Here is a 48,157-nt window from a genome sequence, read left to right on the forward strand (position 1 = left end):
AAGCTTTTGGATTAGGACGATGAAAAAAGGAAAACTTATAGATAGTTTTGGATATGCTATAGCTGGTATGTTCTTTTGTCTTCGTCATGAACGAAATATGAAAATTCATTATTTAGCCGCAGTCATTGTTATATGCTGCGGCTTTTATTTCCATATTACGAAAATAGAGTGGATGATATTACTTATTGTAATAGGGAGTGTAATGAGTTTAGAAATGGTAAATACGGCTGTAGAAAAAACAGTAGATTTAGCGACTGCTGATATTCATCCGTTTGCAAAAATTGCAAAGGATGTTGCAGCAGGAGCGGTTTTATTGTTTGCAATTATAGCTGTTATAATTGGTGCTATTATCTTTTTACCGTATATGGTATAGTTGCATTCCGAAGTTTTTATTAAGCTTTGGAAGTGCCGTAAGGGCCTTTAATGAGAGAGTGTATCTCTTCATAGCTGTGAACAGGAAGGATGCGGGAATATGAATAGTAAACAATTAATTTTAGAAGCAATCGAAGCGCGTAAACAAGCGTACGTACCATATTCTAAATTTCAAGTAGGTGCAGCATTATTAACGAGCGATGGAAAAGTATATCGTGGATGTAATGTTGAGAATGCATCATATGGCTTATGTAATTGTGCTGAAAGAACAGCTTTATTTAAGGCGGTTTCTGAAGGAGATAAAGAATTTGTAGCCATTGCGGTTGTAGCAGATACAAAGCGTCCAGTACCTCCTTGTGGAGCATGTCGACAAGTTATGGTAGAATTATGTAAACAGGATACGAAAGTATACTTATCAAATTTACATGGTGACGTTCAAGAGACGACAGTCGGAGAATTGTTACCAGGAGCATTTTTAGCGGAGGATTTACATGAATAGAAAAGGTTATAAATCAGGTTTTGTCTCTATTATTGGCAGACCGAATGTTGGAAAATCTACATTTTTAAACCGTATTATCGGCCAGAAAATTGCTATTATGAGTGATAAGCCACAAACGACTCGTAATAAAATTCAAGGTGTATATACAGAAAATGATTCACAAGTTATTTTCATTGATACACCAGGAATACATAAACCTAAACATAAATTAGGCGACTTCATGGTAAAGATGGCTCAAACGACATTGAAAGAAGTTGATATTGTTCTGTTTATGGTCAATGCAGTTGAAGGATTTGGTCGTGGTGAGGAATTCATCATTGAGAAATTAAAAGAAACGAAACAACCAGTATTTTTAGTAATTAATAAAATTGACCAACTTCATCCAGAACAATTACTAGAGTTAATTGATCAATATCGTAAACTACATGAGTTTGCAGAGATTGTACCAATTTCTGCGTTAGACGGTAATAATGTGGATGCTTTAATTGGAACAATTAAAAAGTATTTACCAGAAGGACCACAATACTATCCAGATAATCAAGTAACGGATCATCCGGAGAGATTTATTATTGCGGAGCTTATTCGTGAGAAAGTACTACATTTAACACGTGAAGAAGTGCCGCATTCTGTGGCTGTTGTTATCGATGCGATTCAAAAGCGTGAGGGCGGCGCAGTTTATATAAATGCAACGATTGTTGTTGAACGTGCATCGCAAAAAGGAATCATCATCGGAAAACAAGGGAAAATGTTAAAAGAAGTTGGTAAGCGAGCTCGTTTTGATATTGAAGCGCTACTTGGTTCTAAAGTATTTTTAGAAGTATGGGTAAAAGTGCAAAAAGATTGGCGTAACAAGCTGTCACAGCTTCGAGACCTTGGTTTCCGTGAAGACGAGTATTAAAATATAGTAAAGCTGTAATCAGTGGATGGTTTGTTCATCCGCTGATTATTGGTTTTTATGAACTTTGATAAATTAGGAAAAATTTTTCTCACATGAAAATGGACAAAATGGGTCAATTTAATAACAACAAAGGAAATTGGTTTATAGGCTACGCTTATTGAGAAAGGTGGATTCTTATGCTAGATTTTACCTGGAAGTTTTTCTCCAAAACAGGAAGCATTGAAACGTACTTGCTTTTGAAAGAAATGGAAAAAGACGTAAACGATGAGATGGATCAACATGAAGAGGAGCTAGCGCATCTAGACTCTCCAATTTCTTGACCCGTTTTGTTCAAACCTTGGATGGTGACGAACATGTTTCAAAAAGTTGAGGGCATCGTTATCCGTACGACAGATTACGGAGAAACGAACAAGATTGTTACAATATTCTCAAGAGAACTTGGTAAGATAAGTGCAATGGCAAGAGGGGCAAAAAAACCGAAAAGCCGGTTAGCATCTGTGTCGCAATTAATGACACATGGCCATTTTCTTATTCAAATGGGATCAGGGCTTGGAACATTGCAACAAGGCGAGATTATTTCAACTATGAAAGAAATTCGCGAGGATATATTTTTAACTGCTTATGCATCATTTATTGTTGAGTTAACTGATAAAGCAACAGAAGATAAAAAACATAATCCGTATTTATTTGAAATGTTATATCAAACGTTGCATTATATGTGTGAGGGTGTTGATTCAGAAGTATTATCATTAATTTATCAAACGAAAATGCTTCCGGTATTAGGGATGCGCCCGTACTTTGATACATGTGCGATTTGTCATCAAGAAACAGACTTTGTCGCCTTCTCCGTCAGGGAAGGCGGTTTTCTGTGCTCACGTCATGCAGAGCAAGACCCATATCGTATACCGGTAGGAGAAGCTGTTCATAAATTATTACGTCTTTTCTTCCATTTCGATTTACATAGGCTCGGAAATGTATCGGTAAAGGATAGCACAAAAAAACAAATGCGCTTAGTATTGAATACATATTATGATGAATATTGCGGAATTTATTTGAAATCAAGACGTTTCTTAGAACAACTTGATAAGTTTCAAATATAATTTTGGGCCGTATACGGTCCTTTTTACATACTTTCTTTTTCGGATAGCATATTTAGTATATAATATTTAAGAGATAGTATAACTTTTTTCGTTGTGCATTAAAGGTGGTGATTATCATAGAGCTGAATAAACGGCAAGAACATATCATTCAGATTGTAAAAGATCACGGTCCTATTACAGGGGAATCAATTGCAGCGCAATTGGGTCTAACACGTGCGACGCTAAGACCAGACTTAGCAATTTTAACGATGGCTGGTTATTTAGAAGCACGTCCACGTGTAGGTTATTTTTATACGGGTAAAACTGGGGGACAGCTATTATCTGAAGCTGTTAAGAAAATTAAAGTACAAGATTATCAATCTAGACCGGTTGTAATTGATAAAAATGTTTCCGTATACGATGCAATTTGTACGATGTTTTTAGAGGACGTTGGTACATTGTTCGTTGTAGATCAGATGACTCTATTAGTTGGGGTTGTGTCTCGTAAAGATTTATTAAGAGCGAGCTTAGGAAAGCAGGATTTAACCTCTCTTCCGGTTAATATTATCATGACAAGGATGCCAAACATTGCGATGTGTCGTAGAGAGGATTCTTTATATGATATTGCGATGGAATTAATAGAAAGACAGATTGATGCAATGCCAGTTGTAAAAGATACGAAACAAGGTTTAGAAGTGATTGGGCGAATTACAAAAACAAATATTACACGTGCGTTTGTAAATTTAGTAAATAACGAATAAGTGTAATTTGTTTAAAGTGAGGTAATGTAATGGATAATAAAATCGTATATGTCGTATCTGACTCTGTAGGGGAAACGGCTGATTTGGTTGTTCGAGCAGCAATGGGGCAATTCCCGTTTGCTCCTGATATTAGACGTGTACCGTATGTAGAAGATACAGGGACATTAAAAGAAGTGATTTCGATTGCTAAGAGTAATCAAGCACTTATATGTTTTACGTTAGTTAAGCCTGATATGCGCCAGTATTTAGTGACGGAGGCTGCAAGAGAAGGGGTAGAGGCATACGATATTATCGGCCCTCTTATTGATCAAATTGAAGAAATTACGGGGCAAGTGCCGAGGTATGAGCCAGGTGTTGTCCGTAGGTTAGATGAAGAATACTTTAAAAAAATTGAAGCGATTGAGTTTGCTGTGAAGTATGATGACGGCAGAGATGCAAGAGGTATTTTAAAAGCAGATATCGTGTTGATTGGTGTTTCGCGTACATCAAAAACACCACTTTCTCAATATTTAGCTCATAACAAACGCTTGAAAGTTGCGAATGTACCACTCGTACCAGAAGTTGACCCACCTGAAGAACTATATCAAGTGGCAAAAGAAAAATGTTTCGGTTTGAAAATTACGCCAGATAAGTTAAATCATATTCGAAAAGAACGATTAAAATCACTTGGATTAAGTGATGGAGCAACGTATGCAAATATTAATCGTATTCAAGAAGAAATTGATCACTTTGAGGAAGTAATTAGTAAAATAAATTGCCAAGTAATCGATGTATCCAATAAAGCGATTGAAGAAACAGCAAATATTATTGTGAATGCAGTGCAAAACCAAAAAATGTTTTAGCACATTTACCAAAGGTGAATGTGCTTTTTTCGCTCTGGTGAAATATGATATCTATGGATTTTGTAATAGATTGTAGTGTAATGGTTATACTTATACTCCTTTGTCTTTTAGTATATTCAAGGTGTGAGTTTGTCATCCTGAAATGTAAGATGAAAAAATAAAGGGATATGTAGCGTAGTTGAAGAAAATATATTATAATAAAAAATTGTGATAAAAACCTATATTTTACGTTTAGACTTTAATTTTTCAGAATAAACTAGGGATAGGATTTACGAAAAAGACATGTAATTACGTTAAATCGACAAAATCTATACAAGAAAACGCACATTATGGAAGGATTCACAGAAGGGATGTAGAATACAGAAATATGCAAAACATCAACAACATATTAGTTGGTATAGATGCATGTCCCGTGAAGAATGAAATTGTGCAAGTTGGAGCGGAATTTCATGTCGGAATTTTGTTTGTCGCATCATATGCTCATCCTTTAAGGAAATAGCAAGGCAATTGGATCTTTGTAGATACTGAACAAAATGGAGTTGATTGTTATATGGATCAACATGAAAAAGCTACAGATCTCAAGATCAAACAGTATATGTGACTTGCTACTGTTCTTGTAAAAAGGTGTATATGTATTGTTTCTAAGAGGTACATTTGTAACAGATGAGCAAATGTATACAATTTTATATAGCAGGTATGTATCTGCGATTTATGCAGATAAAGGACCTATAGGAAAGGTTCAAAACCGTTTATACAATGTAATCGGCAACACTTTCTAACAAGTTTAGAAAAATATTGTCGAATTATAAAGGAATTTTTTAATTTATATCGAATACAAAATACGACACGGAGATGGAGTTATGGGGAACAGAATTCCCGAAGAAGTTGTTGAACAGATTCGGACATCATCCGATATTGTAGAAGTAATTGGTGAATACGTTCAACTTAGAAAACAGGGGCGTAACTATTTCGGCCTTTGTCCATTTCATGGTGAGAATTCTCCTTCATTCTCTGTTTCATCTGATAAGCAAATTTTTCATTGCTTCGGATGTGGAGAAGGCGGAAATGTATTTTCATTTCTAATGAAAATGGAAGGACTGGCTTTTACCGAGGCTGTTCAAAAGCTAGGCGAAAGAAATGGAATTGCGGTTGCAGAGTACACATCAGGGCAAGGACAACAAGAAGACATATCTGATGACACTGTCATCATGCAACAAGCTCATGAATTATTGAAAAAGTATTATCATCATTTATTAGTAAATACGGAAGAGGGAAATGAAGCACTTTCATATTTATTAAACCGTGGTATTACGAAAGAGATGATTGAGAAGTTTGAAATTGGTTATGCATCACCTGCTTGGGATGCAGCGACGAAAATTTTACAAAAAAGAGGTTTATCGCTGTCTAGTATGGAACAAGCTGGCCTTCTAATAAGAAGTGAGAAGGATGGTAGTCATTACGATCGCTTCCGTGGAAGAGTTATGTTCCCGATCTATACGTTACAAGGTAAGGTGATAGCGTTTAGTGGAAGGGCGTTAGGAGATGACACTCCAAAATATTTAAATAGCCCGGAAACGCCGATTTTTCACAAAAGTAAATTGTTGTATAACTTCCACCAAGCAAGACCGTTTATTAGAAAGCGTGGGCAAGTGGTTCTTTTTGAAGGATATGCCGATGTACTAGCTGCGGTAAAAAGTGGCGTGGAAGAAGCCGTTGCGACAATGGGAACGGCTTTAACTGAAGAACAAGCAAAACTTCTGCGACGTAACGTTGAAACTGTTGTTCTTTGCTATGATGGTGATAAAGCAGGGCGAGAAGCGACGATGAAAGCAGGGCAATTATTGCTAAAAGTTGGTTGCCAAGTGAAAGTCACATCCTTGCCAGATAAGCTTGATCCTGATGAATATGTGCAACAATATGGGACTACCGCTTTTGAAAATCTTGTGAAATCAAGTGTGAGTTTTGTTGGTTTTAAAATAAATTATTTGCGTTTAGGGAAAAATTTGCAAGATGAGTCTGGCAAAGAAGAATATGTGAAAAGTGTTTTAAAAGAGTTATCGTTGTTACAAGATGCGATGCAGGCAGAGTCATATTTGAAGTCATTATCGCAAGAATTTTCGTATTCAATGGAAACACTTTTGAATCAATTGCACCAATATCGCAAAGAACAAAAGGTACAGCAAAAACAAATAAAGCAGGTTGCTAAACCGTCTCAAGTCGTTCAAACAAAACCGAAGTTAACAGGTTTTGAAAGAGCGGAAAGAGAAATTATTTACCATATGTTGCAAAGTGCAGAAGTAGCTGTTCGTATGGAATCCCATATAGAAGATTTTCATACAGAAGAACATAAAGGGATTTTATATGAACTATACGCATATTATGAAAAGGGAAATGAACCTTCAGTCGGAACATTTTTAAGTTGGCTCTCTGATGAAAAGTTGAAAAATATTATCACTGATATTTCGACGGATGAATTTATTAATCCAGAATACACAGAAGAAGTGTTGCAAGGCCATTTGGAGACGCTTAGACGGCATCAGGAAAAACTTGAAAAGATGGAGATCATCTTTAAAGTGAAACAAATGGAAAAAACAGATCCTGTAGAGGCTGCTAAATATTATGTAGCATATTTACAAAATCAAAAAGCGAGAAAATAGCTTTTTTGATAAAGTTTTAGTATAATGAATGTTTGTATCTCGCGTAAGGAGGGGAACAGATGGCTGACAAACCAGCTCGTTCTAAACAAATTGAAACTGAAATGACCCTTGAGCAAGTGAAAGAGCAACTCACTGAGCTCGGAAAAAAACGTGGCGTTCTTACATATGAAGAGATTGCAGAACGCATGAATGGATTTGAAATTGAATCCGATCAAATGGATGAATACTATGAATATTTAGGTGAACAAGGCATTGACTTAGTTGGTGATAATGACAACGAAGAAGGCCCTAATAATCGCCAAATTACAAAAACAGAAGAAGAGTTTGACCTCAATGATTTAAGTGTACCACCTGGGGTTAAAATCAACGATCCTGTTCGTATGTATTTAAAAGAAATTGGTCGTGTAGACCTACTATCTGCAGAAGAAGAAATTCGACTTGCAACGCGTATTGAAGAAGGCGATGAAGAAGCGAAACGTCGTCTTGCAGAAGCAAACTTACGTCTTGTAGTAAGTATTGCAAAGCGCTACGTAGGCCGTGGTATGCTTTTCTTAGACTTAATTCAAGAAGGTAATATGGGTCTAATTAAAGCTGTTGAAAAGTTCGATTATCGTAAAGGTTTCAAATTTAGTACGTATGCAACTTGGTGGATTCGCCAAGCTATTACACGTGCCATTGCAGACCAAGCGCGAACAATTCGTATTCCAGTTCATATGGTTGAAACGATTAATAAGTTAATTCGTGTACAACGTCAATTATTACAAGATTTAGGTCGCGAACCGTCTCCTGAAGAGATTGGTGAAGAAATGGATCTTGCTCCAGAAAAAGTACGTGAAATCTTAAAAATTGCACAGGAGCCAGTTTCTCTTGAAACACCAATTGGTGAAGAAGATGACTCCCATTTAGGTGACTTTATTGAAGACCAAGAAGCAACATCGCCTGCGGACCATGCAGCCTATGAATTGCTAAAAGAACAATTAGAAGATGTGTTAGATACACTAACAGATCGTGAAGAAAATGTTCTGCGTCTTCGTTTCGGTTTAGATGATGGACGAACTCGTACGCTTGAAGAAGTTGGGAAAGTATTCGGCGTAACGAGAGAGCGTATCCGTCAAATTGAAGCAAAAGCACTTCGCAAATTAAGACATCCAAGTCGTAGTAAGCGTCTTAAGGATTTCTTAGAATAGGTTATTTTTTAAGTTTACTTCACCTTTGTGAAGTAAACTTTTTTATTTTGTTAATTTTTGTTAAAATTTAGCTATCGGCAACGATTACAATTTCTTGTAATTTATTTTACAGAATTGTCTTTTGATTTGCAAATGCTCATTTTTCGATTTTTCGATTAATTTTGTTTATTCTATACAAAAATATATGTAGAAAAGCGAAAAATATGATGAGAAACGTTAATAATTATCGAAATAATAAGCTATATGACAATAAAAAACAATAAACTGAATTTATGGAATATTTTTAACAACTAGTAGTTTACTCTTTTCTGATAGAGCGTTTTCAAGTACAATGGAAATGACTGAATCATCTAACTATTTAGGGGTATAGAGGGGGGAGAAGAGATATGAAACGTAATCCGCTGATTCCGTTCGCTCTTATTGCAGCATTAGGTATTATCGTTATGTTTGTATTTTCATTTCAGGGGCTAAATAAATCTAAAGAGTTAGCTGATGCAAAAAATGGCGGGAAGCCAGCACAAACAGCATCAAAACCAGAGGATATTGTGAAGCAAAGCTGTACGAGCTGCCACGGTGATCAGTTACAAGGGGCGGTAGGACCTAACTTACAAAAAATTGGTGGGAAACTTTCAAAGGATGAAATTAAAGAAATTCTTTCGAAAGGAAAGGGCAATATGCCTGCCAATATAGTTCCAGCTGATCAAGCCACTAAAGTAGCTGATTGGTTATCGAAGAAAAAATAAAGTCCCGTATGACAAGCCTTTTGCTTATGCAAAGGGCTTGTTTTTCTATATTTTCTAAAATACGATGAATGATATAGAAGTGAATTGTTGTTATGGGCTTGCAACAACTACTATAAATTCATTATCATGGAGACAGACTGACAAGAGAAGGAGTAATGGAAATACATGAATGAAGTAAAGCTTTCAAAACGATTAGAAGAAGTTGTGCGTGAAATACCAGTAGGATCTACAGTTGCTGATATTGGATCGGATCATGCGTATTTACCGTGTTATACAATTATAAATAATATTGCTACAAAAGCAGTTGCAGGAGAAGTTGTAGATGGACCATTTCGTTCTGCACAAGCAACTGTAGCTGAAAGTGGCTTACAAGATAAAGTAGATGTACGTAAAGGGAATGGATTAGCTGTTATCGCGCCAGGAGAAGTAGATGTTATTACGGTTGCTGGAATGGGCGGAGCGTTAATTCGTGACATTTTAGAAAGTGGTAAAGAAAAATTAGAAGGTGTAACACGTTTAATTTTACAGCCGAATATTGCAGCACATCATATTCGTGAATGGTTTGTTGAAAATGGTTGGGAGCTTATCCATGAAAAAATCGTAAAAGAAGATGGGAAAATTTACGAGATTTTAGTAGGAGAGCGAGGAAATGTCGAAGCACCTTACTCGGAAAATAAACAAGCGGGATTGTTTATGGGGCCATTTCTAATAAAAGAGAAAAATGAAGCTTTTGGTGAGAAATGGGAAGGGGAATTGAAAAACTTCCAAAATATTTTAAAACAGTTAGAACGTGCGGCTAATTCTGAAGAAACAAAAGCGAAACGTGCAGAAGTAGAAGCGAAAATGAAAATGATAGGGGAGATTTTATCATGAGTAAAATTCCAAACGGCCATGAAATTATTTCTTTATTTGAAAGTATGTATCCGAAGCATTTGGCGATGGAAGGAGATAAAATTGGTCTGCAGATTGGAGCGCTTAATAAATCTGTACAACACGTATTGATTGCGTTAGATGTAACGAAGGAAGTTGTGGAGGAAGCGATTCAATTAGGAGCGAATGTCATTATCGCGCATCATCCTTTAATTTTTAATCCGTTAAAAGCGATTCATACAGATAAAGCGTACGGAAGAATTATTGAAACGTGTATTAAAAATGATATTGCCATTTATGCAGCGCATACAAATGTGGATGTTGCCAAGGGCGGAGTAAATGATTTACTTGCTGAGGCGTTAGGGTTGCAAAATACAGAAGTTCTAGCACCAACATATGCGGAAGAAATGAAAAAAGTTGTTGTGTTTGTGCCAGTAACTCATGCAGAAGAAGTACGAAAAGCATTAGGAGACGCAGGTGCTGGTCATATCGGCAATTATAGCCACTGTACGTTTAGTAGCGAGGGTACAGGTACGTTTGTACCTCAAGAGGGGACAAATCCTTATGTAGGGGAAACTGGACAGTTAGAGCGCGTAGAAGAAGTGCGAATCGAAACGATTATTCCAGTTTCACTACAACGAAAAGTGATTAAAGCGATGGTAACGGCACATCCATATGAAGAAGTAGCGTATGATGTGTATCCACTTGATAACAAAGGCGAAACATTAGGGCTTGGGAAAATAGGATACTTAAAAGAAGAAATGACACTTGGACAGTTTGCAGAACATGTAAAGCAATCATTAGATGTAAAGGGTGCACGAGTTGTTGGGAAATTAGATGATAAAGTGCGCAAAGTAGCTGTACTTGGTGGTGATGGTAACAAATACATCAATCAAGCTAAATTTAAAGGAGCGGATGTATATGTAACAGGTGACATGTATTATCATGTTGCTCATGATGCGATGATGCTCGGTTTAAATATAGTTGACCCAGGACATAACGTTGAAAAAGTAATGAAGCAAGGTGTGCAAAAGCAATTACAAGAAAAAGTGGATGCAAAGAAACTCAATGTACACATTCATGCTTCGCAATTACATACAGATCCATTTACATTTGTATAAGAAAAATAAAAACCGTTGCTCATATAGGCAACGGTTTTTATTATTGTTCTTTTTTCACTTTTACACGAGGTAATATTTTTTGTAACGGTACTTTTCGAACTCTCTCCCATGTAGCGGGATTCATTGGGTCATATTGATCTAAGAAAGCGATAACTTCTTTTGTAATTGGAGTTGGAGTAGAAGCACCTGCTGTAACAGCTACGTTTTCTACACCTTGTAGCCACTCTAATTGGATTTCGCTTACATCAGCAACTCGATATGCTTTTGTACCTGCGATTTCTTGTGATACTTGTGCTAAGCGATTTGAATTATTACTTTTCGGATCACCAACAACAATTGTTAAGTCTGCAACATCAGCTTGTTTAGCGACAGCTTCTTGGCGAACTTGGGTTGCTAAACAAATTTCTTTATGGAATTCTGCTGTTGGGAATTTTTTTTGAATGTCCTCCATCAAATGTTGAACATCCCATTGACTCATTGTTGTTTGATTCGTTACTAAAATTTTATCTGTTGGGATTTCTAATGTTTTTAAATCATCGGCTCTTTCGATAAGGTGAACGATGTCAGGTGCAATACCGACTGCGCCTTCTGGCTCTGGATGATTTTTTTTACCGATATAAATGACATGATACCCTTCCGCTTTCTTAGCTTCGATAAGGTCATGCGTCTTGGTAACATCTGGACAAGTGGCATCGATTGTTGTTAAACCTTTTTCTTTTGCGCGTTGTTTAACTTCTGGAGAAACACCGTGTGCAGTGAAAATAACAGTACCAGAATCAATTTTATCTAAAATTTCTAAGCGACTTGGACCGTCTAATGTGATGATTCCATCTTCTTCAAAAGCGTCTGTAACATGTTTATTGTGAACAATCATACCTAAAATATAAATGGGTCTCGGCAATGATTTATCTAATGCGGCATTACGTGCAATTACCATTGCATCGACAACACCGTAGCAATAACCACGAGGGGAAATTTTAACAATTTTCATATGAGTAATCCTCTCCTTCTAAACAAGGGATACTTTTGTGCATAGTCTTTTACATTATAAAGGAGGAGTGGATAGAAAACAAAGGATTGTTACACATATAGTTTTGGTTTTGTTGCTGTTTGTTGAACTGGTTCTTTCGGTAACTCTTTTTCTATTACAGGTTCAATCACTATTTTCTTTCGTTTTCGTTTCTTTTTTTGAGGTGTAGGAGGCGGACTTTTTACCTCAACTGGCTCTGTTACATTTTCCGTTTGATTTTCTTCCGTACTTTTTCCAGAGGTGAGGATTTTAACAATGCTTGGTAGACTACGCATAATAGGACCGTACTGTTCGACGACAGGACCTACAGATTGAACGACTTGGGATACTTTTTCGATGTTATTTATCATATTAGTTGGATTCGAAATTAAATTCGAAAAAAAACTGCCGATGCCACTGCTTGCTGCAGTTGTAGTTGCTGCCCCGCCGCGCGTTTCATTTGATTCATACATTTGAGGCGGTATCATTTGCTCAGGATGTTGCTGCATGTATGGTTGATATTGTGGATGTTGCTGAGGATATTGTTGCTGGTATTGCTGTTGATATTGCTGCGGCGGTGGTTGCTGATGCATCATCGGTGGGCCTTCCATTTGTCGGTAAGGCGGAACCATTTGCATAAAAGGCTCGGTTGGATCGTGTTTTTTAAAAAGCTTAGCAAGAAAACCTTTCTTTTTTTGCGCCATTGGTGGTAGTTGTGGAATGGGATATGGTGTATAAGGTTGTTGTCCTTGATTCGGATACATTTGCCTTGTAGGGGATTTCGGAAACATGTGAGAAATCCTCCTTTCTTCAGTTAGGTATATACACATACAATATGCAATAAAAGGGAAGAAGGTTAGTTTTTGAAGTGAAAACCTAAACTAAAGATGGATTTTACTTGTAGATTTCGATATAATGTAGACTTGACTGATTTGTGCGCGCAGTAGAAATTTTAGAAAGAAGGTGTAACTTATGACACAAAAAACTTTTACACAGTATGATTTTAAACCATTTTTAATAGATGCAGTTCGTGAACTACGCTTTACAGAGCCGACAGGAATTCAGCAGAAAATTTTCCCGGTCGTGAAAAAAGGTGTAAGTGTAATTGGGCAATCCCAAACAGGTTCTGGGAAAACACATGCATACTTACTTCCTACATTAAACAGAATTAATGCAAGCCGTGAAGAAGTACAACTTGTTATTACAGCACCTACTCGTGAGTTAGCACAACAAATTTACGAAGAGATTGTGAAATTAACAAAATTCTGTGCGGAAGATCAAATGATTACAGCGCGTTGTTTAATTGGTGGAACTGATAAACAACGTTCAATTGAAAAATTGAAAAAACAACCTCATATCGTAGTTGGGACACCAGGGCGTATTAAAGACTTAGTTGAAGAACAAGCATTATTTGTTCATAAAGCAAATACGATTATTGTCGATGAAGCAGACTTAATGCTTGATATGGGATTTATTCATGATGTAGATAAAATTGCAGCACGTATGCCTAAAAACTTGCAAATGCTAGTTTTCTCTGCAACAATTCCTCAAAAACTAAAACCGTTTCTGAAGAAATATATGGAGAATCCAGAGCATATTCATATCAATCCAAAACAAGTTGCAGCTGGAAACATTGAACACTATTTAGTGCCTTCTAAACATCGTAATAAAATTGATTTAGTGAATAAAATGCTACTTCAATTTAAACCTTATTTAGCAGTTGTTTTCACGAATACGAAAAAGATGGCGGATCAAGTTGCTGATGGATTAATGGAACGCGGCTTAAAAGTTGGACGAATTCACGGGGATTTATCACCACGTGATCGTAAAAAAATGATGAAACAAATTCGTGACCTTGAATTCCAATATATTGTTGCGACTGATTTAGCAGCACGTGGTATTGATATTGAAGGGATTAGCCATGTTATTAACTATGAGCTACCATCAGATTTAGATTTCTTCGTTCACCGCGTTGGAAGAACAGCACGTGCGGGGCATTCTGGTATTGCAGTGACGATTTATGATCCAGCAAACGAAGAAGCGTTAGATAGCTTAGAAAAACAACGTCATATCGAGTTTAAACATGTAGATTTACGTGGAGATGAGTGGGCGGATTTAGGTGAGCGTCGTCGTCGTAAGAGCCGTAAAAAACCAAATGACGAACTTGATGTTATGGCAACGAAAGTTATTAAAAAACCGAAAAAAGTAAAACCAAACTATAAACGTAAACTTGCAACAGAACGTGACAAAGTGAAGAGAAAATATAGCAATAAAAAAAGATAAGGGGTTTCCCTTATCTTTTTTTAATCCCGCTAATTTAAATGAAGAGTATAGTCTGTTTAAATAGTCAAATAAATTTGTGTAGTGCGTCTTTTGTGAACAAACAATTCACTACATATTTCTACAAATTATGCTATCATTATATCTATTGTATATTGAAGAGGTGATTGTATGTTAAAGATTGGATCTCATGTTTCCATGAGTGGTAAGAAAATGTTATTAGCAGCAAGTGAAGAGGCTGTTTCATATGGTGCAACGACGTTTATGATTTATACAGGTGCACCGCAAAATACACGAAGAAAACCAATTGAAGAATTGAACATAGAAGCAGGAAGAAAACATATGGAGCTGAATGGAATTGAGGAGATTATCGTCCATGCACCGTATATTATTAATGTTGGGAATACGACAAAGCCAGAAACATTCCAATTAGGTGTAGACTTCCTTCGTATGGAAATTGAAAGAACATCGGCATTAGGTGTAGCGAAACAAATTGTTCTTCACCCAGGAGCGCACGTTGGTGCTGGAGCAGATGCTGGTATTCAACAAATTATTAAAGGGCTTAATGAAGTATTAACGCCAGAACAGACGGTTAACATTGCATTAGAGACGATGGCAGGAAAAGGAACAGAATGCGGTCGTAGCTTTGAAGAAATTGCAAAGATTATTGATGGTGTAAAATATAATGAAAAGCTATCTGTATGCTTTGATACGTGCCATACGCACGATGCAGGATATGATATTGTAAATGACTTTGACGGCGTGTTAAACGAATTTGATAAGATCGTTGGTATAGATCGTTTACAAGTACTTCATATTAACGATAGTAAAAATGTACGCGGAGCAGGAAAAGACCGTCATGAAAATATTGGATTTGGTCACATTGGGTATAAAGCATTGCATCACGTTGTACATCATCCACAGTTAATGCATGTACCAAAAATTCTTGAAACACCGTATGTAGGGGAAGATAAAAAAGATAAGAAACCACCATACAAATTGGAAATCGAAATGCTGAAAAACGGTAATTTTGATGAAGGGATTCTTGAAAAAATTAAAGCACAATAAGGAGGGGAAATCCCCTCCTTATTTTAGTAGTTGCTGAAATAATGTATTTACTTGTTGGGCAGTGGCAGGGGAAGTTACTCTTGCGATCTGTTTTAAGAGTTCTAGTCGCTCGTTGTTATCGTAAATATTAATATTTTTACCTTTCATAAGTAAAACGATTTGGTCAGCTTGTGCAGTCGTAATAGAAACTTCATATTCTTTGCTATATTTTAATAACTCTTTTGTAGAAATATGATTTAATTTTTTATTAACAATTTGTTTTATGAGGTTCATCTTGTTATCCTCCTTCACGCGTTCTTCTATCGAAATATATGAGCATATAGCTTGTACATATTCGTATGGAGTTTCTTTTTTCATGAGGAAAAGAAGCGTATGTTATAATATAAGGACAAAACTACAGAAAAAGAGTAAAGGGAGGACCTATGGAGCAAAAGCAACATCGAAAAGAAAGTGTTATTCATCTCATTTATCGTTTAGTTATGATTATTTTTGGAGCAGCATGCGCGGCGGTAGCGATTGAACTATTTTTAATGCCAAATAAAATTATTGATGGTGGAATTATTGGTATTTCTCTTATATTAGATTATCTTACTCCTAACATTTGGTGGTTAAGTTTTTCTACTTTAGTCGTTGTTCTCAATATCCCATTTATGTATTCGGGTTATAAGCAAATTGGAAAAACATTTATGTTATCTTCGACATTTGGTATTGTAGCGTTAGCTTTCATTGAGTCAACGTTACATGCGGTGCCACCATTTACAACAGAACCTATTTTAGCGACAGTGTTTGGTGGGCTTATTTTAGGTCTTGGTGTAGGACTTGTAATTCGTCATGGTGGGTCGTTAGATGGAACTGAAATTATGGGGATTTTATTAACGAAGAAATTACCGTTCTCTGTTGGTGAATTCGTAATGTTTGTGAACTTATTTATTTTTGCATGGGCAGCATTTGTGTTTGGTGTGGAACAAGCGATGTATTCTGTTATGACCTACTATATTGCATTTAAAACGATCGATACAGTAATTCAAGGGCTAGATGAAACGAAGGCGGTTTTAATTGTATCTGATCAATACGAGGAAGTATCAAACGCGATTTTGCATCGTCTTGGCCGTGGAACTACAAAGCTGGTAGCAAAAGGTGGTTACACGGATAAAGAAAAAGAAGTTATTTATGCAGTTGTAACGCGTCTAGAAGTGACGAAGTTAAAATCAATTGTGCATGAAATTGATGAAAATGCGTTTGTGACGATTATGAACACGCAAGAGACAAATGGTGGTAAGTTTAAATCGGCTATTCACTAAAAATTTATAGGAATATTTTTCGAAAGCAGAGAATTTTTCTCTGCTTTTTGTTATAATAGTAAGGTTTCTTGAAAAAATAGATATATTTTAGGCAGATTGGTTTACAACTATAATAAGCTGTACTATAATTCAAATAGATATAAATCGGAATCATTCTGAATTAAAATAGGTGAGATGCTATGAATAATATATTAGAGATTGAAGGTTTAACATTCCGATACGAAGATCGGAATGTGTTAGAAAATATTAATTTGCAAGTTCCGAAGGGAGCTTTTTTAGGTTTAGTGGGACCGAATGGTTCAGGTAAATCAACTTTACTTAAGTGTTTATTAGGCGTTTTAAAGCCAAAAGAAGGAAGCATTCGCGTGTTTGGCGTTGATAGTAAGAAGTTTAAGGAATGGAACAAAGTTGGTTATGTATCCCAAAAGGCAAATAGTTTCAATTCTGGTTTTCCAGCAACTGTTTCTGAAGTTGTGTCAATGGGACTTGTTTCGAAAAAAGGGCTTTTTCGCTTTTTCACAAAAGAAGATAAGAAAAAGGTAGAAAAAGCAATTGCTGATGTAGGGATGAGTGAGTTTCAAGGTCGTAACATTGGAGAGCTTTCTGGTGGACAGCAACAGCGTGTATTTATTGCTCGTGCGCTCGTTAGTGATCCTGAATTGCTTATTTTAGACGAGCCTACTGTTGGAATTGATGTAAAAAATGTGGAAAGTTTTTACGAAATATTAGAGGATTTAAACAAAAGATTGGGAATCACATTAATTCTTGTTACTCATGATATGGGAGCTGTTACCGAAAAAGTAACACATGTTGCATGCCTAAACCAACATCTACATTTCCATGGAAATGTAGAGAAGTTCCGAGAGTTAGAAGATGCAGAAATGTCGGTCTTATATGGACATCATGTTCATCGTTTAGAACACGAACATGAGCATCACGGGAGGATATAATGATACAAGATTTTTTACAATATGACTTTTTACGTAATTCTTTATACGCAGGTATTTTAATTGGACTTGTTGCACCGCTAATTGGTGTGTTTGTTGTTATTCGTCGTTTATCTCTTATTGCGGATGCATTAAGTCATGTGACGTTATCAGGTATTGCAGCAAGTTTATTACTTGAAAAAACCATTTTTACAGGTGGATTTTTAAACCCCTTATATATGGGGATGATTTTTTCAATTGGTGGAGCGCTACTAATCGAAAAGTTAAGAACTGTATATAAGCACTATCAAGAATTAGCAATTCCGATTATCCTTTCGGCAGGGATGGGAGTTGGAGTTATTTTTATTTCACTTGCAAATGGATTTAACACAGACTTATTTAGTTATTTATTTGGTAGTGTTAGTGCTGTAACAAGTACGGATTTAATTATTATTGGGATTGTAGCAATTGTTGTTGTTGCGACAATTATTTTATTATATAAAGAGCTGTTTCTACTATCATTTGATGAGGAATACGCAGTATCAACTGGTTTAAGAGCGAAATGGATTCACTTTATTTTCATTATATTAGTTGCTCTTGTCATTGCAGTATCAATGCGTGTAGTAGGGGTTCTTCTCGTATCATCATTAATGACGTTGCCAGTTGCAGCGAGTATTCGTATTGCTAAAGGATTTAAACAAACAATTTTCTTTTCCATTTTATTTGGTGAAATTGCAGTTATTGGTGGAATGTTTGCTTCGTATCAACTTGATCTAGCACCAGGTGGTACAATTGTTATGATAGCAGTTCTTATTTTAATCGGTGCGATTTTATGGAAGAAGAAAAAAACTGCATAAAGTAGGGATAGGTATGAATCTAACGGAAGCTTTACGCCTAATGAAAGAAAAAGGATACAAACATACTGGAAAAAGAGAAGAGATGCTCAGATTATTTGCAGCACATAATCGTTATTTAACTGCGAAAGACGTTTTAGAGCATATGAAAGACGACTATCCAGGGCTTAGTTTTGATACGATTTATCGTAACTTAACAGTTTTTGCTGAGATTGGTGTTTTAGAACAAACGGAATTAAATGGTGAAAAACATTTTCGTTTTACTTGTTCTATTATGGAACATCATCATCATTTTATTTGTTTGGATTGTGGGGGGACGAAAGAGATTACTTCCTGCCCAATGGATTTTATGAATAAAGATTTTACTGGTTATGAAGTAACGGGTCATAAGTTTGAAATATATGGTCGTTGTCCAAAATGTGCAAAGTAAAAGCTCGTCGGTTATATAACTGACGAGCTTTTTTACGTAGAAAAGAAGGTTGCTCACAAATATTGTGGCAACCTTCTTTTTATTGTTCTTGTGTCTCTTTTTCTTTTTCTCGTTCAGCAGCCATTTCAGCAGCAATTACGTCGATTTCTTTTTTCAGTTCTTCTACCATTGTTTCTTCTGGTACTTTACGAACGACTTGCCCTTTACGGAATAATAATCCCTCTCCACGTGCACCAGCAATACCGATATCAGCTTCACGAGCTTCACCAGGGCCATTTACAGCGCAACCAAGTACTGCAACTTTAATTGGTACTTGAAGTGTAGAGATGTATTCTTCCACTTCGTTAGCGATGCTAATTAAATCGATTTCAATACGACCACAAGTTGGACAAGAGATAAGTGTCGCTGCGTTAGACGCAAGACCGAATGATTTTAATAATTCACGAGCAACTTTTACTTCTTCAACTGGATCAGCACTTAATGAAATACGTAGTGTATTTCCGATGCCTTTACTTAAGATTGCTCCAAGACCAGCGGCACTTTTTACAGTTCCAGCAAACAATGTTCCAGATTCTGTAATACCTAAATGTAATGGGTAATCAAAAGCGCGAGCAGCTTTCTCGTATGCTTCGATTGCTAAGTTAACATCAGAGGCTTTCATAGATACGATAATATCGTGGAAATCTAAGTCCTCTAAAATTTTAATATGATGTAGCGCGCTCTCAACCATACCATCTGCAGTTGGGTACCCGTACTTTTCTAAAATGTGACGCTCTAATGAACCGGCGTTTACACCAATACGGATTGGAATACCGCGCTCTTTTGCTGCATTTACAACAGCTTCTACTTTATGGCGACGACCAATATTACCTGGATTGATACGTACTTTATCAATGCCACCTTCAATTGCTTTTAAAGCAAGGCGATAATCAAAATGAATATCAGCAACAAGTGGAATGTTGATTTGTTTTTTTATATCAGCAATAGCATCTGCTGCGCGTTCATCTGGAACGGCAACGCGGACGACTTGACAGCCGGCTTCTTCTAAACGCTTGATTTCAGCAACTGTTGCTTCAACATCATGTGTTTTTGTTGTTGTCATACTTTGTATAATTAATTCATTATTACCGCCGATTGTTAAATTACCGACTTTAACTGGACGTGTTTTTGTACGATGAGTCATTTCATTCACGAATAGATCGCTCTCCTTATAAAAGAAGTTTCTTATTTAGTCCCTCATATCAATGATAGTATACGTGATATAGGGCTATAGAAACCGAAGTGCTCGGTTTCACTTTTACTATTGTATCAGCGCCTTTATGTAATTGACAAGGATTAAGTGATAGCTTATTGATATAACGGGAATTTATAAGACTTTCCAATTTGGATTTTTGTAGCAGATGTACTTTTGTTTAATAGTTTAAAGTCGTCAATGACTTTTTCTATGGAAGGAATTTTTTTCTTGTTAATTTGTTCTGTAATAGAAAGAACTGTCTCACCAGTTTTTACTTCAATTGTTTTATAAGATGTATCCGTTTCTTTTTCTGTTTTATTCTCTTTATTTTGTTGGTTGTCTGCGTTCTCTTTTTTAATCGTTTGGGCAGCGGTTGTTTTTTTATATGAACTTAACATCGGTAAAGTACCGATTTTTATATCGTAATAAAATACATAACCGAGAACAAGCACGAATAGGAATATACCTAACCTCTTCATATTCTTCACTCCTTTGCTAGGAATATATGCTTGTCCAAAAAAAAAATGCCTATTTAGGCATTTTTTTATTTTTCTTTCGGTTGGGGTACCTCTTTAATCGTTAAGTATAGAACGATTAAAACAACAGCGATATAAATGAATGTTGCCCCAGGTACGACGATTTTGAATAAATCCATAATCATGAAGAAAATGGTTGGGATTGTGTAGCTGTATGCAGTTAGTGTCCAAACTTGTTTATAGGATAGTTTACGTTGACCGCTCATAGCAGAACCGATGAACGCAAGTAAAGTCACGCCTACAAAAGTGATGAATAATTGGAATAGGTACACTAAGAATCCGATAACGAATAATAAAATTGGATAAATATTATCAAATAAAGAAATAAATTCTTGTAAATCTTTTTTCTCAAGAGATGCACCTAACAAATCGTTATAAGAATACGTTTGTGTTTGACCATTTCCCATAGAGACTACTTTATCTTTTAAAACAAATAAACCTGTTTTATTTTGATATTTTTCTAGGTCTGTTGAATTTGGATCAAATACGAAAAGTGCATTTCCTTCTTCTTTTTCAATGGGTTGATCAATATCGGCTTTTAGTTCGCCATTTTCAATCTTAAAGTCAGGTAAATCTTTATCGATGACTTGATTTACCATGCCTACACCATCTTGGATAAAACTACCGTACAAAAAAGTTCTTGGAATAGTAGTAATTAAGCAAAGTAGCATAATATACAAAATGGTTTTACCGATTTTTTGAAAACGGAATAGCGCCATATCTTTAGGCGAGTATATGCTTTTTACGAATTGGGTAAATATGGACATAGATTCACTTCCTTTATGTATGTATAAAATCATTGTAACGTAGGAATCTAGAGAATCTCAAGATATATTATATTTACATATAGTGGAGATAACTAAATTTCTTTTTATTAACTTTCTTCTTTTAAATAAGAAAAATACAATTGACACTTTTCTTTTCTATATGGTAAATTTATCTTACCTTTCTTAAAGGGCATATCCGATAGGAATTCCTTTATTTGATATGTTGTTACATACATAATTGTGGACCCTTAGCTCAGCTGGTTAGAGCAGACGGCTCATAACCGTCCGGTCGTAGGTTCGAGTCCTACAGGGTCCATATCCATTTCGCATGTTTATTATGTTAGCAGGAAGCTTCCTTGTAGAAGGAAGCTTTTTTTACGGAATATATGAGCATTTTAATTGAAAAGAAGTGGGAATTTTGCTACTTTAATGATAGCAAGACAATGTGATTTATTTGTTTGCACCCTATGGCAATTAGGGTAGAATGAAGTTGTATGTCACTTAAGTGGCAATACATAAACTGGGAGGAATATAACAATGGCAAAACACGAATTACCAAATTTACCTTATGCGTATGATGCTTTAGAGCCTCACTTTGACAAAGAAACAATGAACATCCATCATACAAAACATCACAACACGTATATTACAAACTTAAACGCTGCTTTAGAAGGTCATGCAGAATTAGCTGACAAAAGCGTAGAAGAATTAGTTGCAAACTTAAACGAAGTACCAGAAGCGATCCGTACAGCAGTACGTAACAATGGTGGCGGACATGCTAACCATACATTCTTCTGGACAATCTTATCTCCAAACGGCGGAGGACAACCTGTAGGTGAACTTGCAACTGCAATTGAAGCGAAATTCGGTAGCTTCGATGCATTCAAAGAAGAATTCGCAAAAGCTGGCGCAACTCGCTTCGGTTCTGGTTGGGCTTGGTTAGTAGTAAACAATGGTGAGTTAGAAGTAACAAGCACTCCAAACCAAGATTCTCCTTTAACTGAAGGTAAAACTCCAGTTATCGGTTTAGATGTTTGGGAGCACGCTTACTACTTAAACTACCAAAACCGTCGTCCAGACTACATCGGCGCATTTTGGAACGTTGTAGATTGGAACGCTGCTGAAAAACGTTACCAACAAGCAAAATAATCGTAATAAATATAGAAAAAGCTAGGGGAGAGCCCCTAGCTTTTTTCTATGCTTTCCTTTTACATAATTGGGCTTGTCTTTGGAAGACTAGAACATGAAGTAAAGGAGAGTTGTGTATGAAGTGGAAACATATAATTGGTGACGTTGAAGTGAATCGGGATTTAGTGTTATTGCTCCTTATAGGAGGTTTATACACGCTCGCAATTTCTTTATCGAATACGTTTGTAAATATTTATTTATGGAAGCAAACACAAAATTATGTGAATCTTGGCTTGTATAATTTGGCCAGCGTTGTATTACAGCCTCTCACATTTCTTGTAGGGGGGAAATTAGCGAAACGTATCGATCGCTCGATTTTATTACGAATAGGAGTAGGAACGCTCGCAATTTTTTTTATAGTTGTTTTAGTGGCTGGAAAAAGTGCTTCTCAGTATATTTTATTAATGGGGGCTCTTTTAGGAGTAGGATACGGTTTTTACTGGTTGGCTTTTAACTTATTGACATTTGAAATTACAGAACCAGAAACAAGAGATTTCTTTAATGGATTTCTTGGACTTCTTACATCTTTCTCTGGGATGATTGGACCAATAGCAGCAGGATACACAATTTCACGCATGGAGAAATGGAGTGGTTATACTGTTATATTCTTTCTTTCATTAGTTTTATTTGCAATTGCTGTCGTCTTAAGTTTCTTTTTATCTAAAAGAGAATGTGAAGGGCGTTATGAAATTGTGCAAGTATTGAAAGAACGAAGAGTTGATAAAAATTGGGGAAAGATTACACGAGCTCATTTTTTCCAAGGATTGAGAGAAGGAACGTTTATTTTTGTCATTTCAGTATATGTGTATTTAGCAACTAATAGTGAGTTCGCATTAGGGAAATATAGTTTAGTGAACTCTGCTGTATCCTTTGTATGTTATTACTTGGTCGCTCGCATGTTAAAGAAAGAGTGGCGAAAAAAAGCAATTTTACTTGGGGGCATTATTTTATATGCTGTCGTCTTTTTAGTTATTTTCAATGTTACATACACGAAATTACTTATTTATGCGGCATGTATTGCGGTTGCATATCCTATTTTACTTGTTCCATACGGGTCAATGACATATGACGTAATTGGTAGAGCTAAAAATGCGAGAGAATGGCGTGTGGAATATGTCGTTGTCCGGGAGTTATGGTTAAATGCCGGAAGAATCTGTTCCATTTTAAGTTTTTTATGTGCTGTACTATTCTTTCCACCTGAAAAAAGTTTACCTTACTTATTATGTATTTTAGGTGCTGGACATTTTCTTATTTATTTTGCAGTTAAAAATGTCAAATATGATGGGGAAAATGCAGATAAAACAAGTGTTGTAACGCAAGGAACTACGCAGAATCAAACTGAACCAGAAGGTTAACTTCTTTTTTAAATGAGTAATATCAGTGTTTAAGGAGGTCGTGGTAACATTTTGGAAACAATTATACCAAATCGTTCTCCATAAATGCAACCACTTCCGCCTGTTTAGAAGGATACAAATGACTATAAGTATTTAAAGTAGTTGACACATTTGAATGACCTAGGCGTTGGGCTACTACAAGTGGACTGACGCCTTTATTTATTAAATAAGATGCATGGGAATGCCTAAATTCGTGGATTAAAATCTTTTTAACGTCAGACATTTTCAAATACTTTTGGTAGTTCCTACTAAGAGTGGAAACGGCAATACTGCTACGAAATTCTCCAAATACAACATAATCATTTTTGACAGGAAATTCTTTGGATTTTTCACAATGTAACTCTTTTAATAAATCGATACAATGCGTTGGTAACATGATTATTCTGTTAGAAGCTTTAGTTTTTGGTTTTGTTACTTTTCTTTCAAATTCTGTTTTATTAATATCAATTGTTTTTTCTTCAAAATTAATATCCGACCAAGTCAAAGCAAGTAGTTCTCCTTTTCTTGCTCCACTATAATAAAGTGTTGAAAAAAATGCTTTGTATAATAGCTCGTCCACAACTGCAATAAATTGCTTAAATTCTTCAAATTCCCAAAAGTTCATTCGTTTATTTGATTCTTTCTCAAAATTCCCCGTAATTCTTGCGGGATTAGTGGTTAAACCATGGAATTTAATTGAAAAATTAAATATAGCAGAAAGGACTGCGTGGATCTTCTTTAAATGTTTGGCTGAATACTGATTAATAATCTTATTTTGATAATTCATAATATGTTTGGGGGTAATCTGCTCGATTTTTAATTTCCCAAACTCGGTTATTAGATGATTGTAGATGACGTTTCTAATCGTCACTATAGAAGATTGTTTTCTCCTTTGTGAGTACCAATCAAAATAGCTATCTGCAACTTGTGAAAAAGTAAGACTAGAAGTTGTTACTTTTTCAACTAACATTTTAGCTTCGGCTTCACGAGCTTCTTTTTTTGTTTTAAATCCACGACGTTTTACTTGTTTTAAAGTACCGTCTAATTGTCGAACCCTTGTGACAAAATAATAAGTCCCGCGTTGTTCATCTTTATAGATTACCAAAGGAATTCCTCCTCATTGTATACGTAAAGAGTGATAATTCAATTTATTGAATAGATTATAGCTTGTTTGTTACCAAAAGAAAAGATGTTCTAATAAGAACATCTTAATAATGGATTTAAATTTGAAGAAATAACAATTGGTAAACGGCTAATTTTATGTTATGCCATTTGTTAATAAAAAGAGTCAGTCTAATAAAAAGAATCCGCTACAATATGCAACGGATTCTAGTCTTAGAAGTTTGAAGCAACTAAGACGTTTTGTGATGGAAATTCAATTATAACATATGCCGTTTAAAAACCAAATGGACCTTATAGGATTTGAACCTATGACCGGACGGTTATGAGCCGTCTGCTCTGACCAACTGAGCTAAAGGTCCTTGTATGGATAGTATATCAGCGTGTATAAAAAAAGAAAAGGCACAATCAATATGANCGTTTAAAAACCAAATGGACCTTATAGGATTTGAACCTATGACCGGACGGTTATGAGCCGTCTGCTCTGACCAACTGAGCTAAAGGTCCTTGTATGGATAGTATATCAGCGTGTATAAAAAAAGAAAAGGCACAATCAATATGAGAGTGCCTTTTCTTTCAGCTTAATATTTCTTTAAATAAATAGAGGTGTACCTCTTTTATTGGGATGTAAACACACCCTATAAAACAGAATCATCTTTAAATCCAGATTGTTAGCACACACAATAAAAAAGAAGCGAGGTAAATATTTAGATAAACGCTATGTCACNAAACACACCCTATAAAACAGAATCATCTTTAAATCCAGATTGTTAGCACACACAATAAAAAAGAAGCGAGGTAAATATTTAGATAAACGCTATGTCACAAGTGCGATTGACATATTACGCTCTTAATAATAAGAGAATCTGCTTTATAGAATGTATCCACGCTTTTTATTGTACTACTTTTATTATGTACATGGTGTATTGTTTTGTGGTTATGCAAAATTGCATTATTACAGTTCCTATAAAACAAAAAAAGACATCCTAATTAGGATGTCTACGAAATTAAACCGTCTTACTTTTAATAACAGAAGAGTAAGGGAACTCAATTATTATTAAACCATCATATTAATTAAAACAGAAAGGATACTTTTATATTATCATATAGTGCTATCTGTTAATATTGATAAAAAATAAAAGGGTATTTTTGGGTAATCAATAAAAATTACTGATTGGCTGGGTGTGAATTTTTCATAATGGTTGGTTTTGTATCACTAAAATTGAAATATACTAGCAAAACAATAGGAGAATGGGAAATAATTGTCATTTTAAAGAGATAATTGTTGAAAAAATCAAAAAAGACAATTATTTTAAATGGAATTGTGTTATATTGGGTGCGTATATCCAATTCTGGAAGAGAATTTGCAGTTTCGAAAGTTTAAGAAATTAACAAAATAATATTATTGAACATAAATAAAGACCCATAGAAGCGTGTGTAAAAGTGTCATCACCACAATTACACCGTTCCCTAACTGGTACTTAGGAAACACTTGCCTCGTATGAGTCCATCTTAGTATATCATATTTAAGCAATGTTCTTATTGAAAAAATTGTTAGGATGGAAAGTTTATGTTCGGAGAAGGGGGAAGTAAGTTTGTGAAGGAGTTAAAAGAAAAGACGAGAAAAAACTCTAAAAAACATCTACAAAAAGAATTTAAGCACAATTTGATGAAAGAACTAATGAAGAAGATAAAGCAAGATATGGATGATAAAGGATTTAAGATTCGTCCGTTAGCAAAGAAAGTCGGTGTAGATCGTTCGGTCATTACTGACGGAATTGTAACCGGTAAAACAGCTGAAATGAAATTAGACGCATTTATGAAAATCATGGATGTTGTCTATGAAAATTTAGAAGAACGGCAGGAAGTAATACGAAGTTTTATTAAACTTTCTCAAAATGATCTTAATATTCGTAAATCGCTAGTTTATTGTCAAGGTACTGGTGAGTATGAATTAATGGACTTTATAATAAAGGAAAACCAAGCTAATGAAGAGGTAAGAAAATATTTACGTGTATATGAAATATTTAATAAAAGAAATAAAAATGAAAAGAAAGGTCAGCCTTTATTAGATGAGATGAAGCAACAGACCTTTTCCACAGATGCTGAGTGCCAGATAATGTTGAATACTTTATATGCTTTTACTATGAATGACATATTTAATATAAGAGCAATGCATCCGTATACTGATAATGTGGAACAATATTTATTAGAAGTTACAGATAAATTTATAAATAGTTGGTTAACGATGTATTTTGATGAGCGGATGGCTTACATTCATATGTTTGATGATAAATTAGAATTGTGCCGTCAAAAATGCAATAAGATTTTAACGAGTGAAATTCTTATACCACTAATTAGGGCGACCAGCATGTGTTGTCTTGGAGAAAGCTATATGTTTGAAGACCAGCTTCTCTCGGAAAAGTGGATTTTGAATAGTATCAATTACCTAGATAAACATGGAGTATCTCGTGAAAGTAGAAAGTATAAAGCTTTTAATACTACATTAAATTACTTATATATTGAATTTGGTTTTAATTTAGACAAAATTAATTTCGATTACATTGATGTTTCAGAATTAGGTTACTATATAGGATTGTATGAAGATAAGGAAAAAGGATTAGAAATGATATATAATTTAGTTAAAGAACGTGGTGGCTCACCTTTTACTGATTACTACATTGCTAGGATAAATGAAGATTTAGAGGGCTTGGAAAAGGCACTTATGCGCTTTGAGCGGGTTGCAAATTACCATTATGCTAAAGCGGTACGACGTACAATTGAATTATTAAAAAAGAAACAGGGAGAGGTTGAGAGAGTATGAGAAAAATTGGTATACTATTGTTAGGCGTTGTTGGTGCGTTAGCATTAGCTTTAAACACAGGGGTAGCTGAGAAAGAGCATGTTGCTAGTAAGCAACTAAATAACGAATATGTACAATATATGAATTCGGAACCAGGTGGGTTATGAGGGGAAATTAAATATCGAAATGAAAGAGGTTGCGACTACGCAGCCTCTTTCGTACTTTCTGGGCTTGGCTGATTATATTCTGAACCAGAAAAAAACAACCGCAAATTTTTACCAATAGAAAAGGGAGGAATTTTGATGTTAGAAACTGTAGGGGTAGTAGAACAAACAAAATGTATGATTGGAAAACTCTTAGAGTCTAAAAAAGTCAGTTGTGATGTTGAATATGTGATAAATGAGTTATATAAAACAGGAATATATACGAAAAAGGAATTTGATGAAATCACGAATATATTGCAACAAAAAAAGGACTAGCCAAATGCTATTCCTTTTTTTTGTTAACTCAACATACGTTTTATAGCAATGTTGAAAAAATCTCTTACTTTTTCAGTTTCCTCGATAGTAAGTTCTCTTCCACCATAATTAAGTGTACCGTTTTCTAAAATATCTTGTAGGTTATCTTTGGAGCCATCTGGATTATCAATTCTCCCTAATATGAAATCAGTTGTGGAATTAAACACATCAGCTAATTTACATAGCATTTCGGGATTTGGTTTTCTGTAGTTTATTTCATAACCATTGTAGGTTGAAATTGAGACTTCTAATTGATTTGCCACATGTTCTGTTGTCCACCCATATCTTTTGCGTAGAAACTTTAAGTTTCCTCCTATATCCATTTATAAAACCCCCCTAAAATAGAGTACTTTACCCGTTTTACTATAACTTGAATACCTGTATAAACAGCTTACACTAAAATAAAAATAAAATCTACGCATATAGCGTATAAAAGGGTATTTACTTTTACGCATAACGCGTATAATATAATAAGCAATAAGCGAAGTAAGGGGGTACCTCATGAAAAGAGATTGGCTTGTGAAAATAAGAAAACAACATGAGTTGACGCAAGCAGACATTGCGGAAGCTTTAAATATAAGTCCTACACACTATGCAGACATCGAGAGTGGAAGAAGAACACCCGGGGCATCTTTGGCTATGAAAATTGCAACATTTTTAGAGTTTCCAGTAGAGTGGCTTCTATTACCTTCTTATCTGCATAATGCGGAAAAATGGGTATTGAAACTAGCTATGCAAATGGATTTTCCTTCGGAAGAAATTTTTTTGAATGCATTTCCGCGAATTGCGGAAAAGATAAAATCTTGTAAGAAAACGAGTTAACTGAAGGGAGGTGATAAGAATGAAAAATGGCAAAAAACCATCTAAACGTGAAAAAGTCCGTATTGCGTCGTATAAGTTGAATCCTGAAAACTGGTTGATCTTTAAGAAAACAGATGGACAACTTCACTTATTGCATCGAAATACATTTGCTACACGTGTAATTCCAAATTTATAACTGAAGGGGGATAAACCAAAATGAACATCCAGGAATACGGTGATCGTGAAAAAAAGCTTGTAAGGCTAATAGGTACATCAAAGCTGTGGAATTTTAATCAGTTTGTACTGGATTTGGTTGAAATACATGGGGTAGAAAAAACGCAAGAAATCGTTAGTGAGTTAGGGCGTCATGCTGTAGATACTGCTAAATTACACGAAGAAACAATTGCTAAATAAGGATGATCTCAATGTATAAAAATCTATTTATCGCTCGAAAAGAGAAGCGTATGACACAAGAAGCGGCTGGGAAGTTAGTAAACATGTGTAAGCAAACTTATTATCTAAAAGAAAATTGTAAACGTGATTTCACCTTAAAAGAAGCCCAGAAGCTTGCAAAATACTTCAAAACAACAGTGGACGAGCTATTTGAAAAATAATGAAGGGATGGTAAAAGAAAATGAAACCTGAAGAGTTGTTCGAAGAAAAACAACATCTAGTATTTGCTGCGATCAAACAACAATTTGGTAGTTATCACATGGCGAAACGAATTGCTGAAAATAACAATATGGAATTTGATGATTTGGTGCAAGTGGGAAATATGTATCTTTGGGAGCGGTGTGTGAAACATAATCCAGAAAGAATAGGTACATTTAGCGCTTACGTGATGAGAGGATTGCGATGGTATTTGAGTAATGAAATTCACTTAAAAGGTACTTTATTTAAAGTTAGTCGATATGTCAGTGTGGACGAAAGAAACCAAATTGAGACGCGATCTATTGATTTACATCGAGATGGGGAAGTAATAAATGATTTTTTTGCAGTATCAGATATTGATGTGGAAGAAGAGGTAACAACACTTCTTGAATTTGAAGAAGTCACAGGTGTTCTAAACGGAAAAGAAAAAGCCATCATACTGCATATTGGTGAAGGGTATACCGCAGAAGAAATTGCAGTGAGACTTGGAATGGGTAAATCTACAGTACATCAAAAGAAAAATGCAGCTTTTCTAAAAATCAATCCAGATTATCAACCTGTGAAAAGATCATTCTTCCTTGGGAAATTACCATATAAGAGAAACCGCCAGTTGGGGCTGACGGTCTAATAGAAACATATATTAACGACATTATAACACGAAATTTGGTGATGTACATGCAACTCTTTCCACACCAAGATAGAGCGTTAAACGATACATACAAGCATAGTCGTGTGGCGTACTACCTTGATATGGGGCTAGGGAAGACCTTTGTAGGCTCTGAAAAAATGTGGGAGCTCAATACACCATATAACTTATTAATCTGTCAGAAATCCAAAATAGACGACTGGAAAGAGCATTTTGAACAACATTACGACTACAAAGTAATTGTGTTCGATAAGCAACAATTAGAACATATACCACCTGAAAGTGTTTTAATTATCAACTATGACAAGGTATGGCGTAGGGATGAACTAAAGAAGTTAAAGGATTTCACAATTATGCTGGACGAGTCTTCCATGATTAAAAATGAAAAGTCTAATCGAAGTAAATTTATCTTGGGATTAAACGCTGAAAATGTCATTTTACTATCAGGTACACCGACAGGTGGAAAGTATGAAGAATTGTGGTCACAATTGCATTTGTTAGGTTGGAATATTAGTAAAAAATTATTCTTAAAACAATTCGTAGTTCAGGAATGGGACGATAAAAACCAACAAATGAAAATTACAGGTTATAAAAACGTAGAGCGACTAAAAGCAAAGTTAAAGAAGCATGGTGCCGTATTTATGAAAACAGAGGAAGTCTTTGATTTACCCAATACCAATGAGATTCCAGTGAAGATACCTGTTACCAAGATGTACAACGAATTTAAGAAGCATCACATTATAGAAATTGGTGAAGAATTACTAATCGGCGATACACCAGCAGCAAAGAAGTTGTACTTAAGGCAACTTGCAGGGAGTTATAACGAACATAAATTACAATACATCAAGGACCTTATAGAAAGTACAAATGACCGCATCATCATCTTTTACAACTTTAAAAAGGAATATATGGCACTGGTCGATTTAATCGAACGACCAATTGCTACAATAAACGGTGATATTAAGGACCTTTCAGCCTATGAAAAACATGATAACTCGGTCACATTAATTCAATATCAAGCTGGCGCGATGGGATTAAACCTACAGAAAGCTAATAAGATTGTTTATTTTACGCTAACAGATAAAAGTGAGTTGTTTGAACAAAGTAAAAAACGCACGCATCGTATAGGGCAAAAACGACCTTGTTTTTACTATTACTTACTTACAGATGGATCGATAGAATGGCGCATGTTAGATGTTCTGAAAGAGCGTAGGGATTATACAGATGCTTTATTTGAAAAGGAGGAAGATGTAAATGCCCAATGAAGTGCAAGCATTTGAAAATAAGCATTTGGCAATTATGACAGCAATTGCAATTCATACTCAACAGGAGAAAGCACTCGCTGAGAAGTCAAAAGAAATGAAAGCGGAGCTTGAAAAAGCAATGGATGAGCACGGTATCAAGTCCATTGATAACGATCTAATCAAAATTACAAGAGTTGATGAAAGTAAGACAACATCAATTGATACGAAAAAGCTAAAGGACAAAGAACCAAAATTATATGGTGAGCTTTTAGAAGATTATCCAAAGACATCTGTTCGAAAAGCTCATGTGAAATTTGTGGTGAAGTAAATGAAAGAGTCACAATTCCAAGCAAAAGTTATCAAATATTTAAAAGAAAAAGGTGTATGGCACGTAAAGTATTGGGCTGGTAGTCAGTATACCAAAGAAGGAATACCCGACATTTTAGCATGTATTGGTGGAATGTTTCATGGAATTGAGTTGAAAACGGATGTAGGTACACCTTCAAAGCTACAACTATATAACATTCGTAAAATAAAAGATTCAGGCGGACAAGCTTATATTTTAAGGCCAAAAGATTTTGAAGCATGGAAAGAACGGTGGTTTTGATGACGCAATATAGTTATAGTCGAGTTTCACTGTATGAAGATTGTCCCTATCACTTTGATATAAGGTACAACAAACGTTTAACTGAAATTCAGGATTTAACAAATGCAGCAAATCCATTAATCATTGGTCATGCTTTGCATACAGGAATAGAAAATGATGTAGAAACAGCTTTAAATGAATACTACAATGCATTTCCAGTCATGAATGATGCCATTGTAGAAGAAGCGATGAAGCTAGAAATATTAATTCCAAAAGTACAAAACTTCTTAGAAGAAGCATTCGGGGAATTTGAGTTCATTCACGAATACAAGATTGATAAACCAAATTATGTTGGGTTTGTTGACCTTATTTTAAAAGCACCTGACGGTACATGTATGGTTATAGATTTTAAATATTCAAATCATGTTAAGAATTATATGAACAGCGGACAGTTGCACATTTATAAAGATTACTTGGAGCAAGACGGGTTTGATATAAAAAAATTAGCTTATCTATTTGTCCCGAAAACAAGTATTAAGCAAAAGAAAGATGAAGATTTACACACCTTTAGAAAACGTTTAGTACAAACAGTGGAGGAATCGCAAGTTGAATTTGTTCCAATTGAATTTGATGAAATGAAAACGGTGTATTTCTTAAATAGCATCAAAACGATTGAAAAAGCCAACAGCTTTTCAAAGAGAAATGCAAGTGGAAATTGCTTTGCTTGTAACCCACGTTTCAGACCTAACTATTTAGAAGCTATAGAAAATGAAAAGGGAGAGATTGAAATGGTATTACCTAAAAATGAACGTCGTGAAAGAAAAATTGATACAAAGCCAGACTTTTGGTTATATGCAGATAGTTACACTGGAAAGAGTACTTTCGTAGATCAAGTGGAAAATGTTCTTTTCTTAAATACGGATGGTAACACGGATAATACGACAGCACCTGTTATCCCAATTGTAGATGAAGTAACGAAAAAAGGACGTGTGACAAGTCGTAAATTAGCTTGGGATTTATTCCTGGATGTAGTTGCTGAATTAGAAGCCGCTGAAAATGATTATGAAGCTGTAGCAATTGACCTGGTCGAAGACCTTTATGAACATTGCCGTGTATATGTATTTGATAAAAACAGTTGGGAGCATGAGTCAGATGGTTCATATGGCAAAGGTTGGTCATTAGTAACAACTGAGTTTAATAACGCTATGAAGCGATTGAAGGCGTTAGGGTACCAAATTATTTATATCAGTAAGGAAAAAGTTGAGGAATACACCCTGAAAGGTGGAGCGAAGCGTACAACATTCAAACCAAATATCAATGACAAAGTAGCAAATTTCCTTTCGGGAACAGTTGATTTAACATTACGTGCTTATGTCGATTCGGATGATAAACGATTTTTACAACTTACGAAAAAACAAAATGTATTCGGTGGTGGTCGTTATGATTTCCAAGTAGATACAATTCCGCTTGATATGGAAGCATTTATTGAAGAACTTACGGCTGCACAAGAAGAAAAGACGAAAGAGAAAAAACCAAAACGCACAGGGCGTAAGCAAAAGGAAGGCACGTCTGAAGAAAATGTGGCCACAAAAACGATGTATTTCCAACATGAAGGTTCTGATGATTTCATTGTAGTTAAAAAGGGTGAGTCATTAGACTTCTTAGAAACAGATATTTTTGATGAACGTACGAAAAAAGAATATGAACAGTGGCTTGCTGAAAATGAAGATAAGTCTGCAGATGATGAACCAGAAGAGAAGTCAAAACGCAGTCGTCGTTCTCGTAAGGAAGAACCAGATGCACCTGTTGAGGAAGAAAAGCCAAAGCGTGAACGTCGTCAACGTAAAGCGGTTGAAGATGATACGCCACCAGGTGAAGCTGATGGGCCAACTGAAGAAGAAGCATCTAAACGTACGCGTAGATCAAGATCAAATAAATAATTATAAAAAGGGAGAGATAAATTATGGCAGTAAAGGAACTGAATACAAAAGAACAGCATTATGCTGATACTCGTGAAGAAGCGGAAGGAATTGTGACAGAAGCAAAGGATAATGCATATCTAACATCATTCAAAATTAGTGAAAAACACAATAAATATGGTACTTACTTCTTAGTTGATCTAGCTTTCAGCTATAACACGCCACGTGAAATTATGGAAGATGCAGAGGCATCTCCAAAAGGTGATGAAGAATCTGGTGAAAAACATGAAGGTGTGGAATATAGTGTGAATCCAGATGGTACAGTTTCAGTTAATGACGATGAAGAAGGAGAAGATGAATAATGGCAGAGAAAAAATTTAACTGGTCTAAATTTGATAAAAAAGTAGATTTAGAAGCGTTAGCAGCAGATGTACAAGAAGTAGAGGAAAACGGTGGTGGCGGAGACTTTGAAAAGGTTCCGGATGGTCAATATGAAGTAGCGGTTGAAAAAATGGAACTCACTGAATCTAAGAAAGGTGACCCAATGCTTATGATTTGGTTCAACATCGTTGATGGTGAATTTGAGGGTCAAAAGATTTTCTATTACAAAGTAATGCAACCTCAAAATGATAAAGCGTGGGGTTATCAAGTTCATCAAAATAATGAAATGTTACGTAAGCTTTGGGATTGCAAAGAAGAAGACGTTAAATTTACTAGCTTTGGAGAGTATGCAGATTTAATACTTGATATTCATGAAGACATCGACGGTAAATTTGAATATTTACTTGAAAAAGAAACGGACAAAAAAGGTTACGATCAATTTAAAATTGTCGAAGTGTTTGAAGTTGAATAACTGAATAAAGAGAGCTTCCGAGCTCTCTTTTCTTTTGGCTAAATGAGTGAAAGGAGTGATATCATGCTCTTTTACGATTTCGAAGTGTTCCCACATGATTGGTTAGTAGTCATTACAAATACAGACGATCAATCAGAAGAAATTTTCGTGAATAATGAACAAGCTTTAATTGATTTTTATAACGAACATAAAAATGACATTTGGGTTGGTTATAACTCTCGTCATTATGACCAATACATTTTAAAAGCCATTATTTGCGGTTTTACACCTCAAGAAATGAACCATTGGATTATTGTAAAACGTGAACTGGGGTGGAAGTTTTATAAAGATTTTTGGAAGATACAGCTATTTAATTTTGATGTAATGACTAATAAATTTCGTTCTTTAAAGCAATTAGAAGGGTTTCAAGGTCATGATATACGTGAAACTTCAGTTTCATTCCATACACAACGTGAACTAACGGAACAAGAAATTGAGGAAGTAATCAAATATTGTCGCCATGATGTACATGAGACCATGCATATTTTCATAGAAACGATTACGGAATTTGAATCACAAGTTGAACTTTTAAAGATGTTTCATTTACCACTCAAACATATATCCAAAACAAAAGCGCAATTAAGTGCCTTTATTCTAGATGCTAAGCAACCCACTGTTCCAAGGGATGATGAATTTGATTTTACATTTCCAGCAACGTTGAAAATCAATAAGTACACCGAAGTCCTGGGTTTTTATAAAGAAAATAAAGATTACAATAAGGTTTTAGAACTCAATATTGCAGGTGTACCGCACCTTTTCGCATGGGGTGGTTTGCACGGTGCAAGAAGTAATTACGCTGGTACTGGTCACTTTCTGAATATAGACGTAGAAAGTTATTATCCTGCATTGATGATTGAGTATGGCTATTTATCTAGAAACGTAAAGAATCCTGGTAAATTTCGTAGCATTCGTGACACCAGGATTAAATATAAAGCTGTTAAAGATAAACGACAAGCCCCCTTGAAAATTGTAATTAATGGGACATATGGAGCGATGAAGGATAAGTACAATGGTCTTTATGATCCACTTATGGCCAACAATGTTTGTATTGGTGGAATGACATTACTTCTTGATTTAATTGAAAAATTGGAGCCACATTGCGAAATTATCCAATCAAATACGGATGGCGTTTTAGTTAAGCTGCAGCATTATAATGATTACGATGTGATTGATGATATTTGTTACGCATGGGAACATCGCACAAAAATGAAATTAGAATTCGAAGAGTTTGTCAAAGTGATTCAGAAGGACGTTAATAATTATATTTTAGTAGATGCGGAAGGGAAATATAAATCTAAGGGTGCTTATGTAAAAAAACTGAATCCACTTGATTACGATTTACCAATTGTAAATGAAGCAGTTGTTAATTATTTCGTAAAAGGCATTGATCCAGAGAAAACAATCTTTAATTGTACGGAACTAGTGAAGTTTCAAAAGATTGTAAAGATAAGTAGCAAATATGATTATGCAAGGTACGGCACAAGAAGGATGAATGAAAAAGTATTTCGTGTATTTGCAAGTGTTGATTTGAACGATAAAGAGTTACGGAAAGTAAAAGATGGGACCGCTGAGAAAATCGCCTATGTACCTGAACGATGTTTCATTGTAAATGATGAGATTAGTGATATGAAAATACCAGGTAAATTAGATTATTGGTGGTATTGGGAGTTAGCAAATAAAAGAATTGATGATTTTTTAGGGGAGGATAAATAATATGGAAAAGTGGCCGGAAGAAAGAATTGCAGCTTATAAAGATTATGTTAGGAATTATGAAAAAGATATGTTGGATTATGAAAACAGAATAACCGAGCATCAAAAGGGTTTGAGAAGTATGATTGAGGCGGTTTGTAGTGTGAGAGAAAAGAGACGTGAAACATTAACAGAATTATATAAGCAAGGTTGGCTATTAGATGATGATAGATGGGTGGAAGTGAACAAAAATAAAAGAGCAGCTAGCAAAAGCTAACTGCTAAGCCCTCGGGTATGAAGGGAAATCAGAAACTGTATCTACATTATTAACAAAATATTGAGCTTTAAACAGTTTTTAGAAAAAATGACTTCATATAATGGGTTAAATTCGTTTTTAAAATCTTTTTTAATACCGTAGGTATCTGACAATTTAAAGTTTATTAAAATAAATTATAAGGGCGTTTTATGAAAGTTGGTGATTTCTTTGTATAAAGGGTACCTGAAGGGCAACGGAAAACATGCAGCTAGTAAATTTAAGGATGGCACGAAGTTATTATCGTATCATACAGCAAGAAAACATGACTCCTTCGTAGGTATTTTAGATGACGATTACATTATGGTTGATATTGACGATATAGATGAAGCTGAAATGCTTCTAGACATCATAGAAGATAAAAATATTCGATGCTCCGTATTAGAAACAACAAATGGTATGCATTTTTATTTCAAAGGCTATGACATTACAGCAAATAAAATAAAGTGGTTTTCCAATATCGGGCTACTTTGTGATTATAAATTAGGAATAAAAAACACTGCCGATCCACTTAAAATAAATGGTGAAACTCGTAGATGGTTACGAAAAACAAATGAACATGATCCATTACCAACTTGGTTATATCCGTACAATAAAAAAAATCCGAACCTCACCAAAATGACTGAAGGTGATGGGCGAAATGATAAATTGTTTACTTATATATTAAAATTGCAATCTCAAGGAATGGCTAAAAACGATATTAAAGAGACCATTTCCATTATTAATAATTATATTTTGGAAGAGCCTGTTGAACAAAATGAATTAAATATAATTTTACGTGATGAAGCATTCATGAAGGAGTCCTTTTACATAAAGGGCGCCTTCCAACATGAAAAATTCGGGGATTTTCTAATAAATGAACATCATATCTGTAAGATCACAAATATCCTACACATCTATAAAGACGGTGTATATTCGGACAAGCAAGAAGATATTGAAGAAGCCATGATTAAACATATTCCAGCTTTAAAAAGGATGCAACGTCAAGAAACATTGGCTTATTTACAGTTAAAAGCAAAGCATAAAAATTTTGCTTCTACCAAATATGTTGTTGTGAAGAACGGTGTATTTAATTTAGAAACGTGGCAATTAGAAGACTTTACACCTGAAATTATTACACGTAATAAAATTCCAGTCGCTTATATTCCAGATGCTTACTATAAAGTTACGGATAAAACATTAAATAAAATTGCGGTAAATGATAAAACAATTCGCTCTATTTTAGAAGAGATTCTTGGTTATATTTTATTTCGTCGTAATGAGTTTGCAGCTACGTTCATCTTAACGGGGAATGGTTCGAACGGAAAATCATCTTATTTAAAGATTATCCGTCAGTTAGTAGGAGAAGAAAACGCATCTTCATTAGATTTAAATGAATTGGACCAGCGATTTAAAACGGCTGAACTGTTTGGAAAGTTAGCAAACATTGGTGATGATATTGGCAAAGGGTACATTAAAGAATCATCGGTATTTAAAAAGCTTTCTACTGGTGAAACATTGAACGTAGAGAGAAAAGGTAAGGATCCATTCGACTTTACGAACTATGCAAAATTAATCTTTAGTGCAAATGAAATGCCACGTATTAATGATTTCACTGATGGATTAGGGCGAAGACTTCAAATTGTACCATTTAAAGCAAAGTTCACACCTGAAGGTGAAGATTATGATCCATTTATTACAGATAAGTTATTATCTGATGAATCCATGCAATATATATTGATTCTGGCTTTAAAAAGCTTGAAACGTTTGCTTGAAGAAAAGAAATTCACGAAATCAAAAGCAGTTGAAGAAGAGCTTGTGAAATACCAGGAAGAAAATAATCCGATTATTAGTTTCGTAAATAATGAAAATATTGAACTAGAACGGTCGGTCGTAGGAGATGTATATCTTCAGTATAAAGTGTATTGTGTGGAGAATGGCTTTCAATCGGTTAGTAATATTAATTTTAGTAAGCAAATTTCTCAGTTATTTGGCTATAAATCACATGTTCAAAAGGTTGACGGTAAGAATAAGCGCATTTTCATCAATAATGAATAGAATTTTTTCGCGCTTCCAAAAGACATGGTCAAAGGGTCGTGACCGTTTTTTTGGTCAAAGCGTTTTTTAAACTCAGTTATATCAATAGGTTTAAAAATATGTTTGACCATTTTTGGTCACAAAAATCCTCAAAAATCACAGATTCTCATGTGTTTTTAATCAAAATAACAGATAAATGCGTTACTAGTAACAGATATCTGTTACCTCATAATTGCAGTCATATCAAGGGTTTTATCTAAGGTAACAGATGGTAACAGATAAATTCACTTTCTTTATAAAATATATATAAAGAGAAAAGATGAAAAAATATACTATATAAAGAAATTTAGGGGGTAAATGCGTTACTTTTTGACTGTGAAAGTACGATGAACGCATTCGTATCAAGGGTTTGAAGGCGGTAACAGATGGTAACGCATTTTACTAAAAAAGGCAGGTGAATCATCATTTGTTTAACTGGTTAAAGGTATATCAAGAATTAGAAGGGGAAATTGAGTATATTGAATTTAACCTACAGCGTAGTCAAAGGGAATTAAAACGCTGGCGGGGTGGTGATTTATCGAAGTATAAATTAGCGCCTGACTCAGATGGTACCAAAGTAGAAGATCATATTGAACGGATTGAATATGAACTAGCCCATAAAATGAATGATTTACATGATTTGAAGAAGTTAATTCGTACCTTTAAAGGTTTAGAGCATAAGATTATGTACGGTAAGTATGTTGAAGGAAAAACATTAGAGTATCTTGCAATTGAATTCGGCTATAGTCGAAGTTACATTTATCAAAAGCATGCTGAGATTATGAGGAGAATTAAGTTTGCTGAAAAACTTACACTTTTTTAACAGTAAGTTCCACCGATATTATCCATTGAAAAAATGGTTTATAGTAATAGCATAGACATTTGACGAAAGGGCAACGGATGCATGGTTGCTCTTTTTTAATCACATAAACCATAACCATGTAAGGATTAGAAAAATAAAAAGAATAAGCAGAAATTGTGCAATTTTCATTTCGCACCCCTTTTAGAAATAGTATGTGTTAGGTTTTAAATGATATTCATTAAATGAAATATCACATACCGCATTATTAGTAACCAAATTAAAAGAAGATCATATTATATTAGTGCAAGTTTATTCTTTTTTATAAAAAGGCTCATAAAAAATCACATTCTGTCATGAAAAGAGCGCCCTGGCACAGGTGCTTTTTTCATTTGTCACACTTTTATGAGGATAAACATAATGTAACATAAACAATTGTTATCTTTCATTTAATCTCCTTTTTGAAGAGCACTCGCTGAAACGGGTGCTTTTTGTGTTTAGCAAACAATTTCAAACATAATGAGAATGGATAAACATACAATAATATAGAACGGTTGAGAATACAGTTACCTATATTTTTTAAGAGAGAGCACTTGCTGGGGAGTGCTCTCTTACGTTTGCACCTTTTCATATAGACAAGCATATATTGGAGTATGGGACAACCCTCCGTTGTTTCATATTCACTCATATTAGCTCCTTTTTTAGAGTATCTACTGACGTAGGTGCTCTTTTTTATCATGTAATAAAACATTTTTTACACCATAAAAGGAGAGTTGGTACATATGATGTATACATCCGTTTTAAAGCGTGATTTGAGCTATTCTGATGCTTTAAATACATTGATGGTAGGTAAAGAGGGGATCCGTGCTAATACGTTATATCAAAGGGATATGTTGGCAAATGATTGGATGATTTAGAGTGCTTCACTGTCTCACAAACAATTGATTATGAGACAGTGAAGCATACACCCTTATATCAATGATTCGAATGTGTCAAAACTATGTATCAAAAACTATTGATTTCGATACAGGTAATTGATACAATGAAACCATCAAAAGCAAAGGGTGATGGTTCAATGATATTTGGATATGCGCGTGTTTCAACGAAAAAGCAAAGTTTGGATATGCAATTAGATGAATTGAAACGCTTCGGTTGTGAGGAAATCGTCACAGAAAAAGAAAGTGGAGCTAAAAAAGACAGGGTTGAACTTCAATCACTTCTTGGAAAGCTTCGAAAAGGGGGTACATTAGTTGTTTATAAGTTAGATCGTTTAGGAAGAACAATGCATCAGCTTGTTAATTTGCTTCAAGAGTTCAATGAAAAAGGAATTCACTTTGTATCTATTAAAGATGGTATTGATACATCTACAACAATGGGAAGATTTTTATTCCATATATTTGGTGCAATGGCTGAAATGGAACGAGAAGTTATTAATGAACGTGTTATAAGTGGTGTAGCTGCTGCTAAAGCAAGAGGAAGAGAAGGTGGCAGAAAGAAAGCACATACACCACAACAGATTGAAGGTATGCTGAAAATGATAGAACAAGGTGAATCAAAAATATCAGTATGTGAGATGTTTAATGTTTCAAGAGCAACCTTGTACAGATACATTAGAGAAAATGAAAATAATAAAACAAATTTAAAGTAGCGAAACATTGCTGCTTTTTTATTTTGGGTGAGGTGAGAGTGATGACGAAAATCAAAAGATGGTTAACCAAAGAAGGCTTATTAAAAATGGAAGGCTGGGCACGTGATGGTCTTATCGATGAACAAATTGCTTATAACATGGGTGTTACTCGCGTTACACTTCATAATTGGAGAAAGAAACATCCAATCATGGATCAAGCTGTACGTCGTGGAAAAGAAGTAGTGGATCGTGAAGTAGAGAATGCACTACTAAAACGTGCATTAGGTTATACGTATGAGGAAGTAACGGTGGAAAAACAACAAGTTAGTGAAGACGATGACTTTCAAGATGTTGAAACAAAAAGGGTTAAGCGACAAGTCGCACCTGATACAACTGCCGTCATCTTTTGGTTAAAGAATAGAAAGCCTGATGCATGGCGTGACCGACGTGAGATTGACCATAGTGGTGAAATGAAACAAACGATTGTACAAAAGGCTGATTTAAGTAAGTACACGTCAGAGGAGTTGAAACAACTTGAAAGCCTCCTTAAAAAATCTTCCGACAGTTGATGAAATTCAAAGAGAAATAGCACGTCGTGATGTTATGTACATGAAGGTAGATATAAGAAAGCACCGCATAGTGAGTTTGTTGGTGGTGTCATTCAGGAAGCGATTGATAAAAAGAAACAAATGAATGCAGGCGAGATTCCGACCACGAACCAATACATTGCAATTAATATGCCACCACGTCATAGTAAATCGATGACCATTACAGAGACGTTACCATCGTATTATTTGGGGAACTTTCCAGAGGAGAGAGTGATTGAGATAAGTTATAGTGATACATTCGCTCGTCGTTTTGGTAAGAAGAATAAAGAGAAGGTAAAACAGTATGGACCAGATTTATTTGATATCCAAATATCTAAAGAAAGCTCGGCACATGATGAATGGTTACTGGATAATGAAATAGGTGGCATGATCTCACGTGGTGTTTTATCAGGTATCACTGGTATGGGTGCGGACTTAATGATTATCGATGACCCGATTAAGAACCGTGAGGAAGCGGATAGTGAAACACATCGCGGTAAGATTTGGGATGAGTGGATAGATAGCTTCTCTACTCGTTTACATCCTGGTGCAATTGTCATACTGATTCTAACAAGATGGCACGAAGATGATTTACAGGGTCGGTTGTTAAGTAAGGAATATGGTGAACCTTTACCTTGGCAAGTATATAATCTTCCACTGGAAGCTGAGGAAGATGATGTAATAGGACGAGCAGTAGGTGAACCATTGTGGCCAGAACGATATGGGTTAGAGTTCATACAAGAACGGAAACGATATCCAAGTAGCTTTAACTCATTGTATCAAGGTAGACCAACCGCAGCGGAAGGGAATCTATTAAAGCGTAAATGGTGGCAGTATTATGATACGTTGCCAAAGATGGTGCACATCATCATGAGTATTGATGCAACGTTTAAAGATGAAGCAGATAGTGACTTTGTTTGTATTCAGGTATGGGGCAAGAATGGTGCGGATATGTATTTAATCGATAATCTCAAGGCACGTATGAATTTCCCAACTACCCTACAAGCCATTCGTAATATGGTAAGGAAGTATCCGAAAGCACACGCTAAATTAGTGGAGGATAAGGCGAATGGTCCAGCTATTATTTCGATGTTAAAGAATGAAATAGGCGGTATGATTCCAGTGAATCCACAAGGCGGGAAGGTTGCACGTGTAAATGCAGTCTCACCATATATTGAATCAGGAAATGTATATTTACCAAGGTATGCTCCATGGACACAGGACTTTGTGGAAGAGTGCGCATCCTTTCCACAAGGGAAAAATGATGACCAGGTAGATGCAATGTCACAAGCATTAAACCGATTTATCTATTATCATGCGAAGGAAAAATTCATTCCAAAAGAGCCAGTGACATTAGAAGAAAAGGTACATCGCCACATTATTAGACTATCGAGAGGGCGAAGGAAAGGAGGGCAACTACAGCCAGTGACATTAGAAGAAAAGGTACATCGCCACATTATTAGACTATCGAGAGGGCGAAGGAAAGGAGGGCAACTACAATGACGTATGTTGTCTTTTTTATATTAGTTGCAGTCATTGTATTTCTTGGTGTGTTTGCATATGAAATGGAGCGTGTACATCAAGGTGAACGTGATGTGTGGAAGCAAGAGCGTAAGGAATTGTACGATCGTATCCAAGCACCATCTTTTGCTGAATATAAACAGGGTGAAGTGAAGATGGTAAAAGCACAAAAAGAAGAAAAGCCTGTACCAACATACCATTTAGAATAGGAGTGGCCACGATATGGCTAGAGTGTTTCATTTAACGTTAGGTAGTATTGAAAAATTCGCGGTAGCTGATGATTATGAGGAAATGTATGAAAAGAGAGCTGAAGTTGACCCGACATTTGCCTATACACCTGTAGAGATAAAAGAGTTGTGTGTGGAAGGGTATGAAATCAAAGCGGAAAAGAAAGTGTCGAAGTCGAGAGTGAAGAAATCTTAAAAGAGCTTGCGTATTCCAACGTATAGGCTCTTTTTTCGTGTGAAGAGGGTGAGAAGCATTGTTTGGTCTCAATAAACCAAAGGAACAAAAGCAAGAACAGAAACGCCCTGATGATTGGGTGTCTCTTGTGGAAGAACGTATTACCCAAGCCGAGGACTGGGAAGAGAAACGCCAAATGATGGCACAAGTAAACTATTATCGTGGGAACCAGTGGCTTGTGTGGAATCCGACAAGTAAGAAAATGATTACTGCACCTCTTGAAAATGGAGAACAGCGAATTACAGTGAACCAAATTCGACCACGTATGATGGTCAAGCTCGCGAAACAAATTAAAAATCGTGTGAAATTTGATGTTGTACCTGATAGTAACGATGAAACGCGCATTGAAATTGCGAAGGCAGCATCCAAATTTCTTAAATATTGGTGGGAACAAACAGGAATGGATCGGAAAACACGTGATATTTTCCTGAATAACGGTGTAAAAGGCTGGTGTGCCGCAAAAGTGTACTTTGATGCGGAAGCGGGTCAAGATATTACACCAGGGGAAGGGGAAATTGGATTCGCAGAAGATATGCAAAAGTTGTATACAGGTGAAATCCGTTGTCGTATTTGTGATCCACTCACAGTATACATTGACCCCGCCGCCGAAATGGACGAAGAGATTCGTTGGATTGTGGAAAGAAAGCCACGTGATATTGATTACATTCAAGAGCGCTACGGAAAAGATGTCGCTGCTGATGAAAATGTGGGATTTGCGGCCGCGTTTGATGTGACACCGCAAAATGGATTCAATTCTACAAGTAAAAAGCGTCCAAATATGGCGATGGTGGATGAAATGTGGGTAAAACCGTGTGGTAAGCATCCAAATGGATTGAAAGTTACGATTGCAGGTGGACAATTGCTGGATATAGACGAAAATGCTGGGGACATTCCTTTCTTTATCTTTGGTGATATTCCGATACCAGGGAGCGTAAAAGCGGAAGCATTTATTAAAGATATGTTGCCGATTCAGCGTGAAATCAATATTATGCGCTCTATGTTTGCCACACATGCAAGGAAAATGGGGAATGGTGGATGAAATGTGGGTAAAACCGTGTGGTAAGCATCCAAATGGATTGAAAGTTACGATTGCAGGTGGACAATTGCTGGATATAGACGAAAATGCTGGAGACATTCCGTTCTTTATCTTTGGTGATATTCCGATACCAGGAAGCGTAAAAGCGGAAGCATTTATTAAAGATATGTTGCCGATTCAGCGTGAAATCAATATTATGCGCTCTATGTTTGCCACACATGCAAGGAAAATGGGGAATAGNAAAGCGGAAGCATTTATTAAAGATATGTTGCCGATTCAGCGTGAAATCAATATTATGCGCTCTATGTTTGCCACACATGCAAGGAAAATGGGGAATAGCATGTGGCTTGTGCCCATGGGGTCAAGTGTGGATGAAGATGAAATTACGAATGAAGAAGGTGGAATTGTTCATTATACACCAATTGAGGGCGCGAGACCTGAAAGAGTTGGTGCGCCAGATATCCCGTCCTTCTATGATCGTATTTTAAATAATCATGATGCGGATATCGATGATTTATCAGGTGCACGTGAAATTTCACAAGGACGATTACCTTCTGGATTAGATACGTATAGCGGATTATCTCTTATGGTAGAACAGGAGAATGAGAAGCTTGCGGTTTCTTCTCAAAACTATGAGCATGGTATGAAACGTTTATTGCAACGTGTACTTATGCTGATGAAGAAACATTATACCGAAGAACGTATGGCCCGTATTCTTGGTCCTGATAATGATATTGAATTAATAAGCTTTACTGGATCTGATTTAAGTGGTGGAGAAGACATTAATATTATTCAAGGTTCTTCTCTTCCAGAAATGAAATCAGCGCAACAAGACCGCATTATGACCATGTGGGACAAAGGGGCAATTGTGAAGAAAGATGGTTCACCAGATACTCAGGGGTTTTTAAAGCTCATGGGTATGGGCGATAGTAATGAATTGTTTGAAATGCAACAGCTTGATGAAAACAAGGCGAAAATGGAAAATAAACAGTTTGAGCAAATTGGACAGCAACCAGAATCATTGCAAGCATTGCAACAATACAGCATCCAGCAACAACAGTTTGAGGAGCAAGCCCAAGCGATGCAAGCACAAGGTGTAGACCCCATGCAGGCTGGCATGCAACCACCACAACTACAACTAACGACACCGCAGGTACGTGACTTTTACGATCATGAAGTGCATATATATATTCATAATGCTTTTCGAAAATCAAGCTTATACGATGAATTACCACCTGAAGTGCAGCAGTTAGTTGATGACCATGTACAGCAACATATGGAGGCACTCAATGCGCCAATGGAAGCGGATAGAAGGCAGCAGATGGAACAAGAACAACACATGCANAGTTGATGACCATGTACAGCAACATATGGAGGCACTCAATGCGCCAATGGAAGCGGATAGAAGGCAGCAGATGGAACAAGAACAACACATGCAAGAAGAGCAGAAAGCTATGAAAGAACAAGACTTACAGCTACAACATCGGAAATTAGATATTGAAGAAAAGAAAGTAGAAAAAGAAGTGCAGAAGGGTGAGAGATAAATGAATTTTGGGAAAGCGTTTGAAGAAGTGAAAAAAGGTAAGGGTATGCGATTACCACATTGGAGTAACGATGTAGTAATTCGTGCACAGTTCCCTGATGAACATAGCAAAATGACCGCTCCATATTTGTATGTAAAATCTCGTTTTGGTAGAGTTCCGTGGAAGGAAACAAACATTGAATTATTTGCTGAGAATTGGGAGGTTGTAGAATAATGACTTTTGGTCAAGCGCTTGAAGCATTGAAACAAGGTAAGACAGTGGCTCGTAAAGGTTGGAATGATGAAGGTATGTGGTTAAGACTCGTAAAGCAGGGGGAGTTTGATATCTCTTTTGAAGTGGTAGGTGGCAACAAATGCAAAGGACTCCTTCCCTGGATTGGTATGAAAACAGCTGATGATACATTTGTTCCTTGGTTAGCATCACAAACAGATATGTTAGCAGAAGATTGGGAGGTTGTTGAATAATGAACTTCGGCCAAGCAATCGAAGCAGTTAGGGCAGGAGAAAAGGTTTCTCGTAAAGGTTGGAATGGTAAAAATATGTTTGTAGTTTATCAGAAGGGTTATCCTGATGGAATTCCTTGCAACAAACAGACCGCTGAAGCTTTGGGTATAAATGAGGGAGATTTATTTAAAGTTCGCCCATACTTACAGTTAAGATGTGCTGATGGAACTCATGCCATGTGGTCACCTAGCACTTCTGATGCTTTAGCTGAAGATTGGGTTGTTTTATAAGTCGCTACTAATAGCGGCTTTTTTCTATACAAAAATTCGGGCGTTGAATGTGGTGAATGTGGACTTGCGCCCACCCACAGGAGGAAAGAAATATGTTAAAACCATTTCGTTTACGTTTAGGTAATTTTCAATTCTTTAATGGTTTGGAAGGCGGTGGTGAGGTCGTAACGGAAACGGTACCTCCTAGCGACTTAGGTGGAGAACTCACGCCTCCACAAGGTACAGGAGAAATAACAGAGCCAACTGGGCAAATAGAAACAACACCTGGGCAACAATTGGAAGGTGGAGAAAATCCAGAAGGACAACCACCAGAAGGTATGGAACAATCACAAGCTTTTGCGAAGAGATTACAAGAACGTACACAAGCGGCTCTTATGGAAGAACGTCAGCGTTGGGAACAAGAAGTTTCTGAGCGATATGGTAACTATGACACATATGACCGTGCGATGAACTTCTTTATGAAACAAGCAGGTTATAACGACCTTGATAGTATGATGCAAGCAATTGAACAACAAGATTTATTACAACGTGCTGAAAAGTTTGGTGTGACGCCTGAAATTCAGCAGAAATTAGAGAGTCTGGAAGCAAAGGCACAAAGAGCAGAAGAACTGGAATAT

General features: G+C 35.8%; 58 protein-coding genes, 3 tRNA genes and 4 pseudogenes (1 of these 65 cut by a window edge). 55 read left to right on the plus strand and 10 right to left on the minus strand.

The annotated features are described in order from the left end of the window. The 14 genes from ybeY to ASE54_RS30435 all read left to right on the plus strand — a co-directional run. Positions 1–23 carry the 3' end of an rRNA maturation RNase YbeY gene (gene ybeY / locus ASE54_RS30380; protein WP_000054680.1) on the plus strand. Its footprint begins 448 nt before the window's first position, so the window shows 23 of its 471 coding nt (coding positions 449–471); its start codon lies off the left edge, out of view; its stop codon occupies positions 21–23. Beyond that, complete coding sequence (locus ASE54_RS30385; RefSeq protein WP_000715475.1) at positions 20–373, plus strand: diacylglycerol kinase family protein; 354 nt, start codon at positions 20–22, stop codon at positions 371–373. The genes ybeY and ASE54_RS30385 overlap by 4 nt, the downstream gene beginning before the upstream one ends. 99 nt (positions 374–472) lie before the next feature. Next, the gene (locus ASE54_RS30390; RefSeq protein ID WP_001086287.1) at positions 473–871 is read left to right on the plus strand and encodes a cytidine deaminase; all 399 of its coding nucleotides are present in this window, start codon (positions 473–475) and stop codon (positions 869–871) included. Next, positions 864–1,769: a GTPase Era gene (gene era, locus ASE54_RS30395; protein ID WP_001080236.1), complete on the plus strand. Its 906-nt coding sequence runs from the start codon at positions 864–866 to the stop codon at positions 1,767–1,769. The genes ASE54_RS30390 and era overlap by 8 nt, the downstream gene beginning before the upstream one ends. A 176-nt stretch (positions 1,770–1,945) precedes the next feature. Continuing rightward, positions 1,946–2,089, plus strand: coding sequence for a YqzL family protein (locus tag ASE54_RS35420; RefSeq protein WP_000883924.1), 144 nt, complete (start codon positions 1,946–1,948; stop codon positions 2,087–2,089). 33 nt (positions 2,090–2,122) lie between these two features. Continuing rightward, complete coding sequence (gene recO, locus ASE54_RS30400) at positions 2,123–2,869, plus strand: DNA repair protein RecO (protein ID WP_000487007.1); 747 nt, start codon at positions 2,123–2,125, stop codon at positions 2,867–2,869. A gap of 107 nt (positions 2,870–2,976) precedes the next feature. Next, positions 2,977–3,609, plus strand: coding sequence for a helix-turn-helix transcriptional regulator (locus ASE54_RS30405; protein ID WP_000583756.1), 633 nt, complete (start codon positions 2,977–2,979; stop codon positions 3,607–3,609). Positions 3,610–3,638: 29 nt separating this feature from the next. Then, a complete protein-coding gene (locus ASE54_RS30410) occupies positions 3,639–4,451 on the plus strand; it encodes a pyruvate, water dikinase regulatory protein (RefSeq protein ID WP_000368949.1) in 813 nt (270 codons plus the stop codon). A 635-nt stretch (positions 4,452–5,086) separates the two neighbouring features. Next, entirely contained in the window at positions 5,087–5,230 is a 144-nt protein-coding gene (locus ASE54_RS36615) for a hypothetical protein (RefSeq protein ID WP_000479749.1), read from the plus strand. An 81-nt stretch (positions 5,231–5,311) separates the two neighbouring features. Beyond that, on the plus strand, positions 5,312–7,108 hold the full coding sequence (dnaG, locus tag ASE54_RS30415) for a DNA primase (RefSeq protein WP_000528221.1): 1,797 nt from the start codon (positions 5,312–5,314) through the stop codon (positions 7,106–7,108). Between the two features lie 59 nt (positions 7,109–7,167). Then, positions 7,168–8,295 carry an RNA polymerase sigma factor RpoD gene (gene rpoD, locus ASE54_RS30420; protein WP_000764066.1) on the plus strand — a complete coding sequence of 376 codons (1,128 nt, stop codon included), beginning with the start codon at positions 7,168–7,170 and terminating at the stop codon, positions 8,293–8,295. Positions 8,296–8,681: 386 nt separating this feature from the next. Then, a complete protein-coding gene (cccA, locus tag ASE54_RS30425) occupies positions 8,682–9,038 on the plus strand; it encodes a cytochrome c550 (protein ID WP_000828142.1) in 357 nt (118 codons plus the stop codon). 165 nt (positions 9,039–9,203) lie between these two features. Next, positions 9,204–9,911, plus strand: a complete 708-nt coding sequence (locus ASE54_RS30430) for a tRNA (adenine(22)-N(1))-methyltransferase TrmK (RefSeq protein ID WP_001006546.1) — start codon at positions 9,204–9,206, stop codon at positions 9,909–9,911. Next, the gene (locus ASE54_RS30435) at positions 9,908–11,029 is read left to right on the plus strand and encodes a Nif3-like dinuclear metal center hexameric protein (protein WP_000036249.1); all 1,122 of its coding nucleotides are present in this window, start codon (positions 9,908–9,910) and stop codon (positions 11,027–11,029) included. The genes ASE54_RS30430 and ASE54_RS30435 overlap by 4 nt, the downstream gene beginning before the upstream one ends. 40 nt (positions 11,030–11,069) lie before the next feature. Here the strand turns inward: ASE54_RS30435 and ASE54_RS30440 are convergent, their stop codons facing one another. Both ASE54_RS30440 and ASE54_RS30445 read right to left on the minus strand, forming a co-directional pair. After that, the gene (locus ASE54_RS30440) at positions 11,070–12,020 is read right to left on the minus strand and encodes a 4-hydroxy-3-methylbut-2-enyl diphosphate reductase (RefSeq protein WP_000706658.1); all 951 of its coding nucleotides are present in this window, start codon (positions 12,018–12,020) and stop codon (positions 11,070–11,072) included. Positions 12,021–12,109: 89 nt separating this feature from the next. Further along, the gene (locus tag ASE54_RS30445; protein WP_000484175.1) at positions 12,110–12,829 is read right to left on the minus strand and encodes a YqfQ family protein; all 720 of its coding nucleotides are present in this window, start codon (positions 12,827–12,829) and stop codon (positions 12,110–12,112) included. A 181-nt stretch (positions 12,830–13,010) separates the two neighbouring features. On the opposite strand from ASE54_RS30445, the gene ASE54_RS30450 reads away from it, so the two are divergent. After that, positions 13,011–14,321, plus strand: coding sequence for a DEAD/DEAH box helicase (locus ASE54_RS30450; protein ID WP_000192443.1), 1,311 nt, complete (start codon positions 13,011–13,013; stop codon positions 14,319–14,321). Between the two features lie 168 nt (positions 14,322–14,489). After that, entirely contained in the window at positions 14,490–15,386 is an 897-nt protein-coding gene (locus ASE54_RS30455; protein WP_000912461.1) for a deoxyribonuclease IV, read from the plus strand. A gap of 18 nt (positions 15,387–15,404) precedes the next feature. Here the strand turns inward: ASE54_RS30455 and ASE54_RS30460 are convergent, their stop codons facing one another. After that, a complete protein-coding gene (locus ASE54_RS30460) occupies positions 15,405–15,659 on the minus strand; it encodes a DUF2624 domain-containing protein (RefSeq protein ID WP_001048959.1) in 255 nt (84 codons plus the stop codon). 149 nt (positions 15,660–15,808) lie between these two features. On the opposite strand from ASE54_RS30460, the gene ASE54_RS30465 reads away from it, so the two are divergent. The 4 genes from ASE54_RS30465 (at position 15,809) to ASE54_RS30480 (ending at position 18,897) form a co-directional block, all read left to right on the plus strand. Next, entirely contained in the window at positions 15,809–16,687 is an 879-nt protein-coding gene (locus ASE54_RS30465; protein ID WP_000435962.1) for a YitT family protein, read from the plus strand. 179 nt (positions 16,688–16,866) lie between these two features. After that, complete coding sequence (locus ASE54_RS30470) at positions 16,867–17,637, plus strand: metal ABC transporter ATP-binding protein (protein WP_001059662.1); 771 nt, start codon at positions 16,867–16,869, stop codon at positions 17,635–17,637. Continuing rightward, the gene (locus ASE54_RS30475) at positions 17,637–18,470 is read left to right on the plus strand and encodes a metal ABC transporter permease (RefSeq protein WP_000613815.1); all 834 of its coding nucleotides are present in this window, start codon (positions 17,637–17,639) and stop codon (positions 18,468–18,470) included. The genes ASE54_RS30470 and ASE54_RS30475 overlap by 1 nt, the downstream gene beginning before the upstream one ends. Positions 18,471–18,483: 13 nt before the next feature. After that, positions 18,484–18,897, plus strand: coding sequence for a Fur family transcriptional regulator (locus tag ASE54_RS30480; RefSeq protein WP_001054516.1), 414 nt, complete (start codon positions 18,484–18,486; stop codon positions 18,895–18,897). Between the two features lie 79 nt (positions 18,898–18,976). Here ASE54_RS30480 and ispG read toward each other — a convergent pair whose 3' ends face one another. The 3 genes from ispG to yqgB form a co-directional block, all read right to left on the minus strand. Beyond that, a complete protein-coding gene (ispG, locus tag ASE54_RS30485) occupies positions 18,977–20,080 on the minus strand; it encodes a flavodoxin-dependent (E)-4-hydroxy-3-methylbut-2-enyl-diphosphate synthase (protein ID WP_153578351.1) in 1,104 nt (367 codons plus the stop codon). A gap of 164 nt (positions 20,081–20,244) precedes the next feature. Continuing rightward, positions 20,245–20,610, minus strand: a complete 366-nt coding sequence (gene yqfZ / locus ASE54_RS30490) for a protein YqfZ (RefSeq protein ID WP_000825419.1) — start codon at positions 20,608–20,610, stop codon at positions 20,245–20,247. A 65-nt stretch (positions 20,611–20,675) separates the two neighbouring features. Continuing rightward, a complete protein-coding gene (gene yqgB, locus ASE54_RS30495; protein ID WP_000021895.1) occupies positions 20,676–21,434 on the minus strand; it encodes a protein YqgB in 759 nt (252 codons plus the stop codon). A gap of 242 nt (positions 21,435–21,676) precedes the next feature. On the opposite strand from yqgB, the gene ASE54_RS30500 reads away from it, so the two are divergent. The 3 genes from ASE54_RS30500 to ASE54_RS30510 all read left to right on the plus strand — a co-directional run bounded on the left by ASE54_RS30500 (position 21,677) and on the right by ASE54_RS30510 (position 23,977). Further along, positions 21,677–21,750, plus strand: a tRNA-Ile gene (locus ASE54_RS30500). A 221-nt stretch (positions 21,751–21,971) separates the two neighbouring features. Further along, on the plus strand, positions 21,972–22,583 hold the full coding sequence (sodA, locus tag ASE54_RS30505; RefSeq protein ID WP_001052032.1) for a superoxide dismutase [Mn]: 612 nt from the start codon (positions 21,972–21,974) through the stop codon (positions 22,581–22,583). A 116-nt stretch (positions 22,584–22,699) separates the two neighbouring features. Continuing rightward, positions 22,700–23,977 (plus strand): MFS transporter, encoded by a 1,278-nt coding sequence (locus ASE54_RS30510; RefSeq protein WP_000871388.1) that lies wholly within the window; start codon positions 22,700–22,702, stop codon positions 23,975–23,977. A 61-nt stretch (positions 23,978–24,038) separates the two neighbouring features. Here the strand turns inward: ASE54_RS30510 and ASE54_RS30515 are convergent, their stop codons facing one another. The 3 genes from ASE54_RS30515 to ASE54_RS30525 form a co-directional block, all read right to left on the minus strand. Continuing rightward, positions 24,039–25,100: a site-specific integrase gene (locus ASE54_RS30515; RefSeq protein WP_000237492.1), complete on the minus strand. Its 1,062-nt coding sequence runs from the start codon at positions 25,098–25,100 to the stop codon at positions 24,039–24,041. Positions 25,101–25,402: 302 nt separating this feature from the next. After that, positions 25,403–25,476, minus strand: a tRNA-Ile gene (locus ASE54_RS30520). Positions 25,477–25,547: 71 nt separating this feature from the next. Beyond that, positions 25,548–25,621: transfer RNA gene (locus tag ASE54_RS30525), tRNA-Ile, on the minus strand. 691 nt (positions 25,622–26,312) lie between these two features. On the opposite strand from ASE54_RS30525, the pseudogene ASE54_RS37660 reads away from it, so the two are divergent. The 4 genes and pseudogenes from ASE54_RS37660 (at position 26,313) to ASE54_RS36625 (ending at position 28,396) form a co-directional block, all read left to right on the plus strand. Then, positions 26,313–26,498: pseudogene (locus ASE54_RS37660) on the plus strand (hypothetical protein). 186 nt (positions 26,499–26,684) lie between these two features. Continuing rightward, positions 26,685–27,938: an AimR family lysis-lysogeny pheromone receptor gene (locus ASE54_RS30530; protein WP_000466631.1), complete on the plus strand. Its 1,254-nt coding sequence runs from the start codon at positions 26,685–26,687 to the stop codon at positions 27,936–27,938. Then, a complete protein-coding gene (locus tag ASE54_RS36620; RefSeq protein WP_001226060.1) occupies positions 27,935–28,084 on the plus strand; it encodes a hypothetical protein in 150 nt (49 codons plus the stop codon). Before ASE54_RS30530 ends, ASE54_RS36620 begins: the two co-directional genes overlap by 4 nt. Positions 28,085–28,219: 135 nt before the next feature. Then, positions 28,220–28,396 (plus strand): hypothetical protein, encoded by a 177-nt coding sequence (locus ASE54_RS36625; RefSeq protein WP_000894923.1) that lies wholly within the window; start codon positions 28,220–28,222, stop codon positions 28,394–28,396. Between the two features lie 23 nt (positions 28,397–28,419). On the opposite strand, the gene ASE54_RS30535 is transcribed toward ASE54_RS36625, so the two are convergent. After that, positions 28,420–28,758, minus strand: coding sequence for a helix-turn-helix transcriptional regulator (locus ASE54_RS30535; RefSeq protein ID WP_000351012.1), 339 nt, complete (start codon positions 28,756–28,758; stop codon positions 28,420–28,422). Between the two features lie 178 nt (positions 28,759–28,936). Here ASE54_RS30535 and ASE54_RS30540 point away from each other — a divergent pair, with 178 nt between their 5' ends. The 28 genes and pseudogenes from ASE54_RS30540 to ASE54_RS30660 form a co-directional block, all read left to right on the plus strand. After that, positions 28,937–29,257, plus strand: a complete 321-nt coding sequence (locus ASE54_RS30540) for a helix-turn-helix transcriptional regulator (protein ID WP_000817630.1) — start codon at positions 28,937–28,939, stop codon at positions 29,255–29,257. Between the two features lie 19 nt (positions 29,258–29,276). After that, positions 29,277–29,432 (plus strand): hypothetical protein, encoded by a 156-nt coding sequence (locus ASE54_RS36630; protein ID WP_000788379.1) that lies wholly within the window; start codon positions 29,277–29,279, stop codon positions 29,430–29,432. A 20-nt stretch (positions 29,433–29,452) separates the two neighbouring features. After that, the gene (locus ASE54_RS30545) at positions 29,453–29,650 is read left to right on the plus strand and encodes a hypothetical protein (protein WP_001025461.1); all 198 of its coding nucleotides are present in this window, start codon (positions 29,453–29,455) and stop codon (positions 29,648–29,650) included. Positions 29,651–29,661: 11 nt separating this feature from the next. Beyond that, on the plus strand, positions 29,662–29,850 hold the full coding sequence (locus ASE54_RS30550; protein ID WP_000277639.1) for a helix-turn-helix domain-containing protein: 189 nt from the start codon (positions 29,662–29,664) through the stop codon (positions 29,848–29,850). A gap of 20 nt (positions 29,851–29,870) precedes the next feature. Further along, the gene (locus tag ASE54_RS30555; protein WP_000801520.1) at positions 29,871–30,515 is read left to right on the plus strand and encodes a sigma-70 family RNA polymerase sigma factor; all 645 of its coding nucleotides are present in this window, start codon (positions 29,871–29,873) and stop codon (positions 30,513–30,515) included. 47 nt (positions 30,516–30,562) lie between these two features. Then, positions 30,563–31,798, plus strand: a complete 1,236-nt coding sequence (locus tag ASE54_RS30560) for a DEAD/DEAH box helicase (RefSeq protein ID WP_001175895.1) — start codon at positions 30,563–30,565, stop codon at positions 31,796–31,798. Beyond that, positions 31,788–32,105 carry a hypothetical protein gene (locus tag ASE54_RS30565; RefSeq protein ID WP_001132421.1) on the plus strand — a complete coding sequence of 106 codons (318 nt, stop codon included), beginning with the start codon at positions 31,788–31,790 and terminating at the stop codon, positions 32,103–32,105. Before ASE54_RS30560 ends, ASE54_RS30565 begins: the two co-directional genes overlap by 11 nt. Next, entirely contained in the window at positions 32,106–32,384 is a 279-nt protein-coding gene (locus ASE54_RS30570; protein WP_000665151.1) for a nuclease, read from the plus strand. After that, positions 32,384–34,303 (plus strand): AAA family ATPase, encoded by a 1,920-nt coding sequence (locus ASE54_RS30575; RefSeq protein ID WP_000195964.1) that lies wholly within the window; start codon positions 32,384–32,386, stop codon positions 34,301–34,303. Before ASE54_RS30570 ends, ASE54_RS30575 begins: the two co-directional genes overlap by 1 nt. Before the next feature lie 23 nt (positions 34,304–34,326). Continuing rightward, the gene (locus tag ASE54_RS30580; protein WP_000268681.1) at positions 34,327–34,644 is read left to right on the plus strand and encodes a hypothetical protein; all 318 of its coding nucleotides are present in this window, start codon (positions 34,327–34,329) and stop codon (positions 34,642–34,644) included. Then, positions 34,644–35,135, plus strand: coding sequence for a DUF669 domain-containing protein (locus tag ASE54_RS30585; protein WP_000818339.1), 492 nt, complete (start codon positions 34,644–34,646; stop codon positions 35,133–35,135). Before ASE54_RS30580 ends, ASE54_RS30585 begins: the two co-directional genes overlap by 1 nt. Positions 35,136–35,198: 63 nt before the next feature. Further along, the gene (locus ASE54_RS30590; RefSeq protein ID WP_014895342.1) at positions 35,199–36,887 is read left to right on the plus strand and encodes a hypothetical protein; all 1,689 of its coding nucleotides are present in this window, start codon (positions 35,199–35,201) and stop codon (positions 36,885–36,887) included. A gap of 1 nt (position 36,888) precedes the next feature. Then, positions 36,889–37,140, plus strand: coding sequence for a hypothetical protein (locus ASE54_RS30595; protein WP_000417045.1), 252 nt, complete (start codon positions 36,889–36,891; stop codon positions 37,138–37,140). 207 nt (positions 37,141–37,347) lie between these two features. Continuing rightward, on the plus strand, positions 37,348–39,213 hold the full coding sequence (locus ASE54_RS30600) for a DNA primase family protein (RefSeq protein ID WP_000276479.1): 1,866 nt from the start codon (positions 37,348–37,350) through the stop codon (positions 39,211–39,213). 445 nt (positions 39,214–39,658) lie between these two features. Next, positions 39,659–40,054 (plus strand): hypothetical protein, encoded by a 396-nt coding sequence (locus ASE54_RS30605; RefSeq protein ID WP_000483565.1) that lies wholly within the window; start codon positions 39,659–39,661, stop codon positions 40,052–40,054. Between the two features lie 758 nt (positions 40,055–40,812). Continuing rightward, on the plus strand, positions 40,813–40,947 hold the full coding sequence (locus ASE54_RS37465; RefSeq protein ID WP_003310215.1) for a hypothetical protein: 135 nt from the start codon (positions 40,813–40,815) through the stop codon (positions 40,945–40,947). A 158-nt stretch (positions 40,948–41,105) separates the two neighbouring features. Continuing rightward, entirely contained in the window at positions 41,106–41,678 is a 573-nt protein-coding gene (locus ASE54_RS30610) for a recombinase family protein (RefSeq protein ID WP_042992867.1), read from the plus strand. Between the two features lie 41 nt (positions 41,679–41,719). Continuing rightward, entirely contained in the window at positions 41,720–42,226 is a 507-nt protein-coding gene (locus ASE54_RS37310; RefSeq protein WP_000161455.1) for a hypothetical protein, read from the plus strand. A 120-nt stretch (positions 42,227–42,346) separates the two neighbouring features. After that, a complete protein-coding gene (terL, locus tag ASE54_RS30620; protein WP_235567879.1) occupies positions 42,347–43,747 on the plus strand; it encodes a phage terminase large subunit in 1,401 nt (466 codons plus the stop codon). Beyond that, on the plus strand, positions 43,744–43,974 hold the full coding sequence (locus ASE54_RS30625) for a hypothetical protein (RefSeq protein WP_000222861.1): 231 nt from the start codon (positions 43,744–43,746) through the stop codon (positions 43,972–43,974). The genes terL and ASE54_RS30625 overlap by 4 nt, the downstream gene beginning before the upstream one ends. A 13-nt stretch (positions 43,975–43,987) precedes the next feature. Then, positions 43,988–44,188, plus strand: a complete 201-nt coding sequence (locus ASE54_RS30630; protein ID WP_000124816.1) for a hypothetical protein — start codon at positions 43,988–43,990, stop codon at positions 44,186–44,188. A 58-nt stretch (positions 44,189–44,246) separates the two neighbouring features. After that, positions 44,247–45,266, plus strand: coding sequence for a hypothetical protein (locus tag ASE54_RS30635; protein ID WP_057187525.1), 1,020 nt, complete (start codon positions 44,247–44,249; stop codon positions 45,264–45,266). Positions 45,267–45,504: 238 nt separating this feature from the next. Beyond that, a pseudogene (locus tag ASE54_RS37665) lies at positions 45,505–46,515 on the plus strand (hypothetical protein); the annotation flags it as partial. A 93-nt stretch (positions 46,516–46,608) separates the two neighbouring features. Continuing rightward, a pseudogene (locus ASE54_RS37670) lies at positions 46,609–46,807 on the plus strand (hypothetical protein); the annotation flags it as partial. After that, on the plus strand, positions 46,808–47,020 hold the full coding sequence (locus ASE54_RS30645) for a hypothetical protein (protein ID WP_001009041.1): 213 nt from the start codon (positions 46,808–46,810) through the stop codon (positions 47,018–47,020). Next, positions 47,020–47,271 carry a DUF2829 domain-containing protein gene (locus ASE54_RS30650; protein ID WP_014895339.1) on the plus strand — a complete coding sequence of 84 codons (252 nt, stop codon included), beginning with the start codon at positions 47,020–47,022 and terminating at the stop codon, positions 47,269–47,271. Before ASE54_RS30645 ends, ASE54_RS30650 begins: the two co-directional genes overlap by 1 nt. Beyond that, on the plus strand, positions 47,271–47,540 hold the full coding sequence (locus tag ASE54_RS30655) for a DUF2829 domain-containing protein (protein WP_001009051.1): 270 nt from the start codon (positions 47,271–47,273) through the stop codon (positions 47,538–47,540). The genes ASE54_RS30650 and ASE54_RS30655 overlap by 1 nt, the downstream gene beginning before the upstream one ends. A 92-nt stretch (positions 47,541–47,632) precedes the next feature. Beyond that, positions 47,633–48,157, plus strand: a pseudogene (locus ASE54_RS30660) (MFS transporter); the annotation flags it as partial.

This window comes from Bacillus sp. Root131 (assembly GCF_001429475.1).
Classification (GTDB): Bacteria; Bacillota; Bacilli; order Bacillales; family Bacillaceae_G; genus Bacillus_A; species Bacillus_A thuringiensis_S.

Bases quoted from the DNA above. Each gene is read 5' to 3' on its own strand.
- ASE54_RS30445 (WP_000484175.1), bottom strand. From the start codon at position 12,829: ATGTTTCCGAAATCCCCTACAAGGCAAATGTATCCGAATCAAGGACAA.
- ASE54_RS30470 (WP_001059662.1), top strand. From the start codon at position 16,867: ATGAATAATATATTAGAGATTGAAGGTTTAACATTCCGATACGAAGAT.
- ASE54_RS30455 (WP_000912461.1), top strand. From the start codon at position 14,490: ATGTTAAAGATTGGATCTCATGTTTCCATGAGTGGTAAGAAAATGTTA.
- ASE54_RS30545 (WP_001025461.1), top strand. From the start codon at position 29,453: ATGAACATCCAGGAATACGGTGATCGTGAAAAAAAGCTTGTAAGGCTA.
- ASE54_RS30575 (WP_000195964.1), top strand. From the start codon at position 32,384: ATGACGCAATATAGTTATAGTCGAGTTTCACTGTATGAAGATTGTCCC.
- ASE54_RS30565 (WP_001132421.1), top strand. From the start codon at position 31,788: ATGCCCAATGAAGTGCAAGCATTTGAAAATAAGCATTTGGCAATTATG.
- dnaG (WP_000528221.1), top strand. From the start codon at position 5,312: ATGGGGAACAGAATTCCCGAAGAAGTTGTTGAACAGATTCGGACATCA.
- recO (WP_000487007.1), top strand. From the start codon at position 2,123: ATGTTTCAAAAAGTTGAGGGCATCGTTATCCGTACGACAGATTACGGA.
- ASE54_RS37465 (WP_003310215.1), top strand. From the start codon at position 40,813: ATGATGTATACATCCGTTTTAAAGCGTGATTTGAGCTATTCTGATGCT.
- ASE54_RS30540 (WP_000817630.1), top strand. From the start codon at position 28,937: ATGAAAAGAGATTGGCTTGTGAAAATAAGAAAACAACATGAGTTGACG.
- ASE54_RS30645 (WP_001009041.1), top strand. From the start codon at position 46,808: ATGAATTTTGGGAAAGCGTTTGAAGAAGTGAAAAAAGGTAAGGGTATG.
- era (WP_001080236.1), top strand. From the start codon at position 864: ATGAATAGAAAAGGTTATAAATCAGGTTTTGTCTCTATTATTGGCAGA.
- ASE54_RS30580 (WP_000268681.1), top strand. From the start codon at position 34,327: ATGGCAGTAAAGGAACTGAATACAAAAGAACAGCATTATGCTGATACT.
- ASE54_RS30530 (WP_000466631.1), top strand. From the start codon at position 26,685: ATGTTCGGAGAAGGGGGAAGTAAGTTTGTGAAGGAGTTAAAAGAAAAG.
- ASE54_RS30430 (WP_001006546.1), top strand. From the start codon at position 9,204: ATGAATGAAGTAAAGCTTTCAAAACGATTAGAAGAAGTTGTGCGTGAA.
- yqgB (WP_000021895.1), bottom strand. From the start codon at position 21,434: ATGTCCATATTTACCCAATTCGTAAAAAGCATATACTCGCCTAAAGAT.
- ASE54_RS30590 (WP_014895342.1), top strand. From the start codon at position 35,199: ATGCTCTTTTACGATTTCGAAGTGTTCCCACATGATTGGTTAGTAGTC.
- ASE54_RS30480 (WP_001054516.1), top strand. From the start codon at position 18,484: ATGAATCTAACGGAAGCTTTACGCCTAATGAAAGAAAAAGGATACAAA.
- ASE54_RS30385 (WP_000715475.1), top strand. From the start codon at position 20: ATGAAAAAAGGAAAACTTATAGATAGTTTTGGATATGCTATAGCTGGT.
- cccA (WP_000828142.1), top strand. From the start codon at position 8,682: ATGAAACGTAATCCGCTGATTCCGTTCGCTCTTATTGCAGCATTAGGT.
- ASE54_RS30460 (WP_001048959.1), bottom strand. From the start codon at position 15,659: ATGAACCTCATAAAACAAATTGTTAATAAAAAATTAAATCATATTTCT.
- ASE54_RS30630 (WP_000124816.1), top strand. From the start codon at position 43,988: ATGGCTAGAGTGTTTCATTTAACGTTAGGTAGTATTGAAAAATTCGCG.
- ASE54_RS30465 (WP_000435962.1), top strand. From the start codon at position 15,809: ATGGAGCAAAAGCAACATCGAAAAGAAAGTGTTATTCATCTCATTTAT.
- ASE54_RS30595 (WP_000417045.1), top strand. From the start codon at position 36,889: ATGGAAAAGTGGCCGGAAGAAAGAATTGCAGCTTATAAAGATTATGTT.
- ASE54_RS30655 (WP_001009051.1), top strand. From the start codon at position 47,271: ATGAACTTCGGCCAAGCAATCGAAGCAGTTAGGGCAGGAGAAAAGGTT.
- ASE54_RS30435 (WP_000036249.1), top strand. From the start codon at position 9,908: ATGAGTAAAATTCCAAACGGCCATGAAATTATTTCTTTATTTGAAAGT.
- ASE54_RS35420 (WP_000883924.1), top strand. From the start codon at position 1,946: ATGCTAGATTTTACCTGGAAGTTTTTCTCCAAAACAGGAAGCATTGAA.
- ASE54_RS30585 (WP_000818339.1), top strand. From the start codon at position 34,644: ATGGCAGAGAAAAAATTTAACTGGTCTAAATTTGATAAAAAAGTAGAT.
- ASE54_RS30450 (WP_000192443.1), top strand. From the start codon at position 13,011: ATGACACAAAAAACTTTTACACAGTATGATTTTAAACCATTTTTAATA.
- ASE54_RS30560 (WP_001175895.1), top strand. From the start codon at position 30,563: ATGCAACTCTTTCCACACCAAGATAGAGCGTTAAACGATACATACAAG.
- ASE54_RS30625 (WP_000222861.1), top strand. From the start codon at position 43,744: ATGACGTATGTTGTCTTTTTTATATTAGTTGCAGTCATTGTATTTCTT.
- ASE54_RS30510 (WP_000871388.1), top strand. From the start codon at position 22,700: ATGAAGTGGAAACATATAATTGGTGACGTTGAAGTGAATCGGGATTTA.
- terL (WP_235567879.1), top strand. From the start codon at position 42,347: ATGAATGCAGGCGAGATTCCGACCACGAACCAATACATTGCAATTAAT.
- ASE54_RS30650 (WP_014895339.1), top strand. From the start codon at position 47,020: ATGACTTTTGGTCAAGCGCTTGAAGCATTGAAACAAGGTAAGACAGTG.
- ASE54_RS36625 (WP_000894923.1), top strand. From the start codon at position 28,220: ATGTTAGAAACTGTAGGGGTAGTAGAACAAACAAAATGTATGATTGGA.
- rpoD (WP_000764066.1), top strand. From the start codon at position 7,168: ATGGCTGACAAACCAGCTCGTTCTAAACAAATTGAAACTGAAATGACC.
- ispG (WP_153578351.1), bottom strand. From the start codon at position 20,080: ATGACTCATCGTACAAAAACACGTCCAGTTAAAGTCGGTAATTTAACA.
- ASE54_RS30475 (WP_000613815.1), top strand. From the start codon at position 17,637: ATGATACAAGATTTTTTACAATATGACTTTTTACGTAATTCTTTATAC.
- yqfZ (WP_000825419.1), bottom strand. From the start codon at position 20,610: ATGAAGAGGTTAGGTATATTCCTATTCGTGCTTGTTCTCGGTTATGTA.
- ASE54_RS30390 (WP_001086287.1), top strand. From the start codon at position 473: ATGAATAGTAAACAATTAATTTTAGAAGCAATCGAAGCGCGTAAACAA.
- ASE54_RS36630 (WP_000788379.1), top strand. From the start codon at position 29,277: ATGAAAAATGGCAAAAAACCATCTAAACGTGAAAAAGTCCGTATTGCG.
- ASE54_RS30535 (WP_000351012.1), bottom strand. From the start codon at position 28,758: ATGGATATAGGAGGAAACTTAAAGTTTCTACGCAAAAGATATGGGTGG.
- ASE54_RS30555 (WP_000801520.1), top strand. From the start codon at position 29,871: ATGAAACCTGAAGAGTTGTTCGAAGAAAAACAACATCTAGTATTTGCT.
- ASE54_RS30440 (WP_000706658.1), bottom strand. From the start codon at position 12,020: ATGAAAATTGTTAAAATTTCCCCTCGTGGTTATTGCTACGGTGTTGTC.
- ASE54_RS30410 (WP_000368949.1), top strand. From the start codon at position 3,639: ATGGATAATAAAATCGTATATGTCGTATCTGACTCTGTAGGGGAAACG.
- ASE54_RS37310 (WP_000161455.1), top strand. From the start codon at position 41,720: ATGACGAAAATCAAAAGATGGTTAACCAAAGAAGGCTTATTAAAAATG.
- ASE54_RS30570 (WP_000665151.1), top strand. From the start codon at position 32,106: ATGAAAGAGTCACAATTCCAAGCAAAAGTTATCAAATATTTAAAAGAA.
- sodA (WP_001052032.1), top strand. From the start codon at position 21,972: ATGGCAAAACACGAATTACCAAATTTACCTTATGCGTATGATGCTTTA.
- ASE54_RS36620 (WP_001226060.1), top strand. From the start codon at position 27,935: ATGAGAAAAATTGGTATACTATTGTTAGGCGTTGTTGGTGCGTTAGCA.
- ASE54_RS30550 (WP_000277639.1), top strand. From the start codon at position 29,662: ATGTATAAAAATCTATTTATCGCTCGAAAAGAGAAGCGTATGACACAA.
- ASE54_RS30610 (WP_042992867.1), top strand. From the start codon at position 41,106: ATGATATTTGGATATGCGCGTGTTTCAACGAAAAAGCAAAGTTTGGAT.